We start from the raw sequence: 57,671 nt of genomic DNA on the forward strand, positions 1-57,671 counted from the left end.
GATGCGCGACAACAGATTCTGGACACGTTACAGGCTAACCGAATTCCCGCAGAATACGGCCTGAGGGTCGGTATTCGGGGTGGCGGCTGCGGATCATCCTGGCTCCTGGGGTTCGATCTGCCAAGTCCTGCCGACGAAGTATATAACGTAGAAGGCGTGCGTGTCATTATTGATCGGAAGCATTTGCTGTATGTGCTGGGTGCTGAGATTGGCTACGAAACCGGTGGCTATACCGTTGAGAAAGATACCGCTGCTCATTGAAAACCAGAGTTACTAAAACGTTACGTTTTAGTAACTCACCCGAAATGCCTCTTTAACGACTCGCCGGTCAAGATCGTCAAAACTGGCATGATTTTAGGTCTATTACTGACCAAGAAACTCCCTCCGGTATTGTGAAGCGTATCGAAGAACATATTTTTTTGTTGCTGGCTGTTCTGGCCGTTAGTCTGTCAGTGCTGTGTTTTCTGTTCCTGGAGCAGAACGCGCCGGGGGCCACCGACGAACAATATTTAAGCGCTGTTCAGCAGCGCGTAAAAGAAGAAACGCTGGTAAGCGCCAACGAACTCAGTATTGTTGTTTCAATGCTTAGGGAAAAGCGGAATCCGGATTTCTCCGATCTTGATACGACAACCCGGTATCCGTATTTCGTGTTTAAAAACGGGAAATTGGTGTTCTGGTCAGATCATCGCTTTATTCCCGATTATGCCCGAATTGCCTCTATAAAAAGTCCTAGATTAATTGACTTCGAGCAAGGTCGGTACATCGTTAGCCATGAGCCTGTGCGGGCCGGTACCGATCGTCTGGATGTCTTTTCGTTGATTAACATTTACCGGACGTATCATAGTACGAATGCGTATCTGCAATCGGGTTACAATCCGGAACTGTTTGCGCTTGACCCACAGCTGATTACCGATGAGCGGAAGAGTACGTTATACGCCATCTACGACCATGCTTCCGATTTTTTGTTCTCAGTAATTCCTCCAAAGGTCGATGCCTATCGTAATCACTCGACCCCGGTTAATACGGTCATTCTGGCGTCACTAGGTGTGATTTTTCTGGGCCTGTACGTCTTGCGGCTCATGAGAAGGCTGAAACAGCAGCGCCGGTATGAGGTCGGGTTCGTCTGGCTGGCGGGGTACCTGATTCTGCTACGGGTTGTCATGCTCTACTTTGGCGTTCCATTCCTGTTCGTCGAGACGGACCTGTTCAACCCGAAATTTTATGCCTCTTCTTTACTAGTACCTTCGCTAGGTGATTTGCTCCTGAACGCGCTGGTTGTTGCCATACTGGCTTTTTATTGGGTCAACCACTATTACCGGTCCAGGAGTTATGGCTTGCTGGTTCACCTGCCCGAAGGAGCTAAGGCCGTTATTTCGGTGGCCTGCGTTGTGCTGAGCTACGGCATATTTGCGATATGCTTCGCCGAGTTAAACAATATCTATGAGAAGTCGCAGTTTACGCTCGACATCACGCTCAACATTCGGTTTTCGTTTCTAAAGGTGGTGTGTCTGCTGGTTTTCATCACCATATCCTTTATTTACTTTCTACTGACGCATCTGCTGGCTATCCTGTTCCTGCGGTACAATCGACTGAACAACGTAGCGCGTGGCGTTTTGCTCTTCCTGGGAGGGACTGGCATTGCCGCTGGCTTATTGATTGTCTTCGGCGTTACGTTAGAGTGGGTTTTTCTGCTGAACGGCGTGTATTTCCTGCTGATTTACCTTAGTCAGCTGCCAAAAACGCTCTATACATTCCGGTATAAAACTTCGATTTACCTGTTTCTGGCCGCGTTTATCTGTGCGGTTACTACGTCCAACGTAGTGTATAACCAGGAGATCAAAAAACAACTGGCTCACCAGCGGGATTTTGCTGCTGAACTGCTAGCTGAAAACGATAAGTTCGGCGAATTTCTGTTGAGTAAAGCCCGGGAGTCTCTATCCAGGGATGGCGATATTGCCCGGGCGCTGCGGACCGATACCCTACTCGTCAGGGAACGTATTCAACAACGGGTTAAAAGCGTGCACCTGGACAAATACTTCGACAAGTACGATGTAGAAGTGTTCTCGTTTCGTTCCAATGGCTATCCGCTTGATATCAGTCCGAACGCTTCTGCGTTTGCATCGTTCGCAAAACGGTACCGGAAGCCGATTTACAAGACAGAATACCCAGGCGTTTATTTTGTGAATGAGGTTGGTAATCAGTTTATCAAGCAATACGTTTGTTTCGTTGCCATTCCGCGGTCGGCTTCGTTGTCGCCTACCTACCGGTTAAACGTGCCCGCATCCGATACTATCGGGTACGTTGTTCTCGATTTACGTCAGCGTGGCGAGTGGCCAAAAAGTGTGTATCCTGAGCTGTTGTTAGATACAAAATTTATCCAGACAGCCGATGCGCAGGAGTACAGCTACGCCATTTTTGCCCGCCAGCCTGCGTCCCAACCGGCGGGACATTCTCAGTATACCATGACGTACAATAATCCGGGTAGTTACAACTACGACCGGAAGTTCCCGATGCGCCTGCTGACAAATCCGGTATTGTTCACAGATGGAATTTCGGTGAATAAATACCTGCACGTTGCGCAGCGGGGCCAGAACGGACGTATCGTTGTCGTGTCGTCGCCGGGTTATCCCCTGCAAAACGTCTTTTCTAACTTCTCGTTCCTGTACCTGCTTCTGGTGCTCACCGTCATCGTCGTTATTGTGGCCTACGCGGTCAACTACGGCTTTTCGGAGTTTAAAGTCAATTACTCAACCCGGATCCAGATTCTGCTGAACGTAGCGTTTTTCCTGCCGCTGCTCTTCGTCATTGTGATTGTGCTGAGCGTTATCAGTTCCAATTATATTACTAATCAGGAAAACACCTACATCACGAATACCCGAAATATAGCGGTTAATTTTCTGACGTACCTCGACGAACACATGCTGGCCAAGAAACGGAGTAAGGCGTCGATGGAAGAAGAGCTGAGCAAAATTGCCCGCGACGCGAATATTGACATAAACCTGTTTGACACCCAGGGACGGTTGTACACGTCGACGCGGCCACTGATCTATGAAAGTGGGTATCTCTCCAAGCGAATCAATCCCGAGGCTTACATCCATATTATTGAAGGAAAAGAAAACCAGTATCTGGCTAATGAATCGCTCGGCGAAAAAAAGTATCGTACGGCTTATGCGGGCATTAAATCGTACGATGGGCGCCTGCTGGGTGTATTGAGTGTACCTTATTTTTACGCAGGTCCTGAACTCGACCGGCAAATCATTGAAGTTATTGCGTCAGCTCTAAGCATTTTCACCGCGCTGTTTCTGTTCTTCCTGGTGCTGTCGTACTTCGCGTCGCACGTATTGACAAAGCCGTTGCGGCTGCTTACTCAGAAAATTCGGAAAACGAATCTCGAACGACCCAACGATCCGCTGCCCTGGCAATCCGACGATGAAATTGGCCTGTTGATCCGGGAGTATAACCGAATGCTGGTTAAGCTCGAAGAAAGTAAACAAGCCCTCGCGCAAAATGAAAAGCAGTCGGCCTGGCGCGAGATGGCCCGACAGGTTGCCCATGAAATCAAGAATCCGCTGACGCCGATGAAGCTGACCCTGCAACATCTGCAACGCACATTCCCGAACACCAACGGCGGATCGGTCAGCACCAACGACTCGGCTACGCGTCGGGTTATTCAGCGCACCTTTGATTCGCTGTTGGATCAGATTGATAACCTGAGCGACATTGCCACTTCGTTTTCGGACTTCGCAAAAATGCCGATGCCGAAAAAAGAGGTGTTCGAAGTTACGTCCGTATTGAACAAAGCCGCTGACCTCTACGCGGATGATAATCGGATTACGCTCCGACGCCAGATTACGGCCGGACCTGTGATGGCCGAAGGCGATCGGCAGCTTATTGGTCGCATTCTAACCAACTTGCTCATCAACGGAATTCAGTCGGTGCCGTCCGACCGCAAGCCAACGATTGATTTGCGACTCTATACAAACGGCGAAGAGGTACAGATTGAGGTGCACGACAACGGCGCGGGTATTCCCGAGGCCATACGTACCAAAGTATTTTTACCAAACTTCAGTACCAAACGGGGTGGTTCCGGACTTGGTCTGGCCATTGCAAAACGTGGGGTTGAACACGCAGGCGGCACAATCTGGTTCGAGACAACTGAAGGCGTTGGTACGTCGTTTTTCTTCTCCCTGCCGTTGGCCAACGTAGCTGAACCAGCGACCCTGAGCCCGGTGCGGCAATAATAGCAGGACAACTCTAAAAAAGTCAGCCGGTCTGGATTCCAGACCGGCTGAAGCTAATACTCTCAAACATCACTTAAAATTGTTTCCGGGAAGCCTGGTCCTACTGACTTCGCAATGAATGACTGACCATGTCGTCGTCAATCGTTACGTGCTTCCAGTTCTCGCCCGACCGAATGCGGTTTAATTGGGTATGCGTAATGCCGAATTGCTTGGCGATCATCTTCAACCGGTTTTTGTCATTACGTAACAGCTTCTTGATAATCTTTACCTTGCTCTCGGTTAGCTTATAATTGCGGGTTTGGCGCGGAATCTGACGATTCTTGAGGCTCGGATTATTCCGATTGTGCTCAATCATATCCTCCTTTGTCACCCAGCGTAAATTCTGGTAATAGTTGTTCTGCTTATCGTGGTCGAGGTGAATCACGAACGTTTGCTCATCCTGATCGCGACCAACAAAGTGCTCGGCCACTAACTTATGAACGTACCGGTTGAGCGTTTTGCCTTCGGTACGGATGTTTAACGAACGATAGCCCTGGATGACCGAGCCTTTGATCAGCGTGCTCTTCGGGGTGTCGCTGCTCGGGCCACGCCGACGAGTCGATGTAACGGACTGGAAGCTACGCAGTCGTCCGTAATTCGAAACTTCATAATGGGGTGGGTTCTCGATGCCGTCGAACACGATAGGCACCCACTTTTCATTCCAAAAGCTCTGGTTTTTTTTATCCTCCATGGTCGGGCGTTCGTAAAACGATCTAAATAGGCGAAGAAACGAATCTCATTTTGTTTAACAATACATTAACAAAGTTATAACAAAATGGTTGAATAATTGCATCATAAAATTTCTGATAATCAATCAGGTAATTAGATTTGGCAACGTATATACCCCTGTTTAACGAGTGAGGGTAGTTTTAAAGGTGAAAAATAATTCACGAAGGTTAAACAAACATATAGACACGGCTTCATTTTGAAACCGCTTGGCGCTCCGGTACGTTATCGAAACAAGAATAGCTCAATTATTCCGATAGAAACTGATGGACACGCAAGCAAAGAAGACACTGATAGTTGGAGCCACTGAGAACCCAGGTCGCTACGCGAACCGGGCTGCTCATAGTCTGCTTCGATATGGTCATAACATTGAGTTGTTAGGCTTACGAAAAGGTGAGATTAGCGGGCATCCGATTCAAACCGGCTTCCCCGCCCTCGACGGTGTTGATACGGTGACTATGTATGTGGGAGCACGTAATCAGCCACCACTTTACGAATACATAAAGCAGTTAAAACCTCGGCGCGTCATATTCAACCCCGGCGCTGAGAACCCTGAGTTTGAGAAGGAACTGAAAGCGCAGGGTATCGAACCCATTGATGCTTGTACGCTGGTCATGCTTTCTGTAGGGACGTACTAAACCAACAAAGGCGGAATAGATCGATCTATTCCGCCTTTGTTGGTTTTACTGGATGCGATTACCATTTGATCAGCGCCGACGCCCAGGTAAATCCGCTGCCGAAGGCCGCCAGACAAACCAGATCACCGGGTTTGATTCGGCCCTGGTCATAAGCCTCCGTTAAAGCAATTGGAATTGAAGCCGCCGTAGTGTTTCCGTATTTCTGGATATTGTTAAACACTTTTTCGTCGGGCAGTTTCATCTGTTGCTGCACGTAGCTCGAAATACGGATATTCGCCTGGTGAGGAACCAACAACGCCAGATCGTCGGCCTGGAAGCCGTTAGCTGCCAGGCTTTCGTTGATAACCTCCATGAAGCGGACCACGGCGTGTTTAAATACAGCATTGCCGTTCATTACGACGTCGAAACCGCCTTCGTCGACCATCTGCTTCGTAGCCGCCCGATCGGGCCGGCTGCTGCCCGGCTCTTTCACGTACAGATCTTCGGCATATCGTCCATCGGCGTGTAAATGCGTCGACAGCACCCGGTGTTCTGGGTCAGTAGTCGCTTCCACGACGGCTGCGCCCGCTCCATCGCCAAAAATAACCGCGACGCCCCGGCCAGCCGTACTCTTGTTAATCCAGGTCGACTGGATTTCGGCACCGACAACCAGTATGCGTTTATACATACCGGTTTTGATGAACTGATCGGCGATGGAAAGCGCATACACAAAGCCCGAACATTGATTCCGAATGTCGATGACACCGATGCCTTCCAACCCCAGTTCGCGCTGCATCAGGAATGCCGATCCCGGAAAGAAATAATCCGGGGTTATGGTGGCATACACGATCAAATCGATGTCAGCGGGGGCCAGATTGGCTCGTTCAATGGCCATGCGCGAGGCTGCGGTGGCCATGCTGGCGTTTGTTTCTTTCCCATACGTAAAGAAACGCCGTTGCTGAATACCCGTCCGTTCCTGAATCCAGGAGTCGGAGGTATCCATATATTGTTTCAGGTCATCGTTGGTGACGACATTGTCAGGTACATAATACCCTAAGCCCGTAATTTTTGAGTAAACCGTATTCATTCGTTGATGGAAAACAGTCGGCAAAAATAGTCTTTTATCAGGAGGGCATTCTCCTGTGTATACCGGCTGTCCAAAGGGAAACCGAATTTAGCCTATTTCGGTGCTAGGCTGCATGAAGTTCAAACGAATAATTCTCCATAATCAGATTGGCTAGTAGCTGACGACAGGCAGAGTCAACGGTTTCCCGCGCTTTCTCTTCTGTTTCAGCGTCGACTTCTAGCCGGACGTGTTTTCCGATACGTACATTATCAATCGAATCCATCTGGAGATTATGTAAACCCAGTTTAACGGCTTTTCCCTGCGGGTCCAGGATCTCCGGGCGGGTCATGATGTTAATTTCAGCGATGTATTTCATTTGTAAAGAGTGAATGAGCGAAAGAGTGAATGAGTGAAAGGATATAGGCTTACCCGTACTTTGTTAACCACCGGGTCGCTCTTTCACTCATTCACTCTTTCGCTCATTAAAAATTAGTGAAACAAGGATATAAAGCAGAATAATCAGGGGAATGGCTGCAAACTGCAAAAATACAAGCAGAAGGACAGATGCAAGTAAAAAGCTAAACTTAATCCGGTTCTCCGCCCAGCCAAAGGATTTGAATTTCAGGGCAAAAAGTGGTACGTCCGAAACGAGCATAAAGGAGAACGCGATCATCATGCCCAGGGCGATGTCGTTTTGCCAGATGGCATCAAATTGAGGCTGGTAGCGCCCCATCAGCGGAAAAGCCCCGATCAGCATGGCGTTCGCCGGAACAGGAAGGCCAATGAATGATTCCGACTGGCGCGTATCAATGTTGAAATTAGCCAGCCGCAGCGCCGAGAGCACGGCAATCAGGAAGGCCAAGTAAGACAAAGAGCCCAACTCCTGAAACCAGCATAGCTGGAAGACGATCGTTGCCGGAAGAACCCCGAACGTAACCACATCGGCAAGGGAGTCCAACTCCTTGCCAAAAGGCCCCGATGCGTTAACCAATCGGGCGACAAAACCATCGCCAAAATCGAGGATGGCGGCTATTCCAATTAACCAGGCAGCCCACTCCAAGTGACCGCGTAAGGCCATAACCAGCCCGATGCAGCCGCATAGCAGATTGCCGCAGGTCATGGCGTTGGGTAGGTGTTTAAGTAGTGCTTTCATGCCCGTACAAATGGATTAGTGCGCTTTTCCTGCCCAATTGTCGTGGGGTCCATGTGACCCGGGTAAACAACGTAATCGTCGGGTAAGGTAAAAAACTGCGTTCGGATACTGTTGAGCAGATCGGCGTGGTTGCAATACGGAAAGTCCGTTCGCCCGACGCTGCCCCGAAACAAAACATCGCCCCCGACAACGTACCGATCGGCGTGATTGATAAACGCTACGTGGCCCGGTGCATGGCCCGGTGTAAAGACAATGTCCAGAACGGTATTGCCCACGTGAATCTGTTCGCCTTCTTTCAGAAACCCGTCGATGGTAGAGGGTTCGTAGGCACGCAGTCCATACAGCGCACAACGGGCAGGTACGTCGTTATAGATGACCATATCCAGCTCATGCAGGTACGCCTTAACCCCATATTTACGCTTTACATACGCACAGCCAAATACATGATCGAGGTGAGCATGAGTGAGCAAGATTGATTTGATCGTTAAGTTACGCTCGTCGATGAAGCGGCTAAGTGCTTCTTTCTCCGCTTGTTCGTAGCAACCGGGGTCGATCACGACGGCCTCACCGGTTGCGTCATCGGCAATCACGTACGTATTTTCCTGGAAAGGCGAAAACTCAAGAGCCTGAATCATAAGCGAACGCGGATGAAGCCGCGTTTGAGAAGAATAGGAGCGGGGTTTGGCCGCGTTACGTTACAAAAGTAGGAACACCGTCGGTTTTTTGCGCAAATCGGGTGTCTGGGATTTCCATTCCCGAATCGTCAGCGTGCGCACGAACGCATCTGGAGCCGTTACGTTACAGGCTACGCACAGGCGGGTGTTGGGCTGGCAGTTCGCGACTACATCCGCGAATAAGGCATCGTTTCGGTACGGCGTCTCCATGAAAATCTGTGTTTGCTGCCGTTGCTGCGCTTCCTTTTCGAGGTGACGTATCGACCGGGCCCGGTCCTGGCGGTCGATGGGTAAATAGCCGTGGAAGATAAACGACTGACCGCTCATGCCGGAGGCCATCAGCGCCAACAGGATTGAGGAGGGACCAACCAGCGGCTCTACACGCCACCCCAGCGTATGAGCCATACTAACAACAACCGCACCTGGGTCGGCTACGCCCGGACAGCCTGCTTCGGAAAGCACCCCGGCGTTCCGTTTGCGCTCCATCAGTTCCTGAATCTGTTGGCGTGTATCGGCAGGGGGGGTGTCTTTATTGAGTTCGTGAAACAAGGTCTCGTCGATGACGCGGCTCGTTTTCAAGCCCGTAATAAACCGCCGGGCCGACCGGATATTTTCGACGAAATACGCATCCGTCTTATCAATTATTTCCCGAATAGTAGGCGGAAGAACCTGCTCGAACGTATCGTCGGCGAGGAGCGTAGGAATCAGATACAGCGTTGGCATTCGGCGGTTTAACTTTTTTCGACAAACTCCATCAACGTTTCGACAAACTCAACCGGTTTTTCGGCCTGCACCCAATGGCCTGCGTCCTGAATGGTTTCAATCTGCGCCTTGGGGAACATGCTTTTAATGGTAGGAATGTCGGTATCTAGTATATAAGGTGACTCACTGCCCCGGATAAACAGCGTCGGTTCCGTCACGATACGTGGATTTGTAAGCTCTTCGCCAATGCCGTGCAGTTCCCGCTCAATAACGGGCAGGTTCAGCCGCCAGTCAAATCGGCCCTGACTATCCCGGTACAGGTTCTTCAACAGAAATTGACGTACCGTCAGCAACGGTTCATATTTACTCAGGATGGCGTCGGCTTCGCTGCGGCTGGTAATACCGGCGAGGTCAATCGCTTTCAGGCCCCGCACGAGTTCCGCATGGTGGACCGGGTAAAATTTAGGCGCAATATCGACCACAACCAGTTTCGCGAATGTACCCGGATAAGTCATTACGTACTGCATCACGGCCTTTCCGCCCATCGAATGCCCCACAAGTATCGGCTGATCCAGTTGGTGGTCAATTAGAAATTCGTGCAAATCATCGGCCATACCGTGATAATCGTGATCTTCAGCGCGGGGGGACTGACCGTGGTTCCGCTGATCGAGTGCGAATACGCGGTAGCCTCGAGCGGCTATTGCCTTGCTGGTGGTTAACCAGTTGTCCGATGATCCAAAAACGCCATGTAAAATGACTATAGCCGGACCCGTGTCGCCGGTTTGCCGATAGTAGAGCTTCATAGAGAAAGAATAAAACAACGCAAAAATAGATAACCTAAGGGCATAGGTTGCTTCGTTGATTTACGCACAACAGGGTGGAATGGTTCGAGGTCTTGTTTTTTAGGAATTCCCATTAAAAACGCCTTAACATAAACTTAACATTGAGGAATAGTACCTAAGGCGACTGCTTTTGTCTTATTCTATGATTTGAAGGCAAAAATTAATTATACGTAGCATTTTTTTAAGAGGATAGGCATTGTAAGCCCCGAAAAATTAATTGATCTTTGCATTAAAATTGGACCGTTCCCTAAATAATGGACCCCAAACAAAAATCAATCAAACCAAGCACTTCTATGTTTAAAAAATTACTGCATGGGAAGGCAGCCTCGTTGTTGCTCAGCAGTATGCTCTTCGTCCTGCTCTGCAGCAGTGGGGTGATAGCACAGGTTACGACCGCAGTGATCAATGGGCAAGTGAACGATGACAAAGGCGCACCATTGCCCGGTGCTACTGTGGTAGCCATTCACGAACCTTCTGGGAGTCGGTATGGTACTACAACAAACGCATCAGGCCGTTACACACTTCCTGGTGTTCGCGTGGGTGGTCCTTTCCGGATAACGACTACGTTCGTTGGTTTCAAGGATCAAGTTAAAGAAGGGGTCTTTACTAGTCTGGGTACTGCCGCTGACGTAAATTTTACGCTATCAGACGCTAGCGCACAGTTGCAGGAGGTTGTTATATCAGGCGCACGGAGCGATATTTTTAGTTCCGAACGGACTGGTGCTGCAACCTCGTATGGTCGCCAGACGATCAATACGATTCCTACACTGGGTCGGACAATTAACGACATTACGAAGTACAATGCCTACGGAAACGGTCAGTCGTTTGGTGGGCAAGATCCGCGTTTCAATAATATCACGATTGACGGTGCGGTTTTCAACAATGGTTTTGGCTTGGGTTCATCCGCAATTGCAGGTGGACGGACAGGTACGACCGCCGTTTCGCTGGATGCTTTAGACGAAATCCAATTGAACGTAGCACCTTTTGACGTTCGTCAGACGGGTTTCTCCGGGGCTGGTATCAACGCCGTTACACGGTCAGGAACGAATGATTTTTCTGGGTCGGTATATTATTTATTCCGTAACAACAGCTTAGCTGGTAAAAAAGCAGACGGAAGAGACCTGCCTCCGGTCACGATCAATCAGAACACACAAGGGTTTCGGATTGGTGGTCCAATCATCAAAAATAAACTATTTTTCTTCGCTAACGTAGAACAGTACAACAGCAGCAATCCTGCTCTGGATTGGGTAGCTAATCGACCTGGCGCTACTGGTAACGTTTCTCGTGTAACTGCGGCTGACCTGGAAGATCTTAGCCAGTTCATGAAGACGAACTTTAATCGTGATCTTGGCGCTATCGATAACTACAACAATGACGTTAAAAGCATAAAAGGGCTGCTACGTCTTGACTGGAACATCAACGACAATCATAAACTTGCCGTACGGTATTCTCACCACAATTCTGAGTCGGATCAGTCAATTAGCAACAGTAACAGTAGTGGTACCGCAGGTTTTGGTAACCGTACTGGTTATTCTACTGGTGCTTACTCGGGTAACCTCGCTCTTTCTCCGCAGAATACAGGTTACAAAATTGCGGATAACACTCGCTCGATTGCTGTAGAATTAAACTCTACGTTCGGCGGTAAGTTTGCTAACAAATTAGTCGCTACGTACAACAAGCAAATTGAAGACAGAACCTATCGGACTGATGTATTTCCGACCATCGATATTCTGAAAGAAAATACGACTTATACATCGATTGGTTTTGATCCCTTTACGCCAAACAACAAGCTGAACTATTCGACGCTGAACATCACCAACAACTTCAGCTACTTCGCAGGAAAACACACGCTGACGTTAGGTCTATCGTACGAGAAGTATAGATCGGATAACGTGTTCTTCCCAGCGTCGAATGGGGTGTATGTGTATAACTCGATTGAGGATTTCAAAACTGCAGCGCTGGCCTCATTGAGCCCAAATCCACCTGCTACGTCGCCCGTAACGGTAAGACAGTATAACCTGCGCTACTCGTTGGTGCCAGGAGGAGCTGAACCTCTGCAGACATTGCTCCGGAGTACCTATAGTGCATACGTACAGGACGAGTTCCAGGTTAATCCTACGTTTAAGGTGACCGCTGGTGTACGGGCTGATATCTTCGCTTATGATAACTCAACGGCTGCCAACTTCAACAATCCACGGGTAGCCGAGCTTACTTATAAAGATGAAAACAACCAGGCCTATAAATTAAACACGGGTGCATTCCCTAAAGCTCGTCTGCTGGTTTCGCCCCGGGTTGGTTTTAACTGGGATATTAAAGGAGATAAAACCACGCAGATTCGGGGCGGTAGCGGTATCTTCGTTTCCCGTATTCCTGAAGTGTTAGTTTCTAACCAATTGGGTAACAACGGTGTAAATACGGGTGTTTATAACTTCCAGAATACCAACATTCCATTTGTTACGGATCCTAGCAAATTGCCAGCCGGTTTATTACCTGCGGTTACTACAGATGTCCGGAGTTTGACCGGTTATGCGGTTAACGCAACTGATCAAAACTTAAAATACCCAATGGTTTGGAAAACGAACCTGGCTGTTGACCAGCGTTTACCCTGGGGTTTAATTGGAACGGTTGAAGTCCTTTATAACAAGACAATTCAGGCACTTCGTTATATCGACGCTAACTTAGCTACCCCAACCCGTCAGTTGAGTGGCCCAGATAATCGCAATCTGTTTCCTGCAGCGGGTGTAACGGGTACAGCAGCGATTAACACAGCTCGTTACATTAACTACCCATACAATACGAATGCCTTTGTGTTGAAAAATACAAACGTAGGTGATTCGTATACATTGACTGGTAAGCTCGAGAAGCCCGCTACAAATGGTTTTGGTGGAATGTTGGCATACACCTATGGACAGGCAAGAGACTTGCAATTAGTAGGTAGCACGGTTGTTGGTAACACGCCGACGGTACAGGGCCAGAACTATCTGACCATGTCATACGGCGATAACGATCTGCGTCACCGGATCATCGGTTATGTGAACTATCGGTTAAACTACGGTGGTAAATTCGGTGGTTCGACCACCTTTACGCTGGGTATGCAATCAACCAGCGGCTACAAAGCTTCTTACGTTGTTGGTGGTGATTTGAATAGTGATGGTCAGACAAGCAATGACCTGATCTATGTACCAAGGAACGCATCTGAGTTGACCTTCGCCCCATTAACTGTGGGTTCAGGTACGTCAGCTGTAACCTACTCGCCTGAACAGCAACAAGCGGCTTTTGAAGCGTACATCAATGGTAACGACTATCTAAAAACCCGTCGTGGTCAGTACGCTGAACGTAATGGTGGTTATGCACCCTGGTTGACCCGTTTTGACTTCACCGCTATCCAGGAGGTTTACGTACGTGTTGGTTCTAAAGGAACTCGCCATACACTGCAATTCCGGGCTGACATTCTGAACGTTGGTAACCTGCTTAACAATAAGTGGGGTGTAGGCTGGCAGAATACGTCATCGAGCCCCTTATCGCTGGCGAGTGTTAGCGCAGCTGGTGTACCAACCTACCGCATGGGAACGCAGTCGGTTGTCGAAAATGGCACTAACCGGACGATCCTGTTGAGAGATTCATTTGTGAAGAGTGTAACGATCGATAACGTTTGGCAGGCTCAGCTTGGGGTTCGTTACTTGTTCTAACAACTTGTTCGCAAGTAAAAAGGGAAGCCGCCGGAGAAATTCGGCGGCTTTTTTATGACAGTATGAAACAGACTCTTTCGACATTACTTCTTTTTATAGGGTTCTCTACTTTATACGCCCAAAGCGGGAAGCCTTATATCACTGAACTGGCGCTGGAAAAGGCGTTAGCGTATCGAACCAATCGGGTAAAGCCACTTATTCTGGCGCATCGGGGAGGGCCACAGTTGTCTGAAACCGAGAACAGTCTCGAAACCTTCCAACGCATGTATCAGCAGGTTCCGGAGGCCATTCTAGAAATGGATGTTCGCATGACAGCGGATAGCGTATTGGCCTTACTGCATGATGACGACATCAAACGAACGACTACCGGAACCGGATCCTTTCAGGCTATGAATTGGGAAGTGTTACGTCAAGTTTATCTGCGCGACTTACAGGGCAATCCGACACGACAGCGCATTCCACGTTTTGCCGACGTAGTACGGTGGGGAGCGGGAAAGGTGATTATGGCTATTGATGCTAAGCCTGGTGTCAACCTGCGGAACGTAATGAAAGAGATTGTCGACGCGGGGGCGCTACACAGTGTGTTTATCATCTGTTACTCGGTAGATGACGCAATACGTTTGCGAACTCAGTATCCGGCTCTCTGGATCGCGTTGGGAGTTAACGAGCCGAAGCAGCTTGATACGTTCCGAAAATCAGGATTAGCTCTTCGTCACCTAATTGCGCTGGCCTCACCTCAGGAAAAGGAATTTTATCAGCAACTCCATCAGGCGGGTATTCCCTGCACGGCTGGTACGTACGGAGCAGCCAACCTCGACGAAAAGCCAATTCAGGAGACTGCTGATGCGTACCGTAATTTAGTCCGCAAAGGCGTAGACATCTTAACTACTGATCGCCCGGTTGAGGTAAGCCGTTTATTCAACTAAGCCGTCCTATCGCCGTGGCAGGCCGTTCAGGCGTTTGTAGCCGTCAGCAACAGAGAAACAGACTACTACGTAGTTAGGCTGTGAGACGAAATGGTTGAGGTTGATACAGGACAATTAGTCTCCAAAACAGCAAGGCCCAAAGTAGCTGACTTAGGACCTTCCTGTTACGTTAAAGAAAATAAATCAGGGCAGAACCGGGGCTTCACTGTCCAACGTTCGCATACGTAGTACATCAATGCCTGCCTGATAACCCGCTACGATTACGCGGCCGATGTCCTCAGACGTGAACTTCATCAGATTAAGCGAGAGCGGCTCGGTAGGTCGAATGATGGTGAGTTTCAGCGTCCGGCCGTGGAGGTGTTCTCGCTCGGCAAATCGTTCGGCCCAGGCAATGTCGTTGTTTACCAACTGGTTGACGGTTATATCTTTCACCCGGTCCATCAGGTTGAGCAGATTCCGGTAATTGAATTTCTCATTGTAAATCTTCTTCGCGTGGCAGGCGACACAGGCGATGTCGGTGGCCCCATCTTCAATCGCAACCCGTAGCGGAGCTACCTCCCGCAACCCGCCGTCCAGGAACGCTTTCCGGTGATCACCCCCGATCTGCACCGCGGGCATCAGAAAGGGCAGCGAACTGCTGGCGTACACAAAGTCAAGAAAATTCGGATCATTCGCATCGGCATACAGCATATCGCCGTTGACAATATCGACGGCCCCAACTTTCAGGCTGACGGGCCCGGTTTTGAGGGCTTCTAGGTCAACGTGGTTGCGAATCAAGTTCTGAATAGGCGAGTTGTCGAGCAAGCCGTCAAAGCGGCTCATGAGCGTATTATAGCCCATCCGAAAGCGCGATCGAATGACCGCTACGTCGTCGGGTTTGGTAATGTTCCGAATCCAGAACTCAATCAGGTACTTGCCGACTTTTGTCCAATTCACCTGCCCCGTTTCGGCCTGCTGGCGAGCCGCTTCGTTGGCAATAAACGTAGCGTTCAAACTACCTACTGAGATGCCGTATAACTGATTGGGCACAAAGCCTGACTCGAAGAGTGCCATGGCCGCCCCCGCCTGGAAAGCCCCTTTTAATGAGCCGCCACCCAGTACGAGTGCTTTGCGAGGAGGAATAGATGGCGAGGCCGCTGCATTGGATGAGGGTAAGGGTGGGGTTGGATTATCAATCATATAAGAAAGGGCTGCGCCACAGTATGGTAGTAAGTTGGTAATTTTTGACTCGTAAACAAAACGAATTTTACCGGACAATACGTAGTCTCTAATTTGCTTTTGCGGGTGCGTTTTTTCCGGTCTGCACTTTCCTTGCTATACTTGCCAAAAATTAGGCGGCTGTTTTTCGGAAGCGGTGAACCATTCATAAGCGTTCATTCCTTTTTATTGTAAACCGCCTACCGAAGATTACCACCTGCTTCTTAAAAATGGCCCTTACCGTCGCTGACATCCAAGCTCCGATTGCTGCTGAAATGAAGTTGTTTGAGCAGAAATTCCGGGACTTAATGAAAAGTGACGTTATGCTGCTCGACCAGATCATGAACTACATCGTGAAACGGAAGGGTAAGCAGTTACGGCCCATGTTTGTGTTTCTGACGGCGGGCGTATGCGGTCAGATTACCGAATCCACCTACCGGGGCGCTTCGCTCATCGAACTGTTACATACGGCTACCCTTGTTCACGATGACGTAGTAGACGACTCGAACTACCGGCGGGGGTTTTTTTCCATTAATGCGCTCTGGAAAAATAAAGTTGCCGTTTTAGTTGGTGACTATCTGCTATCGCGTGGGTTGCTGCTGTCGGTCGATAATGGGGATTTTGAATTGCTTCAGATTGTGTCGACTGCGGTGCGCGAGTTGAGCGAAGGCGAATTGCTGCAGATCGAAAAGGCCCGTCGGCTGGATATTACCGAAGCCGTTTATTACGAGATCATTCGCCAGAAAACAGCCTCGCTGATTGCGGCCTGTTGTGCTGTAGGAGCCCGTTCTGCGGGTGTCGATGCGGAAACTATTCAGAAAGCCCGATTCTTCGGCGAAAAAGTTGGCATCGCGTTTCAGATTAAAGATGATCTGTTCGATTATGGAACGGCAGAAGTTGGCAAACCATTAGGCATTGACATCAAGGAGAAGAAAATGACTTTGCCGCTCATCTACGCGCTCAACAAAGCTGGTTTTCTTGAAAAGCGCCGGGTCATTAACATCATTAAGAACGAGAGCGATAATCCCAAAAAAGTGAACGACGTTATTACGTTCGTCAAAAACTCAGGGGGAATTGAGTACGCTACCGAAGCCATGAACCAGTACGTAGTGCAGGCTCAATCGTTGCTAAACTCCTTCCCGGAATCGCCTTATCGCCAATCCCTGCATCAACTGGTGCAGTATACTATCGACCGAAGTAAGTGATCGCTGGTTCGATACGTTCATCCCTTCGTTAGTCGGATTCTACGTTTTTATTGGTTTTCTGGGCGAAAAGTTTGTGAAAATCCGGGCTTTCGGTATTCATCCATTTATCCCAAAACGTAAAGTACAGCCCATAGTTGAATCGAAACTGGGCGTGGTGTAAGCTGTGATGGGTTGCGCCAATAAGCCAGCGCCCCAGCCAGTGCCGATTGAAATCGCGCGGATAAATTTCGGTGTTTAAGTGGTTTACGGCGCTCGAAACAGTCATGATTAATAAAAGCAGACCCACAGCTGAAATATGAAGCGGCAGAATGAACGTAAGCGCCGGAATCACAATGGCCTGCAACGTACTCTCGGTCGGGTGAAACGAAAAGGCCGTCCAGGGAGAGGTTGTAATGCTGTCATGGTGCGTTTTGTGCACCCATTTATAAACTCCTGGCCGGTGCATCCACCGGTGCAGCCAGTAATAATATGTTTCGTGGATAAACATGACCAGAACGATACTAACCGGATACCAGATCAGCGTATACGCCTTGATGTCGGTATAGATTTTGGTATAGCCGTTCTGGTACGCCAGGATTAGGCCGACGGCAATGGCTGTGAAAATGAGCGACGTCAGCAGCGACCAGCCTATTTCCCGTCGGTCCTGACCGGGTTTGCGGGGGCGCGTCTGGACGGCACGATGCGCAAACTGCTCTTTCATGGACACCTTAAATAGCCACCAGAAGGCCAGGGAAAACAATACGTATCGCCCAAAAATCGCCAGGAAAAACAAGAGGGCTGTTAGCCACAATGTAGCCGGGCTGTTAATTTCAATCATGACACCAAAAGCTAGTTGTAAGGCTCTAGTATACTCAACTGAATCGGTTCGTCAGTGTTCACCCAGTCGGAATGGAACCCAATCAATTTAGTGAAAATCGTTAGAATCCGGTGCGTTACGTTCGTCGAAGGCGGTGCGGCTACCCACTAAATTGTTTATACATTTGCGGCAGTTTCTAACCTTCAACGGAACGGCCCATGCGTCTGCGTCTTTCGATTTTAGTGCTACCGATGTTTGTGGTAGCGACCTCTTTTGCCCAAAGCCCTAAATCAACTGGAATTGCCCGTCCTAAACTTGTTGTCGGCATTGTTGTCGATCAGATGCGGTATGATTACCTCTATAGGTATTACGATAAGTACACAACCGGCGGGTTTCGGCGGCTGATGGATGGCGGCTTCAATGCACGTAACAACCACTATCATTATGCCGCTACGTATACCGGTCCTGGCCATGCCGCAATTTACACGGGCTCAGCTCCAGCCTTAAACGGTATTGTTGGTAATGATTTTTACGATCGCCGACTTGGTCGCATTATGTACTGCGCCGAAGATACTACAGTCACTACGGTGGGGAATACCGGATCGGCTGGAAAGATGTCGCCCCGTAATATGCTCGTAACCACCATCGGCGATCAGTTGAAATTAGCGACCGACGGCCGGGCTAAAGTAATTGGTATTGCCCTGAAAGACCGGGGGGCTATACTACCAGCAGGCCACGCAGCCAATGCCGCCTACTGGTTCGACTCAAAAGACGGTAATTTTATTTCGAGTACATTTTACCAGAAGGAACTGCCGCAGTGGGTGCAGGCGTTTAACGCGCGCAAGCTGCCTGAGCAGTTCATGCAGCAAAAGTGGACTCCGTTGCTCGCGCTTAATCAATACACTGAGAGTACTACCGATGATCAGCCCTATGAAGCAACGTTGCCAGGCGAGCCGAAATCCGTATTTCCGCATGAATTTGTGGTGCAGACCGGCAGCAATAAATATGAGGTGCTGCGGTCCAGCCCTTACGGGGATCAGTTGACGAAAGAGTTTGCCCTGGCCGCGCTGAAAGCCGAAAAGCTTGGTCAGCGTAACGTAACGGATATGCTGTGTGTGAGCTTTTCATCACCTGATTATATCGGTCATGCGTTTGGTACCCACGCCATCGAAACCGAAGATCAATACCTGCGGCTCGATCGGCAGTTGGCAGATCTGATGAATCAACTGGATGTTACGGTCGGCAAGGGACAGTGGGTAGCGTTTCTGTCGGCGGACCACGGAGCGGCCGATGTGCCGGGTTTCTCGCAACTGTACCGGATTCCCGCGGACGTTAAGGGCTACGGAGAAGTGAACGATGCGGTGAAGTCAGCGCTCGAAAAAGCGTACGGGCCGGGGCAGTGGGTACTTTCTTACCTGAATCAGCAGATTCACATGAACCATGCCTTGCTAACCGAAAAGAAAATTGCGTTACAGGAGGTTTATGAACTGGTTCGGACTACCTTGTTGAAACAGCGGGGCGTGGTGAACGTAATAAACCTGCACAATCTGGGGGCAGTAGCTATTCCTGAGCTTCACCTCAACCTGTTCCGGAACGTGTATCATCCCAACCGCAGCGGTGATTTCTATGTCATGCAGCAGCCCGGCTGGTTCGAGGGACGTAGCAGAGGCACCACGCACGGTACCGTATACGCTTATGATACGCATGTGCCCTTTCTGTTGTACGGCTGGGGAGTACGGCCCGGACAACTGCTTCGCCGGACCCACATTCATGACATTGCGCCGACCATTGCCGCTTTGTTAGGCATTCTTGAACCAAGTGGCTCGATTGGCAATCCTGTTCCCGAGGCCATCGCTACCAAGTAAACTAACGTCGTCAGCTCCTGAGCAGCCTGGTCAGGAGCTGACGGCTATTCGCTGAGGACAAAGGCGATTTCTTTAAAGTCGAATATTTTCTCACCGGCAACCGTTGACACAACGAGTCTACCTACAGCGTCAACTCCAGTAATGATACCGCGAAAAGAGACCCCATTCGCCATGAATTGATGCTCTTCCCGATACCGGAACAGGCTTTGCAGATACGCGGATTTCAGGACGTCGCGCTGCCCGACTCTGAGTTGCAGATAGCGTTGCTCCAGACTTTCGCTCAATCGGCTCAACAGGCCCGGCAGATCGTACCCGGCGGGCAGCGGAGCCTGCTGTTGTAGGGAAGTCGCGGTTGGGTACGAAAATTCTGTCTGATTTACGTTTAAACCGGCACCAACTACCGACCAACCGATGTTATGTCCCTGCAAGGTGTTCTCAATCAGCATACCGCCCAGCTTTTGATTGCCGACGTAAATATCGTTTGGCCATTTAATGCGGACGTTGCTGAGCAGAGGAGCCAGCGTATCATGGATGCCCAGCGACACAGCAATGTTCAGCCAAAACTGTTCAGTAGCCGATAAGAATGACGGTTTTAGAATCAAAGAGAATGTCAAATTCTCGCCGGGTTTGGCTTCCCATTGGTTACCGCGCTGCCCCCGACCGGCTGTTTGGTTGTCCGTTACGACAATTAAGCCTTCGGCCGGTTCCCGAGAAGCAATCAAATCGGACGCTTCGTCGTTAGTTGACTGACAGCTTGGCAGGTATTGGATTATTTGCCCAACAAAAAGCGTTTTGGGATGGATTTTGTACAAAATTTGTTTAGTTTAGTAGAGGGAAGCGAATGAATGGTGCCGGGGGTATTTGAGCCCGCAAGCAACGCACCCGCTGATTCGCTTATCGTGCAATGTTAAACCGAAAGCATGAGAATTAACAAAACCAGTGAATACACCGCCGAGCAAATCCGGGATTTTGTTGTCCGGGGCATGCAGGAAAAAAAAGGGCAGGACATTGTAATTATGGACCTGCGCAACGTTAAAAACGCCATCTGTGATTACTTTGTAATTTGTTCAGGGAATTCTGACACGCAGATTGACGCGATCTCAACGTCCATAGAAGAAGAAGTTTACAAGGTAAGCCAACAGGACCCCTGGCACCGGGAAGGTAAAATGAACCGGGAATGGATTCTGCTGGATTATGTAGATGTAGTGGCCCATGTGTTCAAGAAGGACCGACGGTCGTTTTATGATCTCGAACAGCTTTGGGGCGACGCCGAGATTCAGTATATTGACGATAACGACTTAGTACCTGTATCTTGATAGCGTTTGATAGAGAGAACCTTTGCGCTTGGGCAATTGCTCTGCACAAATGGCCGTTTATGGGATGAGTTTACCGCTTATCCTAACCGTTTCACAGCAGAAACAATCAACTGTGAAACGGTGTTACCCTTTGAAATCCGTTTGTACAACCTGAGGAAATGGCAGAAAACAATAATAGAAATCCTTTAGTACCCCGTGGCGGCCCACGCAAGCCCAACTTTCAGGGGTGGATTGTTGCGTTGCTGATTGCCGCCATCCTTGGCATTACGTTCTTCAATAAAAGCTCAGCTACTCGTGAAACCTCGCAGAAGCGGTTTGAGCGAATGGTTAAAGATCGTGAAGTAGCCGAAGTGGTGGTCGTCAACGATAAGATCGCTGAAGTTACACTTACGCAGCAGGCTGCGCAGAGTCCTAAATACCGCAACTTATTTTCCGATAAGCCGTATTTCGGTTCTAACCACGGCCCGCACTTCCAATTTCAAATTGCCTCTGGCGAGACGTTCAAGAAAGACTTAGACGCGATTCAGCAGGGCGTTCCTGACAACGAAAAGATTGATTATCGATTCGAGCAGCGGAGTGACTTTGGCAGCATCATCAGTACGTGGGGCTTCCTCATCGTGATGATTCTGGCGATGTACTTCTTACTCGGGCGAATGTCTGGAGCTGGCGGCCCCGGTGGTCAGATCTTTAATATCGGTAAATCCAAAGCGGCCCTATTCGACGCCGATAACAAGGTGAAGATTACCTTCAACGACGTAGCGGGTCTGGATGAAGCCAAAGAAGAAATTAAGGAGATTGTTGATTACCTGAAAAACCCGACGAAGTTCACCAAGCTCGGCGCTAAAATTCCAAAAGGTGCTTTGTTGATTGGCCCTCCGGGTACGGGTAAGACCCTGCTGGCGAAAGCCGTTGCTGGTGAAGCCGGTGTTCCGTTCTTCTCGCTGTCAGGTTCTGACTTCGTCGAGATGTTCGTTGGGGTAGGCGCTGCGCGGGTGCGTGATTTGTTTAAGCAAGCGAAAGAGAAAGCGCCTTGTATCATCTTTATCGATGAGATCGATGCGGTTGGTCGCTCGCGGGGCCGTGGTTCGATGCCGGGTGCTAACGACGAACGCGAAAACACGCTGAACTCGCTGCTGGTAGAAATGGACGGCTTTGCTACCGATTCTGGTATCATCATCCTGGCCGCTACTAACCGTCCGGACGTACTGGACTCCGCTTTGCAGCGTCCTGGCCGTTTCGACCGTCAGATCAGCATCGACAAACCAGACATCGTTGGTCGTGAAGCCATTTTCCGGGTTCACCTGAAGCCCATTAAGCTTGCGGCTGATGTCGATCCTAAAGAGTTAGCAGCTCAGACACCGGGTTTTGCCGGGGCTGAAATTGCAAACGTTTGTAACGAAGCCGCGCTGATTGCTGCCCGTAGTGATAAGGAAGCCGTCGATATGAAAGACTTCCAGGACGCTATGGACCGTGTAATTGGTGGTCTGGAGAAAAAGAACAAGCTGATTTCGCCAGAAGAGAAAGAAATCGTTGCGTATCACGAAGCGGGCCACGCGGTGGCTGGCTGGTACCTCGAACACGCTGATCCACTCGTAAAGGTGACGATTGTACCCCGTGGCGTTGCCGCGTTAGGTTACGCTCAGTACCTGCCGCGTGAGCAGTATCTGTACCGGACTGAGCAGCTGATGGACGAAATGTGCATGGCGTTAGGTGGTCGGGCGGCCGAAGATCTTATTTTTGGTAAGGTTTCGACGGGTGCTTTGAGTGACTTGGAACGTATTACTAAGCTGGCCTACAGTATGGTAACCATGTACGGCATGAACGATAAGATTGGTAATGTCTCGTTCTACGATTCGAAACAATCGGATTACGCGTTCAACAAGCCATATTCGGAAGAAACCGCGAAGCACATTGACGAAGAGGTTCGTAAGATCGTTGATATAGCATACAATCGCACCAAGGATTTGCTGACGGATAAGCGTGAAGCACTGGAGGTGATTGCCAAGGAGTTGCTTGAGAAAGAAATTCTGTATCAAAATGACCTCGTTCGCCTGATTGGTAAACGTCCGTTCGAGCGCGAAACCGTTTATCAAGCCTATAAGAATAAAGGTGTCGCTGAAGAAGTGAAAGAGGAAATTGGTAAAGAGGCAAAACCTGCTGAAACCGAGCCTGAATCACTGCCTTTATAGAATAAACGTTTTTTCAACAAAAAGTCCCTGCTTAATCAAGCAGGGACTTTTTGTTTTCTCGATAGGACAGTATAACGATTATCTCTTTCCTAACTCGATCGCCTGCATATCCGTGACACGCCCCGTATCTAACGTAAAACGAACTGCCGTTCGGGTTTGATGGAAACCTGTTTTGCCAGCTGCACCAGGATTAATAAACAGCAGATTGTTTCTGGCGGAGTCGCGACTAACTTTCAGAATATGAGAATGTCCACAGACAAATACATCCGGTGGGTTAAGCCGAATTTCTGACCGGACAGCTGGATTATACGTTGGGGGCGTGCCGCCGATGTGAGTCATCCAGACCCTTATGCCTTCGAGGGTAAAGCGCAGGTGGGCCGGGAGATCAACACTCTCCTGATCAATGTTTCCGCTGACAATCCGCAAGGGCCGAAAGGCACTCAGCTGCTCAACAACAACTAAGTTGCCGACATCGCCCGCGTGCCAGATTTCGTCACATTCCGCAAAATGCGTGAAAATCTGCGGGTCAAGGTAGCTGTGCGTGTCAGAAAGTAAACCGATACGTATCATAACAGGAAGAAGCCCGGATTCAACCGGGCTACATTTACGAGATCGAAGCTGATCCTAAAATTAAGTCTTTCATTTCGGCTCGTATCTTTTTCTTATCAATTTTGCCGACGCTTGTTTTAGGTATTTCCGGAACGAAAACAATGCGGTCGGGTACGTACCATTTGTGAAGTTCACCCGTATCAACTTTAGCTTGCAAGCCAGCTTTGATGCCTTCGGCAGAAAGTGTATAGCCCGGTTTTTGCACAATCAACGCGTGTGGTCGTTCACCCCAGCGGTCGTCGGGTAGGCCAATAACTGCCGATTCAGCCACGCCCTCAACCTGCGACAATACGTCTTCCATATCCAGCGACGATACCCATTCGCCCCCGGTTTTTATTACGTCTTTCGTGCGGTCAGCAATCATCACCCAGTAATCGGGCGTAATACTGGCTACGTCGCCGGTATGCAGCCAGCCGCCTTTCCAGAGTTCAGCGCCCCGTTCGGCGTCGTTATAGTACCCTTGCGTTGCCCACGGACATTTAACGACAATTTCGCCTAGTGAATGGCCATCGTGGGGGACAAAGTTACCGTCATCGTCCATCAGCCGCATCTCCACGAAAGGCGAAATGCGACCAGCCCGTGTGCGCAAGTCGATCTGTTCATCAAAGGAGAGTTGCTTTTCGAGTTCGTTTAAATACACAATGGCGGTCACAGGAGCCGTTTCGGACATGCCGTATCCCTGCGAAACGGTAATGCCCAGTTCCGTAGCCGCTTTAGCCAGTCCTTTTGTTAGCGCAGAACCTCCAATCAAAACTTTCCAGCGGCTCAGGTTATCTCTGTATTTCTGTGCGGCCGGACTACTGACCAGCATGTTCATTATAGTGGGTACACAGTGGGATAAGGTCACACCTTCCGTAACCAGTAGCTTTAGCAGAAGCTCCGGCTCATAACGACCTGGGTATACCTGTTTGGCTGACATCATCGTCGCCAGAAACGGAAAGCCCCAAGCATGTACGTGAAACATGGGCGTAATGGGCATGTATACATCTGTAGACCCTTTGAAAGGCATGGCTTCATAACCAATAATGTAGGTTAGGAGCCCAACCGTGTGCATAAACAACTGACGGTGCGAAAAATAAACCCCCTTTGGATTACCAGTTGTACCCGTGGTATAAAACGTAGTAGCCCAGGTATTTTCATCAAAGTCGGGAAACTCATACTGGTCAGAAGCGGTCTTCAGCATGGCTTCGTATTCGCCGGAAAAGCCCTCGGAGACTTCGGCGGTTCCGGCAGGGTCAGTATAGACTTTATCGCTGAGCAAGACGTACTTCTCTACCGTGGTCAACTGCCCTTTGATGGCGGTTAAGATGGGCAGGAAATCCTCATGGATCAGCACAATCTTATCTTCGGCGTGATTCATGGTGTACAGGATCTGCGTTGGAGACAAGCGCACATTGATCGTGTGCAGCACGGCTCCCATACTCGTTACGCCAAAAAAACACTCCAGATAGCGGTGGCTGTCCCAGTCGAGCACCGCAACGGTATCGCCCGGTTTAACTCCAAGTTCAGTCAATACATTGGCTAGTTTACGAACGCGTTGATTGAACTCGATATAATTCATTCGAAACAGATCGCGGTAAACGATCTCGCGCTGAGGTTCATATTTTAACGATTGAGCCAGCAGGTTCTTAATCAGCATCGGTGGCTCATGGGCCTCCGCCGTGCGAGGAATCAGTTTGGTTTGTATCATAGTCATTGACGTATCGTCTATATTATTAGTAACTCTTTGAATAAACCAAAAGTATGGCCGAATAAGCCTACATGGTAAAGTTGAAAAGGTTAATTTTAGAAGACATTGCTAGCATTATGCAAATGAAGCTGCTACTTATCGTGTTCCTGCTCAGTGCAACCCAGGCTCAAGCCCAGTTTGAGAGCAAGATCACCTGTTTTTTTCCAAAAGCCTGGAATGGTAAACAGGCTATGCTCGTTAGCAGTCCGCTGGGACGTAAACAGATTATTGATACCACTACGATTCACAACCGGAGTATTACGTTCACCGCTACGCTAGCCGAACCCTGTCCTGCCTACGTTTGGATAGAGGGTAATCAGGACGATATCACATTATTTCTTGACTCACCCCAAATTGCTGTTGCCTATGACCCCGAAGCCACCGTTCAGACCGTGATTTCAGGATCGCCCGAATCAGATGTATGGCGCGAAGAGAAAAAGAAATCGGCTGATCGTAGTGAATCCTCAACGGAGTTGTACAGGCAGGCTTATGAAGCGTTTAGTGCGGGCGATACGTCAGCCAGCTTGCGCTACAGGAGAATGATTGATTCGCTGCACGTTGCTGGTGAGAAAACGCTGATGCAACAGATAGAGAACAATCCGACATCGGGCGTCAGTTGGTTTAAGTTTGCTAGTAGCTATAGTGAATTTTCATATAAACAGGCCTGGAGCTTATTTAGCAAGCTATCTTCTTTTTCAAATTATCCGACTTATAAATCCATCCAGCAATACTTGCTGAAAAGGCAGCCTGGCAAAAAAGCGCCTGATTTCAGCCTTATTACCCTGACGAGCGATACGGTTACCTTATCGAAACTGAATAGCAGATTGATTTTGATTGATTTCGCCAGCCTTACTATGCATACGTGCCATGAACGCCATGCTGCCTTGAAAAAGCTGTATGAAACGTACCATCCACTTGGACTGGACATAATTACTATCTGCTTTGAGCCTGACCAGCAAACCTGGCAAGCTAATCTGGTAAGGGGCCGTTTACCATGGCGTCAAGCGTTTAGCTTGTTAAAGCCTTCAAATCCAATCCTAGACGCGTTTGCGGTGGAACGGATGCCCGACAACGTACTGCTCGGCGCCGATAAAACGGTGATTGAGCGTGATTTATCCGTATCAGAACTTGACACTAAACTAAAACAGCTAGTTAATAAACCGTAGTTTATTAACTAGCTGTGTGAAAGTCGGGTTAATCGTGCCGCTTTATAGCAGCAGACCCGCCAGCGTAGCTGACATGTAACTGGCTAGCGTTCCGCAGATCAAAGCTTTAAAACCAAGTCGGGCGAGGTCACTTCGGCGATGGGGAGCCAACTCACCAATGCCGCCCACCTGAATGGCGATTGAGCTAAAATTGGCAAAGCCACAAAGCGCAAAACTGGTAATGGCAATGGTTTTTGGGTCGAGCGTTGACCGAATTTTTATAAGATCCAGATACGCTACAAACTCGTTAACAACCATTTTGGTACCCATCAATGCCCCGGCAGCCTCAATGTCTTTAGACGGTACGCCCATGGCCCAGGCGAACAATGAAAAAAGCTTACCTAACAGCATGTTCAGGCTGAGGTTATCCATACCTAAGATAAAAAATCCAAACCGGAACAGCAGACTGTCAATCAAGGCGATCAAAGCAATAAAGCCAATCAGCATGGCTATTACGTTAAAACCCACTTTCAAGCCTTCACTGGCACCGGCGGCAATGGCGTCCAGCAGGTTCGCGTGCGATTTTTTGATTTCTACCTTAACCGTTCCTTGTGTTTCGGAAACGCCAGTTTCAGGCATTACGATCTTGCTGATCACTAACGCACCCGGAGCCGCCATGATACTAGCCGCTAGCAGGTAGGGGGCAGGCACACCCAACGAAATATACACGGCTAATACGCCCCCGGCGATGCAAGCGAACGACCCACTCATCGAAGCGAGCAATTCTGAATTCGTCATCCCATTCAGATACGGTTTCACCATGATCTGGGCTTCGACCTGGCCAACGAACGTACTGGCAACGTTCGAGAGTGCTTCTGCACCGCTTACGCCCATCAGCCATTTCATGACCCGAGCCATTACGGCAACGACCCGCTGCATGATGCCCAGGTGATAGAAAATGTTCACCAGTACCGCTACAAAGATGATGGTCGGGATAATCTGGAAAAAGAAGATTAAATTATTGTCGGTGCCAAAAGCCTGAGAAAGTAAGTACCGCTTCACAAGCGGACCAAAGACGAACTCAGCACCAGCACCTGCCTTTTGCAGGAGCTTGTCGACATACACGCCGAGCGTCTGGAAGATTTGCTGGCCAACGGGAGTTTTTAGAATAAACACCGCGAGACCAAACTGGAGCGCTAATCCAACACCGACGGTACGGTAGTTTATAGCTTTTCGATTATCAGAAAGGGCATAGGCTATGCCAAGAATTAATACAATGCCAATCAGGCCGGTAAAACGATCCATTGATGAAGGTAAGACGAAGTTTCAGTTAAGTTGGCGAAGATAACGAATTCGGCGTTAGCAGCGAGGAACGAACAGAGAGAATAGTACCTCAACCTAGTAGGGCAGAGGCCTCTGATTTACTCGTTGCTAACGCTACGTTCGTTATATGTTCGCGATGGCCCGTTCGGCCCCTTCCTGATATTCTTCTTCAATCTGGGCGATCTCGGCCGGTTTTATCTGAGGGTCAAACAGCCGCGACTCCATCACTTCCTGTTCGGTAACGCTGAAGAACCGCTGGTGCATGTTAAAGGGCTGAACATTAGCGGGCACTTCACATTTCTTAAAGTTACCGTCTTCTTCTAACTCGAAAGCGTTGACGTTATCGAGCAAGTTATACTTCAAAATTAAAGTGGCTAACTGCTTGACGCGCTGGTCAGCCAGAAAGAACAGGGATTCGATACGTCGGTCGAAACTGCGTACCATAATATCGGCGCTACCACCGTATATTTTCGGATCGCCGTTGTTGTGAAAGTAATAAATCCGGGTGTGCTCGAGGAAATCACCAACGATAGATCGAACCGTAATATTTTCGCTCAGACCGACCCGATGCGGACGCAGACAGCAGATGCTACGAACGATCAGCCGGATAGGCACACCCGCCTGCGAGGCTTTGTACAATTCGTCGATAACCTCTTTGTCTTCCAGCGAGTTGACTTTAATGCAAATGCCGCTGGGTAACCCGTGCCGGGCGTTTTCGGCCTCCATTTGAATCAAGCCCAGTAACTGCTGACGCATACCGCGCGGAGCCGTAATCAGGTACTGGTATTCGTTTGGCAACGAGTGACCTGTAATTACGTTGAAGAACTCCGATATGTCGTGGGTATAAATTTCGTTCGTCGTTAACAGGCCAATATCGGTGTACAGGCGAGACGTATCCTCGTTGTAGTTGCCAGTCGCCATGTGGGCATAACGAACCACGCGGCTTCCTTCATTCCGAACAACCAGCAACAGCTTTGTGTGTGTCTTGTACCGGCTGATGCCGTAGATAACAAAGCAGCCCGCTTTTTGAAGCCGCTGCGCTTCGCGGATATTGTTTTCTTCGTCGAAACGGGCCTTTACTTCAAACAGTACCGATACGTGTTTTCCATTTTCGGCCGCTTTCAACAAGGCTTCCGTAACCCGTGACCGTTTCGCCAGCCGATATACGGTAATCTTTATGGCCAGCACATGCGGATCTTCCGCAGCTTGTTCAAGTAGCTGCAATACGGGCTCAAAATTGTTGTAGGGATGATGGAGTAATAAGTCGCGCTGCTTAATGACTTCAAATATATCGTCGGTTTTATCCCGCCCCAGTCCCAGCGGAGGAACCGGTGCCTGTGGACGCGGCATATCATCTTTGAAGTCCGGATGGCCAATGATCTGCCAGAACGCCGAAAAATCGAGCAACGTCTGCGTTTCGAAGATGTTCAAATCATCAATTTCCCACCGCTTCTTTAACAGATTAAGCATCCAGGGCGAGCCGATTGAATTCTTGGGGCTCGTTTCTACCTCAACGCGCGTTACCCGCCCTAGTCGGCGATTCTTGATCTTCTGACGAACTTCGTCGATAAAATCAACTTCATCGTCATCGTTCTCGTCAAGCGTAAAATCGCCATTACGAGTAATCCGAAACAGATTGATGGACAGGATTTCGATGTTTCGGTACAGCTTTTTGATATTGTGCCGAACGATCTCCTCAATAGGAACAAATATCATTCGGTCATCTCGCTCGAACGACAGGAACCGAGGAAGGTTAGCGGGAATCTGAACGAACGAAAGCCGCTGCCGCTCGTCTTCATCCTCAGACCGCAGACTTTTCAGATCGGCACCATCCGGGTTTTGCGTGACAACCCCGAAGATGAGAACTTTAGCCAGCAACACCGGGAACGTATGCGTGTAGTCGTACAGCATTGGCGTCAGCGTCGGGTAGATAGCACGGTCAAAATAATCGGTAGCAACGTCCTGTTCTTCAGGAGTTAAATCTTCGTACGTAGCTAGCACAAGATCATTCTCGGCAAACAATGGCAGCAATTGTTCCGTGAAAACGGCTTGCTGGTCGCGACAAAATTGCTGAGCGGTTGTGTATAAGGCTTTTCGGAAGGGGACTTCCCGCAAACCGGAATAATCGACCCGCTGCTTATGATAGTCCAAGTAGTTGTACAGGCTACCCACGCGAATCATGAAGAATTCGTCCAGATTAGACGCTGAAATGGCTAAGAACTTCAGCCGTTCCATGAGCGTACGGTTTGTACGACGGGCCTGATCCAGAACGCGCTCATTGAATTTTAGCCAGCTGAGGTCGCGGCTAAGGTAGTTGCTCTGATCAATAACGCTGCTAACTTTTTCACTAACCTTTGCCATCTTATCGGGTACCTGTTCAGGGGTATCAGCCTGTCGATGCGTGAGTTTGGAAACTAAGTTGCCCAAAATTGTACGGTTGGGGTTTAAGGAATAACGCATACACGTATTTGAACTTTGAATTACAACAAAAAAGCGGGCATTCCGGCCCGCTTTGTGTTATCATTCGGTTAAACATCCACTCGGGCATACTTCGCGTTTCGCTCGATGAAGTCACGTCGGGGAGCGACTTCATCGCCCATCAGAGTTGAGAAGACATGGTCAGCGTCGGCGGCCGACTCGACCGTTACGACCTTTAGACTGCGGGTGTCGGGATTCATCGTCGTACTCCAGAGTTGTTCGGCGTTCATCTCACCTAACCCTTTGTAACGTTGTACGCCAACATTTTCTTCCCGGCCGCTGCCTGCCAGTTCTTTCACCGCTGCTTCTCGCTGGGCCTCGGTCCAGCAGTAGCGCTCTTCTTTACCTTTCTTGACTAAGTATAAGGGCGGCTGAGCGATATAGATATAGCCATTGTCAATTAAGGCCTTCATGTTCCGATAGAACAACGTCAGAATCAGCGTCCGGATGTGGCTACCATCGACGTCGGCATCCGTCATGATGATGATCTTATGATAACGAAGCTTATCCAGGTTCATCACCGTTTCATCGTCTTTTTTCTCCAGCCGGACACCCAGGGCGGTCCAGATGTTCTTGATCTCTTCGTTCTCGTAGATTTTGTGCTCCATGGCTTTCTCTACGTTCAGGATCTTACCACGTAACGGCAGAATAGCCTGGAAAGCCCGGTTGCGGCCCTGTTTAGCCGTACCGCCCGCTGAGTCACCCTCTACCAGATACAGTTCACACTTTTCGGGATCGGTGTCGGAACAGTCGGCCAGTTTGCCGGGGAGCCCCATACCGCCCATAAAGTCTTTGCGCTCGGTCATGATGCGCTTGTAGGCCAGATCAGCCGCAATACGTGCCTGAGCCGATACCAGGACCTTTTTAACAATACCCTGGGCCGTTTTCGGGTTTTCTTCCAGCCAGGTTTCAAGCAGATCAGCCATCGCCTGACTAACGGCGCTCACTACGTCCTGGTTGCCCAACTTGGTTTTCGTCTGGCCTTCAAACTGAGGTTCCTGTACCTTCACCGAAATAACGGCAGTCAGACCCTTACGGAAATCCTCACCGCTAAAGGTCACTTTACCGGCGTTCTTCGGCAGCACACCAGGATTTTTATCCGCGTAGCTTTTCAGCACCCGCGTTAACGCCGAGCGGAAGCCCTGTACGTGAGTACCACCTTCGTGCGTATTGATGTTGTTAACGTAGGAGAGTACGTTTTCACCGGCCTCGTAATTGTACACCAACGCCACCTGTACTGGGGTTGATCCTTTGTCGCTCTCCATATAGATTGGCTGCATGCCATCCAATGAAGGGCGGGTTTCATCTAAGTACTTAACGAACTCAATCAAGCCGCCTTCCGAGAAAAATTCAGTCTGATTGATGGGTTCGCCCTGTTCGTCAAGCTCACGCATATCCTTCAGGAAAATGCGAATGCCTTTGTTCAAGTAAGCCAACTCGCGCAGGCGGCCTGCTACAGTATCGTACCGATAAACCGTTTCGGTGAAGATGCTGCCGTCTGGTTTGAAATGCGTAATGGTACCGGTATCTTCAGCGTCGCCAATCACACGTACGTCGTACTGTGGAACGCCGATTTTGTATTCCTGCTCAAATATTTTGCCTTCGCGGTGTACTTCTACGCGTACGTCGGTTGAGAGTGCATTCACGCAGGAAACGCCCACGCCATGCAAACCACCCGATACTTTATACGTGTCTTTGTCGAACTTACCACCAGCGTGCAGCACCGTCATTGCAATTTCAAGCGCTGACTTACCCGTTTTCGTATTGATGCCTGTCGGAATGCCCCGGCCGTTGTCCCGCACCGTGATGGAGTTATCGGCGTTGATGGTTACGTGGATCGTATCACAGTAACCCGCTAACGCTTCGTCAATGGAGTTATCGACGACTTCCCAAATCAAGTGGTGTAAACCTTTCACGCCAACGTCACCGATGTACATGGCCGGACGTTTGCGGACGGCTTCGAGACCTTCTAAAACGGTAATGCTGTCAGCTCCATACGCCTTAGCTTCTGGAATAGCAACGGGAGCATCTGCTTCAATCAGTTCGTTGGTCATAGTATGCTATTAGATGTCAGAAAGTATACTTTATCAGGCTCTTATTCTGAGCCTGTAAGGTGGGTTTACAGATTGTAAAAATACAAAAAAAAACGCTTGTTTCCTAGTCATTTCTGCAAGATTGCCTTAATATACGTAAAATTGATTGTACGCCCAATTGTGCGCCTAGTTGCCGGTTTTTGGAACACAAAAAGGCCTAATCCAAAGCGTTGAACGTGTTTTCGCAATTAGCTGCGATAATTAAACAAATCCATGACGAACGGATAATACCTCATTACGCTAAATCCTGGAAAAGTATTATTATTGACAAGACGAAACGTAGTGACGAACGACTGTTTTGTCTGCTTCTTAGTTGCCAAATCTGGTGCAGAAGAATTTCTGAACAAAAAAAGCCGAATCAGTTGCTGATTCGGCTTGTAAATGAAGCTAAAAACTGGTTAATCTTCGGGATAAGGAACGTACACAAAACCCGCAAAATCACCGTGAACGACAAACAGGCAGGAGTATTCGTCCGGCTTTTTGTAATTCTCCTTCCACAGTTCAATCGACTCCTGCCCAATCAAAGCGCGCTGGATAAACTCATCAAGGAATGAGGCCTTATAGGTCCATTGATTTTCGAGTTCCTGGGGGGCAATCAGCAGTTGCCCTACGGGTACTTCCCGGCGGGAAGCGACAAAGACCGGATACTCCGAGAAGCCGCGTTTCCGAATCTGATACGACGCTTCTTTCAACTGGTCGGCCACTTTTACGAAATCTGACGAAATCTCGCCCATCAACTGCTTGTTGATTTCAGGCGAATTTGCGTCGTCAAGTATGGTATTTTCGTTGCTGTGGTGTATCATTATTATAGAAGTTAGGAGCGGGGAGACAGGAGTGAGAATACGCTACAGAATTATGCATCTATGTATTCTCACTCCAGTCTACTCACTCCTAGTAACTGAATGTTAAAACCGCGCAGCCAACAGTAAATCAAGGTCCTTGAAGCGCATGTTGAACTTCCGGGCGATGTATGCGTTGGTGAGCGTTCCTTTATGGGCATAAACACCTTTCATGAACCAACGGTTCGCGTACATCATCTGCTCAATGCCACCGGTTGTACCCGTTTCGAGCAGAAATGGTAGGAAGATATTGCTGAGTGCCATACTTGCCGTGTAGGCCACGCGCGCTGCAATGTTCGGGACGCAATAGTGGATGACGCCCATGTGCTTATACGTAGGCTGCTTATGGGTCGTCATCCGGGACGTTTCAAAGTTGCCGCCCTGATCGATGGACACGTCGATGATGACTGAGCCCGGTTTCATCCGCCCGATCATTTCTTCGGTTACGACAACGGGGCTCAGACCATCTTCGGCCCGCATGGCACCAATTACTACGTCGGCCCGCTGGATGGCCTCGGTCAACGTATCGGAGTCGATTATGGACGTATAAATGTGCTGACCAACGGCATATTTGAGCCGTTGGAGTTTATACAGATGCTTGTCGAATACTTTCACATCGGAGCCCATGCCGAGGGCCGTCCGAATGGCATACTCCGTAACCGTTCCGGCCCCGAGCATCACCACTTTCGTAGGTGGGACGCCCGTAATTCCGCCCAGGATAATACCCCGGCCGTTATCGGCATTGCTGAGGTATTCGCCCGCGATAAGCATGACCGTACTGCCCGCAATCTCGCTCATGGAGCGAATGACGGGCATATTACCGGCTTGATCTTCAATGTATTCGTAGCCGAACGCGGTCAGGTTTTTTTCGTTGATTTTTTCGAAATAACCACGTTCGTGAGCAGGTAGATTGAGAGCGGAGATAACGGTACTTCCCGATGTGACGTGCTCAAATTCGCTGTCGATGAGGGGCTCGATTTTCAGAATCAGATTAGCCTCGTATACCTCCTTAGGCGAATAGGCGATCTGAGCGCCCGCTTCGCTGTACTCGCTGTCGGGAAATTTTGCTTTTTCACCGGCTCCCTGCTCAACGATTACGTTATGGCCGTGTCGGACAAGGATGGCAACCGCTTCCGGGGTGAGCGCGATGCGGTTCTCCTGAAGAGAAACTTCCTTCGGTAGCCCGATGAGCAGGCTATTCCGGCTTGTTTTCACGGCCAGGGGCGCTTCTTTCGGGTAAAGGGCCGTTTGCTTGGCCAATTCCTCAAATCCAGTCAATGCGATGACGTTTATGGGTTGGGCTTACCGGCGAGCCTTGGCAACTCACCGGTAAGCTTACTTAGTCGACTAATTTAGTTTCTACCGTTCGGCGACCGTCAGGGTCGGCCGACAGATGTACTTGGAAATACGTAGCGGGCCATAATGACGTAATGCGTTCCGGCCATTCAATAAAACAGTATGCGTCTGAATCGAAATATTCTTCGATACCAATATCCAGCGCTTCGGCTTCGTTACGTAGCCGGTAGCAATCGAAATGATACACCGATTTACCTTCGTGGGTAGTATACTCGTTTACAATCGAGAAGGTTGGGCTCTGGACCATACTAATCACGCCCAGGGCGCGGCAAAGCGCTTTAATGAGCGTGGTTTTACCCGCTCCCATCTCGCCTTCAAACAACCATACCGACTCAGTACGTCCCTCTGCCAGTAGCTGGTGGGCTACGGCATCAAGTTCATCGAGTCGGTGGAAATGGCGTTTCATGAGCTATACTGAGAACAGGCCGCAAAGATACAGATTTTAGGCGGACCATTCTTTGCGCATGGGACGACTAAGCAAGCGGTTCGCTTCGGCGTCGTTTTCAAACTTTTCTTTATCGGGATTCCAGCGCAGTGGGCGGTTGAGCCGGTACGCGATATTACCAATCGTACAGACGGAAGCGGTGCGATGACCGACCTCTACGTCGCTGATCGGATTTTTGCGGCTGCGGATCGCATCCAGAAAGTCTTTATAGTGATTATCGCTGAAGTAAACGTGCTTCTCAGTTTCCCCGATGACTTTGTCTTTCAGCGCAGCGGGCGTTGTGGTCAGTTCGCCCCGGGCCACTTTTACTTCCCCTTCAGTACCAATAAACTGGCAGAACTGCTTGCCCTCGACTGGCTTATGGTGCATTTCTACGCCATTAGCGTAGCGATAGATCAGGCCTTTCCCGCTTTTATCCGAAGCGTCAGACCGGGCGGGGGGCGTCAGTTCAACCGGTCCTGAATTATCCATGTCTAAACCCCACTGCGCAATGTCGAACATGTGAGCACCCCAGTCGGTCATTCCGCCACCACCAAACTCATCGATGTCGCGCCACTGACCCCAGAATGTATCTTTGGGGGTTGGCAAAAGCACTTTATTATAGGGCCGGTTAACCGTGTTCGGTCCCAGCCAGGCATCCCAGTTTATGCCAGCCGGTAGGGGCTGGGCTTCAAGATCCCAAGGCCGCGGTGGGCCACCCACGTTTACATTAATGGTTTTCACCGTGCCGATGTAGCCGTTACGTACCAACTCGACTGCCTGTCTGAATTCCTTCCACGAGCGCTGCATGTTTCCGGTCTGAAAAACGCGTTTGTGTTTGCGGGTGGCTTTTACCATGTCGCGGCCTTCTTCTACAGTTAAAGCGAGCGGTTTTTCGCAGTAAATATCTTTACCTGCTTTGGCCGCCTGAATGGCAATGACACTATGCCAGTGGTCGGGCGTGGCAATCACCACAGCGTCGATGTCCTTATTACCGAGCAACTGACGGTAATCATCGTACCGCTGGCAGCCATTGTAAGCACTTTTGTCGGTTTTGCCGGCGTAGAACGTATTGACGGCTTCCACGAACGTAACCTGTTTGGACTGGTCTACATCGCAGGCGGCAATGATCCTGGCGTCGTTTTTTAGAAACTGATTTCGTAATCCCCCGCTTTGCTTGCCGAGGCCAATAAATCCGACTGTGATCTGGTCGCTGGGGGCCAGGTAGCCACGGCCCAGCACATGACGGGGGACAATGTAAAACGCGGACAGGCCGACTGCTTGCTTAAGAAAGGTTCGGCGGTTGGGTTGAGCAGAGAGTTCTTGCATGAGTTTAGAGGTTTTGACAGAAGCAAAAGTGGGCAGCAGGCAACCTTTACTGCCTACTGCCCACTAGTTTACCAACTGACTAAGTTAATACCCTGGGTTCTGCTTCAGCGTTTCCTTACCGGCTACTTTGCTGTTCAGGATTTCCTGGAGTGGAATTGGGTAATACTCGTGCTTGCCTTTCACGAAGGTGGCTCCGTTAAAATAAGTACGAAGGCGCTTTTCTTTGCTCATGTATTCGTTCAGCACCTGATCGGCCATGCCCCAGCGAACCAGATCGAAGAAGCGGTGGCCTTCCATGGCGAACTCCAACCGGTGTTCAAACCGCACGGCCGTGCGGGCTGCTGCCTTGTCGGCCCAGGGCGTTGTATACTGGCCAACTACGTAGTTAGCGGCTGGCTGACCTGCGTCCGTTTTCACGAATCCATCCGGATTAGCGGCCCGTTTGCGAATGATGTTTACATACTCACGTGCTTTCTCCAAACTTCCTACTTCGATTTCGGCTTCGGCCAGCCACAGGTATACGTGCGACAGACGGATCATGCGGTAGTTGTTAGCGTTCAGACGGGAGTTGCTGGAGAACGTGTTGGTGCCGACATCAGTACGGTAGAACAAATGCTTCTTCCCTTCGTACGGACCGCCATTGCCCTGGTCGCGAACCCAGGCTTTACCGGGCATCACACCCCAGTCCAGGAAAGGAATACCCCGGCGGCCAACCGTCCAGTCAAGCCGGGGATCAAGTGCACCAGCGTACGGAGTAAATGGCTGGGTTGATTCAATACCCTGATCGCTGGTTACGTCCGAATCATTAAACGTAGCCGGTAAAGGTAGCCCATTGGCATCGGTTTTAAACGCATTTACCAGGTTCTGCGCAGGCTGGAAGAAGCCGCAGCATGTAGTTGGGCCCGCGTAGGGGTAGTTCAACACGGCCCCGTTATTGCCGTTCTCACCCGTTCCGTCGTTTACCGAAAACTGGACCTCGAAGATCGACTCGGCGTTGTTGTTGGTAACCGTTCTGAAATTATCGTGGTACCGATCCATCAGCCGATATTTACCGCTGTTGATAATCGCTTCCAGCAAGGGCTTCGCTTCGGTCCATTTCTGCTGAAATACATATGCCTTCGCCAGCATCGCAGCAGCGGCCCATTTAGTAGCGCGGCCTTTCTGCGATTGTACTTCCGGCAGGTTATCGTAGGCAAACTTAAGGTCGTCAACGATGTTCGGCCATATATCCTTGTCATTCGGCACTTTGGTGCTGTTCAGATTGAGCGGATCGTAAAGCTTATCGTCGATGTACGGCACCATGTTGAACACCTTTTTGACTTCAAAGTGATAATGGCCCCGTAAGAAGCGTGCCTGAGCAATGGCCTGCGTCTTTTCATCATTGCTCATGTCAGTGGCTTTGCCAACGGCCTGGATCACGTCATTGGAACGCGCAACACCGTCGTAGACCGCCCGCCATTTACCCCGGAAGTACGTATTGTCAGGCTGGATGTTCTTGGTTTCAATGTATCCGGCTTCCGGTTGGTCACCGGAGGTAGAGCCTTTATAGGCGTCGTCGGCTGCAATGCTTCCGTATACCCAGTTATCTGACGAACTGTGGTAGGACGTACCGCCAGCTCCCCAGCCGTCGAGCAACGAATAGGCGCCTACCAGCAGGTAGTTTACCCCAACCCGGTTGTTAAAGTTTTCAGCACCCAGCACCGCTTTCGGCTGCACATCAAGGAATTTCTCGCTGCAGCCGGTCACTATACCGAATGTCAGTAGACTTACGAATATGGTTATTTTTTTCATGAGATAAAGTCAGATTAACGGATGGGTTAGAACGCCAGGTTTAGCCCTACCAAGAAGGTGCGTGCTACAGGATACGCGGCTTCGTCAACGCCGATGTGGCGATCATTGCCTGATCCGCTCGAATCACGCAGGTTGATTTCTGGATCAAGACCCGTGTATTGCGTTACCGTCAACAGGTTTTGGCCCTGTATGTACACGGTAGCATTGCTTACGCCTAGTTTGCTCATCAGCGTGCGGGGTAAGTTGTACGACAGCTGAATGTTCTTAAGTCGTAGGTAGCTACCTGGCTCCAGGTAGTACGTCGAGGGGTTCGAGCTGATGTTGTCGTTCGAGCGTAGGATTGGCAGTTTGGCATCAGTCTTACCCGGCCGCCACGACTCATTGTACATCCGGGTGCTGCGGTTACCGCCGAAGGTTGGGAAATCCGTCCAGTAGCGCACGTAGTTGAAGATTTGGTTGCCCTGTACGCCCTGTCCAAACAGCGTTAAGTTGAAGTTTTTGTAGCCAACGTTTACGTTCACACCGTAGCTGTAGCTTGGGTGTGGGTTGCCGATAATGGTCCGGTCGTTGGCGTCAATTTTCTTGTCGCCGTTCACATCGCGGAAGATAAAGGCACCTGCCAGGTTGTTCTGACCACCACCGAATTGTACCGGTCCCGCTTTAGCGGCCTCGTCAGACTGGTAGATACCATCGATAATGTATCCGAAGAACGACGAGATTGGATAACCAGCCTGCGTAACCGTCATGGCGGGTAGACGAGTGCCGAAACCAAAGTATTGAGTAGATGGGTTTCCGTCGGTTTTCGTTACCAGGTTCCGATAGGTTGATACGTTGGCACCAATACTATACGTCAACTGGCCACCTAATGCACGGCCGTTGTGGTTTATACCTAGTTCAATGCCTTTGTTCGTAAATTCCGCAATATTCTGGAATGGGTTGGTAGCAACGCCCTGAGTAGATTGTACTTCGACAGGGAACAGCGCATTGGTCGTTTTCCGGCTAAACCAGTCGAAGGTTAGATCAATTTTGCCTTTGAATAGCGATGCATCCACTCCAAAGTCAACCGAGGTTGTGGTTTCCCATTTCGCGTTTGCATTCCCGAACTGGTCGAGCTGGTAGCCCTGAATCGAAGAGGTCCGGGACCCGTTGAGGTCGTAAAACGAGTTGGTCGGGTTGGTTGCATAAATCAGGAATGGGTTGTAGTTCCCGATTTCCTGGTTACCCGTTTGTCCATACGCAGCCCGTAGTTTGAGGTCATCCAGCCAGCCAGCCGTAGGGGCCATAAACGATTCCTTCGAAACCCGCCAGCCCGCCGAAACGGCCGGGAAGTAAGCTACCCGGTTTGCCGACGCGAAGCGCGACGAACGGTCGCGACGAATTGTACCATCGATCAGGTACTTGTCAAAGAACGAAAAGTTAGCTTTAGCAAATTCAGAGGCCAGCGCCCAGTTTGAGGCACCGTTGGTGTTGGTCGACGTACCGGCGTTACCGGCGTCCAGGTAGCGGTTCTCCAGACCATCATCCGCAAATCGGCTCCGGTCACCCCGTAGGAACTCGAAGTAATTTTTGATGGACTCCGTACCCGCAATCAGGTTATAGCGAATGTTGCTGCCAATCTCGCCATTGTAGGTCAACGTATTATACCAGGTCCAGGTGTAGCCATACTCGTTCCGGGCGAACATGCTGTTGGCACCCGCTGACTCCGACGATTCGACATCGCGTGGCGTATAGGCCCGGATGTTGAACGTATTGTAGTCGATCCCGAAGCTGGTTTTAGCCGTCAGGCCTTTGAGAATGTCGATCTCAGCGTAGGCGTTACCGAACACCCGCATGTCTTTATTGACATTGTCTTTGTTTCGATACAGCAGCGCAACCGGGTTCCGGGCGTTATCGAGGTCACCGCCTTTGGTACCGGCAAAGTTACCCGCTACGTCGTACACCGGAATGATGGGCTGAATCCGGAAGGCCATCGAGATCGCGTTGCTCTCGTTGTTATTTGCTGTTGCACTTTGGGTTGAGTTACCGCCCCCAACGCGCTCACCAAAGGCAATTTGCAGGTTCTCGCCAACGCGAACCCGCTTGCTGACGTTGAACTCCGTATTAGCCCGTACTGAATACCGTTTGTAGCCTGTGTATTTCAAGATACCCTGCTGGTTGAAATAGTTCAGCGACATGGCGTATCGACCGCTTTCGTTACCGCCCGAAACGCCCAACTGGTGGTTCTGAATGGGAGCCGGGTCGAAAATCTCGTCCATCCAGTTCGTACCCTCTTTATTGGCTTTAGTAATTAAAAACTTCGTTTTGCGGAAGTCAGCGGCATCAATGTCATTCGAATAGTTGACGTAGCTGCCATCAGGGTTACGCGCCAGGCGTGGATCGCCTTCAGAGGCACCGTCCGGAAAAATGTAGTCGGGAATAACTGGCTTTGAACCACTGCCAAACTGGGCGTTTTTGGGATAAATCAGCGCCGTCTGACCGGCATTTGGTGTAGCTACGCCGTTAACCAGCGTGTTAGTGGCGTTAACCCGTGACTCCCAAAGCAGATCAGCGTATTGCTGTGTATTGAGGAGGCTGAGCGTTTTGCCGGGTTGCTGGCTGCCGTAATATACATCGTACGTAAACTTAGGCTTACCCGCTTTCCCTTTCTTGGTGGTAATGATGACAACCCCATTACCCGCCCGTGAACCATAAATTGACGCAGCTGACGCATCTTTCAGCACCTGGATGGATTCGACATCATTTGGGTTAATAGTATTGTTCGAGCCTTTCGTGGGTACACCATCAATGATATACAGTGGCGAGTTATCGTTCAGCGTACCGAACCCGCGGATACGTACCATAACGCCACCACCCGGTGAGTTATCGTTCCCGATCTGTACGCCGGCTACTCGTCCCTGCAAGGCTTGTGATACGTTCGTTACAGGTACTTTCAACGCTTCTTTTACGTCTACCGTAGCAACCGCTCCGGTAATGTCCCGTTTCGCCTGCGCACCATAACCCGTTACGACCACTTCGTTCAGCGTCTTTATATCCGGCACCATCGCGATGTTGATCGTGGTCCGGTTACCTATGTTCACTTCTTGCGCTGCAAAACCAATTGCTGAAATAGTCAGTACGTCGCGGCCGGGGGCGACACTTAACGAAAACTGCCCGTTCGCATCGGTCACCATCCCGGTCGACGTGCCTTTGATGACGACGTTAGCGCCTGGTAAGGGACTATTGTCGTTTCCGTCCGTTACCCGACCCGTAATCTTACGGTCTTGAGCAAACGCACTTACGCACAGTAGCCAGCTCATGACAAGCAATGGTAAACTGCGGTACGCTTTGCGTAAAGCATTATTCATAATGAATAGATTGGTTAAAAATGGAAGATATACTGTATAGAGATTAAGTAATAGTACCCTAAAGAAAGCATAAGCAGACTTCTAATCATGCTTTGAAGGATAATATTTTATATTAGATAATGTATATATTTGATACAATATGTACATTTCTGTACGTATACATTGGTACAGACGATAGATCTATCTTAATATGTAAGTTGTATAATTACTTAGGTGAGGGTATAAAAAAATAGGTACTAAGTAAGTTGCCCCTACTTAGTACCTATTTTTTGTACCTCTACGGCTTGTCTACCGTGAGATTATATACGTATCAAATCCACGTTAGTTTGGATAACCGGGGTTCTGAGTTTTCAGATTTGGGTTATTGAGCAGCTCCTGGCGGGGAATTGGTAGCAACAGATGCTTCTGTTCCAGCGCCTTATTCGTGCTAAGGTTAACGTGGCCAACGAATTCGTCGAAGCCGTTGGTTTTTTCGTTGTACACCTTCCGCAGACGAATCATATCAAACCAGGTGATTTGCTCGTAGCACAGTTCGTGCCAGCGCTCCCGCCAAACTGCTTCTCGGAAGGAAGCCTGATTGTAGGCACCTAACGCGGGGGTTGTCAATTTAGCCCGGTCGCGAATACGCTTCAGGGCGTCGTAGGCTTCGGGGGTTGGTCCACCAACTTCATTCTGAGCCTCAGCATACAGCAGCAACGTTTCAGCGTACCGGATCTGTGGTACGTTGAGATTGTTCAGCCGCGTGCCGGGTACACCAAACGTACCGTTAGCCGTGCGGTTAAAATGCTTGAACACGTAGGGAGCGCCTAAGTCAAAGCGGGCACCCGTACCGTTCGTGAAGTACGTAGTGTAAAAATACCCTTCCTGATCTTTAGCCCGCAGATCGCCCGGTTCATACGAATTGTAGAACGAAGCCGTTGGTACCGAACTTCCCGTACCCGTTGGCCCGTTGTAGTTGATTGGCTTAAAGTTACCGTAGAAGTTGTCCATTGGGTTACTGGCCACAACCGAGTTGTACTGAAGCATGAACAGATGCTCCAGCCGATTTTCTGTACTTTCCTTATGTACATCTTCGTAGGTCGTGAACAGGTTGATTTCCGACGGCTTTGAGTTTGCGTACGTAATAACTTCATACGCTTTGTCGGCCGCTAGCTTGTAATACGGTGCCCCTTTGCTCAGCGGAAATCCAGCCATGGTCAGATAAACTTTGGACAGCTGCGTTTTTACGGCCGCCTGGTTAACGCGACCACTCACGTCCATCCAGGGTAAACCGGCGCTTTCTGCTGCGGTGAGGTCCTCTACAATGAGCTTGTACACGTCTTCCTGCGAAGCGCGTGTGGGCCGAAAATCTTCCGACTGAATGGTTTGGGGTTTTGTCACAAGCGGAACATCGCCCCATAACCGAACGGCCTGAAAATAAGCCCATGACCGCAGGAACCGGGCTTCACCCAGAATTTTGGTACGTTGGGTTTCCGGCATCGTAATGTTCGGCACCTGCGCAATCACCTGATTGGCCTGCGCAATGACCCGATACAACCCGTTCCAGTAGTTGACAATGTGGGTCGTGTTGCCGTCGTGCGACAGACTGTACAAGTTGTTGAGGTCCGAATTCTGAGCTGTTTCGGTTGTCGACGTACCCGTAAGGGCTTCCAGCAACTGCCAGTTATTCGAGAAGATATTGGCTCCCTCACCGATAAACCGTAGGTTGGCGTATACCGAAGCCAGCGCGGCTTCCGCGTGGTCAGGAATGGTGTAAAAGCTTTCCGACGTCAGGTTCGAGGGTGCTTTCTCGTCCAGGAAATCAGAGCAGCCGACCGGGCCGATCAGTACCGATCCGCATAACACCGCTCTGGTTATATGTTTTATAAGGGGAGATTTCATAATAAGCATCAATAGTTGAAGTCGTTACCGAATTATAGAGAAAGCTGGAGGCCCAACATATAGGTCGTTGGTTTTGGATAGTTGTGCCAGATCATCCCTTGTGAGAAGGCGCTGTTGTCGTTGCCCTGGTTGGTCGGGGTTACTTCCGGATCGCCCACAATCGGATCGTCTACCAGCAGGAAGAAATTCTGAACGGTAGCGTAGAAACGTAGTCGGCTCACTTTAATCCGGTTGGTAACCTGGCTGGGGAGGGTGTAGCCGAACAGCAGGTTGCGACCCCGCAGGAACGAACCGTCTTTAATCCAGTGGCTGTCTACGTTGGTTACGTAGCCCGCGCGGGTTTCCCGAACTTCGGCGATTGGCGTATTCTGGTTCTGTGGTGTCCAGGCGTTGAGGACCGACGTATAGCTGTTGGCCAGGGCCTGGCGGTCTTCGCTGGCGTGCAGGTTCATCAGCATTACGTCGTTGCCGTACATGAACTGGAGTTCAAGCGTAGCATCGAAGTTTTTGTAACGCAGGTTGTTGGTCAGGGCACCCCAGCCTTTCGGGCTGCCGTTGCCGATGATGCTCCGATCGGCGTCGGTGATCGCCTTGTCGCCGTTTACGTCCAGATACTTGATGTCGCCGGGCAGGATGGTCAGGTTGTTGCGATAGCTGGTAAACTTAGCCGCTTCTTCGCGTTCAGCTTCACTCCAGGTACCAACGCGGGTTAGGCCCCAAAACGAACCGACCGGCTCTCCAACGCGGATAATGTTTGTCGGGTTTGTGAAGTTAGGACCGCCCACGTTGAAGATGTCCGAAGGGGTAGCCAGCGAAAGAACCTTGTTACGGTTGAGCGAAATGTTGAACGAGGTGTTCCAGGTAAAGCCACCCCGGTCTATGTTCACCGTGTTCAGGCCAAATTCGAAACCGGCGTTTTGCATCGAACCAACGTTCCGACGGATGGTACCGTAGCCGCTGGTGCGGGGCACCGGCGCATCGAGCAGCATGTCGGTGGTCAGCCGGTAGTAGTAATCAGCTTCCAGCGATACCCGCCCTTTGAATAGGCCGATTTCTAACCCAACGTCGGTTTGAGCCGTTTTTTCCCAGCGCAGATCGGGGTTCGCCAGCCGGTCAAGACCCGTTCCGCCAACGCGCGTATCGTTGTAGATGGTCGAAAAGTTCGAGCTGAGCAGCGCCAGCGATGAATACGGCGGAATCTCCGAGTTACCCGTTAAACCGTAGCTGGTACGTAGTTTCAGGTTAGAAATAATGGGATTCGTTTTCAGGAAATCCTCTTCGGATACGCGCCAGGCCAGAGCAGCCGAGGGGAAGAACGCAAACTTATGGTTTTCCCCGAATTTAGACGAACCATCGGCCCGGCCCGTTACCGTCAGCAGATACTTGTCTTTGTAACCGTAGTTGATACGTCCGAAATACGAGTTAAACGCAAAGCGACGCGCTTCTGATTGAACCTGTGGGTTTGTAGACCCGGCTCCGAGGTTGTTGAAGCCGAAATAATCCGTGGCGAAATTCTGCACCGTAGCGCTGATCCGGAAGAAGTTGGTTTCCTGCCAGGAAATACCCAGCAGCCCCGTGAACGAATGGTCTTCGCCGATTTTGCGGTTGTAGGTCAGGTAGTTCTCAAGCGACCAGAATGTTTCTTTCTGATTCCGGCCGGCTGCGTTCCCAAACTGACCAGGGTTCAGAGTGCGGGTTTGTGACTCGTTGTTTTCCTGCGTCAGGATGTTCACACCCAATACCGTCCGCATCTCCAGCCCTTTAGCGATGTTGATGTTGCTGTATAAGCTACCCAGCGTGGTCTGCGTGTTCAGGATATAACGCCGATCCATCAGCCGGTGCATCGAACTGAATGAGCCTTCAGCACTCGGATAATCACGGTTGCTAGCGTACGTACCATCCGCGTATTTTACGGGCAGGAACGGGAAATCCTCGACAATCTGCCGGGCAACGGCATCATTAATGTCGACCAGGTTTTCAGACTGGTTGTTGTAGCTAAGCGTACCGCCCACTTTCAGCCATTTCTTCACCTGATCGTCGATGGTGAACCGGCCGGAGTACCGTTTCATGTACGAGGTTTTGATGAGCCCTTCGTCGTTCCGGTAGCCCAGCGACAGCGAATACTGAGTGCGCTCATTGCCACCGCTGAAGCCAAGCTGGTGGTTCTGCGACAGTTTGTTCTGGGTTGTTTCTTTGAACCAGTCGGTATCGTACAGCGGATTCAGGTTAGCGTCGAACACGCCGGGGTGATCGGCGCTGAACTTCCGGCGACGGGCTACGGGGTCGAGGTTCGTGTATTTACCAGCCGCCCAACCCGCTGGGTCGTATTTAGCAATATTTGCGTAAGCCAGGTCTTCCGTCGCCAGATATTCGCGGGCGTTCAGCACCCGGGGCCGGTTTGGACCGATGGTGTTGACGCTAAAATCGGCGTTATACGTAACGGTACCTTCGCCGGCCTTTCCTTTTTTGGTAGTTACCAGAATGACACCATTGGCTCCTCGGGCTCCGTAGATCGCCGTTGACGAAGCATCTTTGAGCACTTCGACCGAGACAATATCATTCGGATTGATGTAGTCAATGGCCGAGCTAAACTGGCTTTGGTTGCCCTGGGGCAGCATCACACCGTCTACTACGTACAAGGGGTTGTTCGACGAGTTGATCGAGCTGAACCCCCGAATCCGGATGGTGCTACGTCCGCCGGGCCGCCCGGAGTTGGTATTCACCTGCACGCCCGGCATCCGGCCCGATAGCGCCTGGTTCAGCGATGTGGCTGGCCGTTCCAGCAATTGGGACTGCTTTACGGTGGCAACGGCACCCGTAAGATCTGATTTACGTTGGGTACCATACCCAATGACAACAATCTCATCCAGGGTTTTATCGTCTGCCTTGAGCGATACGTCGATGGTGGCTCGGCTGCCAACGGCTACTTCCTGCGATAAATAGCCCACGTACGAAAACACAATAACCGGATTCGCTCCCGTAACCGCTACCGTGTAATTCCCTTCTGCATCGCTGGTGGTTCCCTGCGTGCTGCCTTTTAGAACAATGCTGACACCTGGCAAACCGGTTCCGGTTTCGTCTTTTACCTGACCGGAGATTCGACGGTCCTGGGCCATACCCTCTACGCATAACAGCCAACTCAGGAAAAGCAGCGGAATGGCGCGGAATGTCCGTTGTAAATAGTTTTTCATCGTAAGGTTGATTAATGGAACATGTTATTATTGATACACAGTGCATCATTTCTTAAAGTCAACCCCGGCAAACTTCTAATTAATCCTCTTTTAATCTAAACGCTGAATTTGTTCACAAAAAAGGCTCAACCGTGTATAAACGGTTGAGCCACAGTGAGATAAAATATTAAAAATTATGTGCTGACTTTTTAAATTATTTTAAATTAAGGTCTTCAATAACGCGTTGAACCTTTGCTTTTAGCTGAGCATACGTATCGTCGAACGCTTCCTTGCTAGCCAGCGGCTCGCGGACGCTGACGTAGAACTTGATCTTAGGCTCGGTTCCCGACGGGCGGGCCGAAACCTTAGTGCCATCGGCGGTGAAGAACTGTAAGACGTTCGAAGATTCGATACCCATACTACCTGCTTCGATGGGGCTAGTGGTATTGCTGCTTAGGTCCAGTCGGGTTAACGCTTTATAGTCATCAACCCGAACCACCGCCGAACCCGCGATTTCTCTGGGCGGATTGGCCCGGAAATCGGCCATCATCTGCTGAATTTCTTCGGCTCCGCTTTTGCCTTTCTTGGTCAGCGAAACCAGGGCTTCGTAATAGAATCCGTTCTCCTGATACATCGCCATGAGCATATCGAACAGGCTCTGGCCCTTGTCTTTGGCGTAGGCGGTCAACTCCGCAATCATGGCGCAGGAAGCAATGGCATCTTTATCCCGCACGAAGTCGCCGATGAGGTAGCCATAACTTTCTTCGCCCCCGCCAATAAACTGCTCTTTGCCTTCCAGTTCACGAATGACTTCGGCAATGTATTTAAAGCCCGTCAGGGTGTTGTAACACGTAACGCCGTAGCGTTCGCACATCCGGTCGATCAAATCCGTTGTCACGATGGTTTTGGCGACGAACTCTTTACCAGTCAGTTTACCCGCATCTTTCCAGGCGTTGAGCAGGTAGTAGATAATCAGGCTGGCCATCTGGTTTCCGTTCAGCAGCTCAAACTCGCCATGGTGATTCCGGGCTCCGGCACCAACGCGGTCGGCGTCCGGATCGGTGGCCATAACCAGATCAGCGTTCAACGACAGCGCCATATCGAGGGCCAGCTGCATGGCGGGTTTCTCCTCAGGATTGGGCGACTTAACCGTTGGGAAGTTGCCGTCGGGAGTAGCCTGCTCTTCCACGATATGAACGTTGGTGAAGCCCAGGGCCTCCAGCGCGCGCGGCACCAACGTAATGCCTGTACCGTGTATCGGCGTGTAAACGATGTTCAGATCAGCCTGGCGCTTAATCACGTCCGGATTAACGGCATTCGATTTAACCCGTTCGATATACGGCGCGTCAATCTCTTCGTCGATCAACTGAATTTTTCCGGGAACACCTTCGAACTTGATATCATCAACGGACGTAATCTTATTCACTTCGGCAATAATGGCCTTATCGTGTGGGGCCACCACCTGCGCGCCGTCGTTCCAATACACTTTGTAGCCGTTGTACTCAGGCGGATTGTGCGAAGCCGTGACCACAATGCCGCTCTGGCAACCCAACTGCCGAATGGCGAAGGAAAGCTCCGGTGTTGGACGTAACGCGCTGAATAGATATACTTTGATGCCATTGGCCGAAAAAATATCGGCCACCAGTTGGGCAAACTCTGGACTCATCCGGCGGCTGTCGTGGGCAATGGCCACACTAATGTCCTGCCCCGGAAAAGCCGCATTGATGTAGTTAGAAAGGCCCTGGGTAGCGGCTCCGACGGTGTAGCGGTTCATGCGGTTGGAACCTACGCCGACCACGCCCCGCAGCCCGCCCGTACCAAATTCGAGGTCGCGGTAAAACGAGTCAGTCAGCTCCGTAACATTACCGGAATCGAGCAGGTGTTGAATGGCTTCTTTGGTATCGGCATCGTAATTACCGCTCAGCCACTGGTCAATACGTTGTTGAGTGGCAGAATCAAAGGTGGTTGTCATATTGAAGGGTTATTATTAAGTCAATGATTGTCGGCCAAAATTACGATTACCTAATTGCCCGCCAAATCCGCACGGTAGATTGGCGGCTAGCCCTGTCCGCCCTCGTATGTGAAACAGCCATGGATATGGTCACTTTTAATTAGGTTTAGGATAAAGTTACTTATACATCAAAAAAGTAATCAGCGTTATTGTAGTAAACTTTCAACTTCATATGAATAAGCTGTTCCCATTATTATCTCTACTTGGACTTCTTGGTTGCCAATCGGAAGAGCAACCTCTAGATGTAGCTACCCGTGCTTCGGGCAAATACATTGTCCAGTATTATAATGTGTTCGGAGATACATTGTACTCCCTGAGCGGTATCAATAAGATTGGAGTCAGTGATTTTTATATAGTCGTAGACCGAAAGGGACCGGATTCGGTAAGAATAGGGACATTTTATACTCGGAAGGGCTTGCCTGTCCGTTTTCTGAAAGACGTTCGTGTCAGTGAGACCAATGGTAAGTTTCAACTGTCAGCTAATAATTATGTTCCTTCCGGTTATCAGGGGATTATAGAAGGGAATACCTTAAACGAGCGAAGTGTGAGTGCAGGATTGCTCATTCCGCTTGCTGACTCATCGAAAAGCACTTACACTCCTTCTCCAGCAGGCATAGTCATTTCAGCCAAGAAGTAACTTATTACAAAAGATTACACCGGCATGTTCGCAAATAAATTACTTGCTACTTTATTGAGCTTATGAAGGTGACTCCAAACGTTACTCCCGCCAGCCTTCTGGCTTGAAAGGGGTACGAGTGTCGCTTAACCGACAAACGGCCGTTGGGGGGCGAGGAGGGCCGTCGATGATAAAACTGGGGCCAAATGGGGGAGGTGGTTCTGAAACCGGGTTTCGCCCATTTAACGCCAAAAATAATCCAGGTGCCGATCCATACGTATCTTTCCGATCCAGCCAGTAACGTACCTCCGCGACGGCTGAGGCCGCGAAATAGCCGATTACGTTTTCCTGTGCGTTTGCCTCATTACGTACGTTGCCGACTAAAGCTGTAGGGGGAGTATCGGCCAACCCACCGGTGTTCTGGGTTTGCTGCTGAAATAAGCTGAAATACCGGTAAGCGTCGGCGGTTAGTGATGTCTGACGTAGCGCCACCAGGGCAGGCCGGTATTGATAAAACGGAATCTGAGCAACCAGACGCTGGCTAATGAGTCCACCATTTGCCAAGGCATCATCGAACAGATTCAAGCTGTAATTCTGTATGATCTCCCAGCATTGGGTTCGGCACTCATAATCGAATCGTACGTTTTTAACCTGTTGATAGGCCTCAGAAGATGAGGGTGGAAAGAAGCAGTCTTCAAAGGGATTCGTGCCTGATTTATAAGCAAAACTGCTAATTGGATACAGAATTTCATTAACCGCATAGATACCTTCATAGCAACTCTGGCACCATTCCTGTCTCTCAAACAGGCGCCAATCCCACCGGTAGTAATTGTGCTGGTCAATGGGATCTTGCGTAGTCAGGTACATATCATGCCCGGCTCGGTAAGCGCCGTCGGCAAATGGCTTAACAAAGCTGGCCGGGTTGAATTGGGCCAAAACATGGGTGACGGGTGGTACGGGCTGCATTATCTGTTGAGTAGATACGTAACGGCTGCCGTCGCTGAGAGTAAAGCGAAGCTGGTAGGCATGGCCGATTTGCCCCCTGAAATCGCTGGGGAATTGATACGTACCGTTTACGGTCTCGTGTGCCGCAATGCGTTGGCTGGAATCGATTACAACTTCAACGGTAGCCTTAGTAATGGGTAAGCTGCCGAATCGCCCCGTGAGCGGATCGGCTTTAGAGCGATTGAGTCGAATGACTTGAGGCTCTGCCAGGTTAGTGATGGTTCCATCGACCACAATTACGTCAACCGTGCCCCGCAAGCGCAGATCAAGGATGTCCACGCAGGAGGCTAGCGACGAGACAAGAAAAACAAACAGAAGCCAGTAGCGCATATCCAGAAATTTACTGTGGCCAACCTTCGGGGATGAACGGGGTGCGATTGTTGCCGGGTATGCAGGGAGCCGTTATAAATCGCTTTGGCCCACCTGCTTTAAACGGATTTCCTTCGGGGCCCTGGCTCGGTTTACGGCGGGTCTGAACGTAGAAGAGTTCATCAGGTTCTTTTATGATGCCCCCCTGATCATCATAGGCTCCAAACGAAAGAACGGTAGCATCTTTTTTATCCATAAAGCGACGAACCGTGGCAATCGAACTAGCGGTGAAAAAGCCCACTACGGCTTCTCGCGGATTAGCTAGATTCGTTACGTTCCCAACAATGGCCGTTGGGGGTGTATCGGCTAGTCCACCCGCATTTTCCGTTTGCTGCTGTAACAGTTTATAAAACTGATAAGCTGATGCCGTCAGTGCCGCCTGTCGTAGTTCAAGCAGGGCGGGTTGCCGGGTCAGCAATGGCACCTGAGCGATCTGACGGCCATTGACAGCCCCACCATTGGCCAGTTGGTCATCAAAAATATTGAGGTAGTAATTTTGAATTACATCCCAACATTGAGATCGGCAGGGATAGTCAAACCAAATGTCTTGGCTGGCTTGTGTTCCTTGCCTGGGAAGTTCTACACAATCTTCCACGGCTCTCCGAACCGATACGAGAACACCGTTTTGTATATAATCCTGCTGCACCGAATCGACGTAGGTGCCCTGATAACAACTGCGGCACCAGTGCTGTTTCTCCCATAGTTTCCAGTCCCAACGGTAATAATTTCGCTGGTCAACGGGATCTTTTGTCGTTACGTAGCAATCATAACCCGCCCGGAAACCATTAGGATACAGACCGGGTCGAAAGGCGGTTGCGTTAAAGCGAATCGATAGGTTATCAATTGGTGGCACATCCGGCATAATTTGCTGGGTAGACACATACTGTCTTCCATCGCTGAGTGTAATCCGAAGTTGATAGGCATGGCCGATCTGCCCCCGAAAATCGCTGGGCAACTGATACGTACCGTCTACGGTCTCGTGGGCGGCAACACGTTGACTGGAATCAACTATAACTTCAACTACTGCCTTAGTGATGGGTAGGCTGCCAAATCGGCCTGTTAGCGGGTCGGCTCTTGACCGATTAAGCGTAATCAATTGGGGCTCGGCCAAATTGGTGACGATACCGTCCACAACAATCACATCGACCGTACCCGTTAGGTCAACTATAAATGGATCGATACAGGCCAGGGCGAGCACTACTAATGATAAACAGCTTAGCAGAAGCGTAAACGGAAGGCGCATGGGCAATCAGTGAAACCGTTGAGTAGGCTGGGGTTAGTAACCTATGGTAGATTAAAGTAAAAATAGGATATAGTTGATATATTTAAGCGATTTTGAGCAAGTTAATCTACTGGCCTGAATCGCTCGTTGATGAGTTGATTCTACCGCCAACATCTCATAGCTTAAAGCCAATTCCTACACCCACTTACCTTTCTTTTCATGAATCAACGATTAGTCGTTACTACGTTTCTTTTTCTCCTTGTTTCTACTGGCTTCGCTCAGATCACCTATACCCTCTCTGGTGTGGTTCGTGATTCGACTACCAATCAGCCCCTAAGTAGAGCGGCCGTCGTCATCAACTACGAGAAGTCGACAACTGGGGCGTACACCGACGCTGCGGGCGCCTATTCCATCAATCTTAGAGCGGGCATGCACGTAATCGTTGTTCGGCATGTGGGGTATGTGCCCTTCCGCCAGTCGATTCGCATCCGCGGCAATACGTCCCTCGATATTCGTCTGCCGAGTGTAGCCAGCCAATTGGAAGAAGTTGTTGTTACGAGCAAAGGCTATGACCGCAATGTTCGGCAGCCGCTGCTGGGCGTGAGCCAGATTAATATCACTACGTTAAAGCGCATGCCGGCTGCGCTGGGCGAAGCCGATATTCTGCGGAGTCTACAACTCTTGCCGGGCGTGACCAGTGTGGGCGAGGCCGCTAACGGTGTTAACATCCGGGGCGGCACCACCGATCAGAACCTGATTCTGATGGACGATACGCCTATTTTCAACCCGACCCACATGTTCGGGCTGTTCTCGGTGTTTCCACCCGATGCGGTGGCGGGGCTGGATTTATACAAAGGCAACGTACCCGCCCGTTACGGCGGGCGGGCGGCTTCAGTGCTCGATATCAACCTGCGCAATCCGGACCTGAATCAGACCCGACTCAGTGGAGGGGTCAGTTTGGTGGCAAACCGGCTAACGGTAGAAACGCCGATTGTGAAGGGAAAACTGGGGCTGCTGGTGTCGGGTAGGGGAGCCTTCAACGACTTTCTGCTGCGGCTGGTGTCGCCCCGCTTCGACGACATTCGAGCCAAGTTTGGCGATGGTACGGCCAAGCTATTCTGGCGCGTCAACGAGCGCAATACCGTAACGGCCATGGGCTATTACAGCCAGGATCTGTTTCAGACGAACTTACTGGGTAGTCTGGCCAATGTGAATGCGACGGGAACTCAGTATGAACACCAGACGACCAATGGGATGGTGCGCTGGTTTCACGCCTTCACGCCACAGGTGAACCTACAAACCACGGCCATAATTGCCCGGTACGTACCGACCATTCTGTCCATCGAAGACAGTACGAATAATAAAGTTGCCCTACGGCAGAGTCTGTTGCAACGCCAAATCAAGTCGAACCTGAATTATCAGCTGACGAATCATAAGCTGGAGGTCGGCATCAGTGGAGCGCATTATCAGATCAATCCGGGGGAGTTACTGCCAGGGAGTAGTCCCAGCGTCAACTATCGTAAAACGCCCGTTGAGAACGCACTTGAACTGGCTCTGCACGCCGAAGACGAATGGAGTGTGTCGGATAACCTATCGGTCTCGGCGGGTCTGCGGTACTCCCATTTCCTGAACCTGGGGCCCATCACGGTTCGGCGCTATCAGACAGGAGAAGGCGTCGACGAAACGAGTATCATTGATTCGGTACAGTATGGTGCCGGGCGGGTCGCGTATCAATACGGTGGGCTGGAACCCCGACTTGGCCTGCGCTACGCATTAGGTGCAAACTCGTCGGTCAAATTTGGCTATAACCTGATGCGGCAGTACCTACAGGTCATTACCAACACCACGACGCCCCTGCCTACGGCCCGATGGAAGACCGCCGACGCCCACATTCAACCGCAGATCAGCCAGCTTTTTTCGGCGGGGTATTTTCACAATAGCCGTAACAACATCTTTGAAGTCTCAGCCGAAGTCTACTGGCGAAGTACCCAGCACGTACTGGATTACAAGCCGGGCGCTGATTTTCTGTTGCAGCCATACCCCGAAACACAACTGCTGGCCGGTCGAAGCAAGGCATACGGCGTGGAACTGATGGTGGCTAAAAAGAAAGGAGAGTTGACAGGCTGGATCAATTATACCTATGCCCGTACCCTTAACCAGGTCGACGAAGGCGCGAACTTTCGGCAGCGCATCAACGGGGGCGACTGGTACGCGGCTAACTACGACCGACCCCATAGCTTCAACTTCAGCCTGAACATCAACCAGACGCGCCATCATAGCTTCTCGTTCAATTTTTCCTACAGTACCGGGCGACCCTATACCGCACCAGAAGGCTTTATTCGCTACCAGGGCCGCACGTATCCGTACTACAACGAACGGAACCAGTACCGACTGCCCGACTACCACCGGCTGGACTTCGCCTGGAACATATACAATCCCAGTCTAAAGAACCGGCGCTGGCAGGGGCACTGGACCTTTACGGTATATAACTTATACGGTCGGAAGAATGCCTACTCGATCTATTACCGTACCGAAGGGCAGGCAACAAACCCGTATCGACTCGCCATATTTGCCGCGCCCATCCCTAGTCTAACGTATAACTTCGAGTTTAAGTAAATCACCAGCTATATGCGCTCGTTGCTCTTTTTAGGACTGCTTTGTTTAGTGACGGTGCTCATTCCGGCTGCCTGTGTTGACTCATTCGATCAAACGTTACCAGGTACTAATGATATTCTGGTTGTTGATGGTACGATCACCAATCTGGCCGAACCGCAGCTTATCCGCATCAACCGCTCAACGGCCGACCGACTCACGGGGCGCTTTGGCTCTACACCCGTGACGAAGGCGACCGTTGAAGTTGTGGTTGATTACGTTGTGCGAATTGCATGCCACGAAACGCTGGATGGAACGTATCAATTACCTGCGGATTTTAAAGCTGAAATAGGCCATACCTACCAGCTTCGTTTTACATTAGCCAACGGTGTTAGCTATCAATCGTCTTTAGAACGTTTACTACCTGTTGCTCCAATAATATTAGTACGCGCTGAGTTTAACGCTAATAGCCTTTCCTCTACTCAACGATTACTCGGCAGCTATCCTGCGGCCCATGATTTTTATGTTGACTTCAGTGATCCGGCCGACGAATCTAACTACTATCGCTGGCAATGGATCGACTGGGAGCGGCAAGAGTGGTGCCGTAGCTGTAGTGGGGGCCGGTATCAGATGGTAGGTCCGGAAGGTAAGCTCATAGAGGATTGCGTAAACGAAACTTTTACCTTTCCACGTTATGATTACAATTGTCGGAATAAGTGCTGGGAAATCCTGTACGGCAATGAGCTGGTGTTATTCGGTGATGAGTTCAGCAATGGTAGGCCAATTACATCCTTGCGAATCGCTCAAGTACCTCTCTACTCGAAAGAACACTGCTTAGTCGAAATTCGACAGGAGTCGCTAACGCGAAACGCGTACACCTATTACAAACAACTTGATGATCAAACCCGCAATTCCGGCGGTGTAGCTAGTGCGCAACCCGCCATTCTCGTCGGCAATATTGTCAACTTGACCGATAACCGTGATTCCGTAATTGGTTATTTCACCGTGTCGGGGGTGTCATCGGTCCGTTATTGGCTGACTCGGAGTGATGCAACGGGGTTTGCCCCAGGCCTTTTTCAGGCTCTAAGCGGGGGACTTAATCCTGCAAATGAACCCTCTATTGAGCGGAATCGACCCCCATTAGCGGTATGTGTGTCAAGTAATAGTCGAACCCCCTTTAAACCTGAAGGCTGGCGCGATTAGGACGCATAAATCTTTATTACTGATCCTATAGATGGCACTGAATACGCGAAGCTGACAGACTAGAGGCTGATTTCCAATCTGTCGGCTTGTAACGTGTTTAAAAAATTTATACGTAACGTTCGGTGATGTGCGCCGTTCGCTCGCAGGTCTCCAGGAGCAAGGGGTGGCGCGGTTGGTTGAGTGCCGCTTCTAACTCCTCAATGGTTTCTTTGAATAGCATATGCACGGGGATCTCGTGCGATTCCTGTTTGCCTTTAATATACATCAGCGACGGACGTACCGTGCCCGATGCGGCCAACTCATTGTATTGCTGTTTAGCCGCTACCCACTCTTCGTCACTTGTTCCAAAGGAAACCACACGTTCGGATAATGGGGTCGCTTTGCGGTCAGCCAGCTTCGCGTCGAGGTCGGCCAGCATACGCTTTAAGTGGAATGTATCTTTTCCGGTGCGAATGCGCTCCCGCAGCGACTGACGGATCAGGTACGTTAGCGAGTTCGACAGGTTCAACCCAATCTCCGCCATTTGTTTAAATATGAGCGACGAGGGCGACATGCCGGGAATGGTGTTCGGGTCGTGTAGTAAAACCTGGCCACTGGGTGTCAGGAATCCGTCAATACGTGAATACACATTGATACCCAAACGTGAGAATGCCTGCTCAACGGCTAGCTGTATCTTCCGGTTATTCTCCAAACTTGTATCAACCGGAATGCGCTTGCGGGCAACATTTGTCTTGTATTTCGTCTCGAAATCGAAGGAAAGAGCATTGTAAATTTCCGTTGGAGGCAAGGCAATCGCTCGTTGGTCGTCATCCTGAATAACTCCGCAGGAGAACTCCTGTCCACTGATAAACTCCTCAAATAGGACCTCATCTTCCGCATTGAGCGAAGCCAACGTAACGGGCTGACTTGCCGAAAGTGCATCCAGCCGTTCAACAAAATCCTTCGGGTGTTTGATCACCTCGCCGGTTTGTTCGATCACCAGCGGGAAGCTGATACCGGAATCCAGGCTCACCATTTTCTGAGCGAGTTCGCGCTTCTCATCGGTCGACAGTTCTGCCCATTCGCTGAGTTTGCTCCAGCCATCGGGCTGGATGCTCATCGTAAAGAAACACTGCTCAACGGCCCGGCAAAACTGGGCAAGGTCAGCTTCGCGGACAATAGCCACGCCGATTGACGAGCCCTGGTGAGGGGCTTTTACAACGATTGGTAAACCGAGGTGTTCAGTAAGTGACTGAAAAAACTGGGCTTTGTCAGACCGCTCATAGGCGTCGCGGTTAATGGTAGCTGTTTTCTTTTGCTGCCCGGTGGCCAGGGCGATCAGCTCATTTTGCAGAATCTTATTAATACCAACCGCCGATCCGACCAACCCCGGACCTGTATACGGCATTTTGTACCACTCTAATAACCCTTGTATAGCCCCATCTTCGCAGTCAGGACCGTGCATGGCCAGAAATGCCATCTCGAAATGGTTTCGGAAATGTTCAGGACGTAACTCAGGTAACGTAGCATGGAGCGCAGCGACGTCGAGCGATTCATCATAGACAGAGAAACCTGAATTGTCCTGTGGCAGCGCATCGCGTAGGGAAGGAGCCTCTAAAAACGCTGGCGAAACCAGCCGGAACCCGCCACGGCCGTCGACGAATACTAATACGGGCTCGAACAAACCTTTGTCTAAATTGGCTAAGGCCGTACGACCACCGGCAAACGATACCTCGCGCTCGCGCGCCGGGCCACCGAAGAAGATACCTATTTTCACTGATTGAAGAGATAAGTGCGAGTAGCAAAGAAACAAAAAAACGCCTGATTCGGCGTTTTAATGTTGTAGAGAAGAAGGCTCTTTAATCAGGTTTAACGATAGTTGCCCCCTGAGCTAAGGGACTCCCCAGCAACGCCAGCAGT

General features: G+C 50.2%; 41 protein-coding genes (2 of these 41 cut by a window edge). 13 read left to right on the plus strand and 28 right to left on the minus strand.

Going from position 1 to position 57,671, the window contains the following annotated elements; all coding sequences use genetic code 11:
* Together ACYVIY_RS23445 and ACYVIY_RS23450 are read left to right on the plus strand one after the other, a co-directional pair.
* On the plus strand, positions 1 to 261 hold the 3' portion of the coding sequence (locus ACYVIY_RS23445; RefSeq protein ID WP_460978874.1) for a HesB/IscA family protein. The gene continues 33 nt to the left of window position 1, outside the view; the window shows 261 of its 294 coding nt (coding positions 34-294); the start codon falls outside the window, past its left edge; the stop codon is at positions 259 to 261.
* Positions 262 to 392: 131 nt separating this feature from the next.
* Positions 393 to 4,241, plus strand: a complete 3,849-nt coding sequence (locus ACYVIY_RS23450; protein WP_460978875.1) for a sensor histidine kinase — start codon at positions 393 to 395, stop codon at positions 4,239 to 4,241.
* Positions 4,242 to 4,341: 100 nt separating this feature from the next.
* Here the strand turns inward: ACYVIY_RS23450 and ACYVIY_RS23455 are convergent, their stop codons facing one another.
* Positions 4,342 to 4,971, minus strand: coding sequence for an HNH endonuclease (locus tag ACYVIY_RS23455; RefSeq protein WP_460978876.1), 630 nt, complete (start codon positions 4,969 to 4,971; stop codon positions 4,342 to 4,344).
* 301 nt (positions 4,972 to 5,272) lie between these two features.
* Between ACYVIY_RS23455 and ACYVIY_RS23460 the strand changes: the two genes are divergently transcribed.
* Complete coding sequence (locus tag ACYVIY_RS23460) at positions 5,273 to 5,644, plus strand: CoA-binding protein (protein ID WP_460978879.1); 372 nt, start codon at positions 5,273 to 5,275, stop codon at positions 5,642 to 5,644.
* A 58-nt stretch (positions 5,645 to 5,702) separates the two neighbouring features.
* On the opposite strand, the gene ACYVIY_RS23465 is transcribed toward ACYVIY_RS23460, so the two are convergent.
* The 6 genes from ACYVIY_RS23465 to ACYVIY_RS23490 all read right to left on the minus strand — a co-directional run bounded on the left by ACYVIY_RS23465 (position 5,703) and on the right by ACYVIY_RS23490 (position 10,021).
* Positions 5,703 to 6,710, minus strand: a complete 1,008-nt coding sequence (locus ACYVIY_RS23465; RefSeq protein WP_460978881.1) for a 3-oxoacyl-ACP synthase III family protein — start codon at positions 6,708 to 6,710, stop codon at positions 5,703 to 5,705.
* 103 nt (positions 6,711 to 6,813) lie between these two features.
* Complete coding sequence (gene purS, locus ACYVIY_RS23470) at positions 6,814 to 7,065, minus strand: phosphoribosylformylglycinamidine synthase subunit PurS (protein WP_460978882.1); 252 nt, start codon at positions 7,063 to 7,065, stop codon at positions 6,814 to 6,816.
* Between the two features lie 87 nt (positions 7,066 to 7,152).
* Positions 7,153 to 7,842, minus strand: coding sequence for a CDP-diacylglycerol--serine O-phosphatidyltransferase (gene pssA, locus ACYVIY_RS23475; RefSeq protein WP_460978883.1), 690 nt, complete (start codon positions 7,840 to 7,842; stop codon positions 7,153 to 7,155).
* Positions 7,839 to 8,477 carry an MBL fold metallo-hydrolase gene (locus ACYVIY_RS23480; protein ID WP_460978884.1) on the minus strand — a complete coding sequence of 213 codons (639 nt, stop codon included), beginning with the start codon at positions 8,475 to 8,477 and terminating at the stop codon, positions 7,839 to 7,841. Before ACYVIY_RS23480 ends, pssA begins: the two co-directional genes overlap by 4 nt.
* Before the next feature lie 60 nt (positions 8,478 to 8,537).
* The gene (locus ACYVIY_RS23485) at positions 8,538 to 9,239 is read right to left on the minus strand and encodes an SAM-dependent methyltransferase (protein WP_460978885.1); all 702 of its coding nucleotides are present in this window, start codon (positions 9,237 to 9,239) and stop codon (positions 8,538 to 8,540) included.
* An 8-nt stretch (positions 9,240 to 9,247) separates the two neighbouring features.
* A complete protein-coding gene (locus ACYVIY_RS23490) occupies positions 9,248 to 10,021 on the minus strand; it encodes an alpha/beta fold hydrolase (RefSeq protein ID WP_460978886.1) in 774 nt (257 codons plus the stop codon).
* A 332-nt stretch (positions 10,022 to 10,353) separates the two neighbouring features.
* Here ACYVIY_RS23490 and ACYVIY_RS23495 point away from each other — a divergent pair, with 332 nt between their 5' ends.
* On the plus strand, positions 10,354 to 13,749 hold the full coding sequence (locus ACYVIY_RS23495; RefSeq protein WP_460978888.1) for a TonB-dependent receptor: 3,396 nt from the start codon (positions 10,354 to 10,356) through the stop codon (positions 13,747 to 13,749).
* A gap of 62 nt (positions 13,750 to 13,811) precedes the next feature.
* Positions 13,812 to 14,675, plus strand: coding sequence for a glycerophosphodiester phosphodiesterase family protein (locus ACYVIY_RS23500; protein ID WP_460978890.1), 864 nt, complete (start codon positions 13,812 to 13,814; stop codon positions 14,673 to 14,675).
* A 183-nt stretch (positions 14,676 to 14,858) separates the two neighbouring features.
* On the opposite strand, the gene ACYVIY_RS23505 is transcribed toward ACYVIY_RS23500, so the two are convergent.
* A complete protein-coding gene (locus tag ACYVIY_RS23505; protein WP_460978892.1) occupies positions 14,859 to 15,854 on the minus strand; it encodes a patatin-like phospholipase family protein in 996 nt (331 codons plus the stop codon).
* A 248-nt stretch (positions 15,855 to 16,102) separates the two neighbouring features.
* Here ACYVIY_RS23505 and ACYVIY_RS23510 point away from each other — a divergent pair, with 248 nt between their 5' ends.
* The gene (locus ACYVIY_RS23510) at positions 16,103 to 17,077 is read left to right on the plus strand and encodes a polyprenyl synthetase family protein (protein WP_460978894.1); all 975 of its coding nucleotides are present in this window, start codon (positions 16,103 to 16,105) and stop codon (positions 17,075 to 17,077) included.
* A 28-nt stretch (positions 17,078 to 17,105) separates the two neighbouring features.
* Here the strand turns inward: ACYVIY_RS23510 and ACYVIY_RS23515 are convergent, their stop codons facing one another.
* Complete coding sequence (locus ACYVIY_RS23515) at positions 17,106 to 17,894, minus strand: sterol desaturase family protein (protein ID WP_460978895.1); 789 nt, start codon at positions 17,892 to 17,894, stop codon at positions 17,106 to 17,108.
* Between the two features lie 197 nt (positions 17,895 to 18,091).
* On the opposite strand from ACYVIY_RS23515, the gene pafA reads away from it, so the two are divergent.
* On the plus strand, positions 18,092 to 19,738 hold the full coding sequence (gene pafA / locus ACYVIY_RS23520; protein WP_460978897.1) for an alkaline phosphatase PafA: 1,647 nt from the start codon (positions 18,092 to 18,094) through the stop codon (positions 19,736 to 19,738).
* Positions 19,739 to 19,782: 44 nt separating this feature from the next.
* Here pafA and ACYVIY_RS23525 read toward each other — a convergent pair whose 3' ends face one another.
* A complete protein-coding gene (locus ACYVIY_RS23525) occupies positions 19,783 to 20,550 on the minus strand; it encodes a biotin--[acetyl-CoA-carboxylase] ligase (RefSeq protein WP_460978898.1) in 768 nt (255 codons plus the stop codon).
* A 108-nt stretch (positions 20,551 to 20,658) separates the two neighbouring features.
* Between ACYVIY_RS23525 and rsfS the strand changes: the two genes are divergently transcribed.
* Together rsfS and ftsH are read left to right on the plus strand one after the other, a co-directional pair.
* Positions 20,659 to 21,054, plus strand: coding sequence for a ribosome silencing factor (rsfS, locus tag ACYVIY_RS23530; RefSeq protein WP_460978899.1), 396 nt, complete (start codon positions 20,659 to 20,661; stop codon positions 21,052 to 21,054).
* A gap of 158 nt (positions 21,055 to 21,212) precedes the next feature.
* Entirely contained in the window at positions 21,213 to 23,243 is a 2,031-nt protein-coding gene (gene ftsH / locus ACYVIY_RS23535; RefSeq protein WP_460978900.1) for an ATP-dependent zinc metalloprotease FtsH, read from the plus strand.
* Between the two features lie 78 nt (positions 23,244 to 23,321).
* Here ftsH and ACYVIY_RS23540 read toward each other — a convergent pair whose 3' ends face one another.
* Both ACYVIY_RS23540 and ACYVIY_RS23545 read right to left on the minus strand, forming a co-directional pair.
* A complete protein-coding gene (locus ACYVIY_RS23540) occupies positions 23,322 to 23,813 on the minus strand; it encodes a metallophosphoesterase family protein (protein ID WP_460978901.1) in 492 nt (163 codons plus the stop codon).
* A gap of 34 nt (positions 23,814 to 23,847) precedes the next feature.
* On the minus strand, positions 23,848 to 25,542 hold the full coding sequence (locus tag ACYVIY_RS23545) for a fatty acid--CoA ligase (protein ID WP_460978903.1): 1,695 nt from the start codon (positions 25,540 to 25,542) through the stop codon (positions 23,848 to 23,850).
* 122 nt (positions 25,543 to 25,664) lie between these two features.
* On the opposite strand from ACYVIY_RS23545, the gene ACYVIY_RS23550 reads away from it, so the two are divergent.
* Complete coding sequence (locus ACYVIY_RS23550; protein ID WP_460978904.1) at positions 25,665 to 26,747, plus strand: DUF4369 domain-containing protein; 1,083 nt, start codon at positions 25,665 to 25,667, stop codon at positions 26,745 to 26,747.
* A 42-nt stretch (positions 26,748 to 26,789) separates the two neighbouring features.
* On the opposite strand, the gene ACYVIY_RS23555 is transcribed toward ACYVIY_RS23550, so the two are convergent.
* The 12 genes from ACYVIY_RS23555 to ACYVIY_RS23610 form a co-directional block, all read right to left on the minus strand.
* A complete protein-coding gene (locus tag ACYVIY_RS23555; protein WP_460978906.1) occupies positions 26,790 to 28,031 on the minus strand; it encodes a NupC/NupG family nucleoside CNT transporter in 1,242 nt (413 codons plus the stop codon).
* Between the two features lie 141 nt (positions 28,032 to 28,172).
* On the minus strand, positions 28,173 to 30,509 hold the full coding sequence (gene ppk1 / locus ACYVIY_RS23560) for a polyphosphate kinase 1 (protein ID WP_460978907.1): 2,337 nt from the start codon (positions 30,507 to 30,509) through the stop codon (positions 28,173 to 28,175).
* A gap of 68 nt (positions 30,510 to 30,577) precedes the next feature.
* Entirely contained in the window at positions 30,578 to 32,581 is a 2,004-nt protein-coding gene (gene gyrB / locus ACYVIY_RS23565; protein WP_460978908.1) for a DNA topoisomerase (ATP-hydrolyzing) subunit B, read from the minus strand.
* A 437-nt stretch (positions 32,582 to 33,018) separates the two neighbouring features.
* Positions 33,019 to 33,423 carry a hypothetical protein gene (locus ACYVIY_RS23570; RefSeq protein WP_460978909.1) on the minus strand — a complete coding sequence of 135 codons (405 nt, stop codon included), beginning with the start codon at positions 33,421 to 33,423 and terminating at the stop codon, positions 33,019 to 33,021.
* A 102-nt stretch (positions 33,424 to 33,525) separates the two neighbouring features.
* Positions 33,526 to 34,737, minus strand: coding sequence for an alanine dehydrogenase (locus ACYVIY_RS23575; protein WP_460978911.1), 1,212 nt, complete (start codon positions 34,735 to 34,737; stop codon positions 33,526 to 33,528).
* A gap of 61 nt (positions 34,738 to 34,798) precedes the next feature.
* Positions 34,799 to 35,221: a tRNA (adenosine(37)-N6)-threonylcarbamoyltransferase complex ATPase subunit type 1 TsaE gene (tsaE, locus tag ACYVIY_RS23580; protein WP_460978913.1), complete on the minus strand. Its 423-nt coding sequence runs from the start codon at positions 35,219 to 35,221 to the stop codon at positions 34,799 to 34,801.
* Between the two features lie 36 nt (positions 35,222 to 35,257).
* On the minus strand, positions 35,258 to 36,568 hold the full coding sequence (locus tag ACYVIY_RS23585) for a Gfo/Idh/MocA family protein (RefSeq protein ID WP_460978914.1): 1,311 nt from the start codon (positions 36,566 to 36,568) through the stop codon (positions 35,258 to 35,260).
* 84 nt (positions 36,569 to 36,652) lie between these two features.
* A complete protein-coding gene (locus ACYVIY_RS23590; RefSeq protein ID WP_460978915.1) occupies positions 36,653 to 38,359 on the minus strand; it encodes a RagB/SusD family nutrient uptake outer membrane protein in 1,707 nt (568 codons plus the stop codon).
* Positions 38,360 to 38,385: 26 nt separating this feature from the next.
* Complete coding sequence (locus tag ACYVIY_RS23595; protein WP_460978916.1) at positions 38,386 to 41,703, minus strand: SusC/RagA family TonB-linked outer membrane protein; 3,318 nt, start codon at positions 41,701 to 41,703, stop codon at positions 38,386 to 38,388.
* 321 nt (positions 41,704 to 42,024) lie between these two features.
* Positions 42,025 to 43,584 carry a RagB/SusD family nutrient uptake outer membrane protein gene (locus tag ACYVIY_RS23600; protein ID WP_460978917.1) on the minus strand — a complete coding sequence of 520 codons (1,560 nt, stop codon included), beginning with the start codon at positions 43,582 to 43,584 and terminating at the stop codon, positions 42,025 to 42,027.
* Between the two features lie 32 nt (positions 43,585 to 43,616).
* Positions 43,617 to 46,775, minus strand: a complete 3,159-nt coding sequence (locus tag ACYVIY_RS23605; RefSeq protein ID WP_460978918.1) for a SusC/RagA family TonB-linked outer membrane protein — start codon at positions 46,773 to 46,775, stop codon at positions 43,617 to 43,619.
* A gap of 193 nt (positions 46,776 to 46,968) precedes the next feature.
* Positions 46,969 to 48,726, minus strand: a complete 1,758-nt coding sequence (locus ACYVIY_RS23610; RefSeq protein ID WP_460978920.1) for a phospho-sugar mutase — start codon at positions 48,724 to 48,726, stop codon at positions 46,969 to 46,971.
* A gap of 211 nt (positions 48,727 to 48,937) precedes the next feature.
* Between ACYVIY_RS23610 and ACYVIY_RS23615 the strand changes: the two genes are divergently transcribed.
* Complete coding sequence (locus tag ACYVIY_RS23615; RefSeq protein ID WP_460978921.1) at positions 48,938 to 49,402, plus strand: hypothetical protein; 465 nt, start codon at positions 48,938 to 48,940, stop codon at positions 49,400 to 49,402.
* Positions 49,403 to 49,483: 81 nt separating this feature from the next.
* Here the strand turns inward: ACYVIY_RS23615 and ACYVIY_RS23620 are convergent, their stop codons facing one another.
* On the minus strand, positions 49,484 to 50,716 hold the full coding sequence (locus ACYVIY_RS23620; protein ID WP_460978922.1) for a DUF4249 domain-containing protein: 1,233 nt from the start codon (positions 50,714 to 50,716) through the stop codon (positions 49,484 to 49,486).
* A gap of 10 nt (positions 50,717 to 50,726) precedes the next feature.
* Positions 50,727 to 51,998 (minus strand): DUF4249 domain-containing protein, encoded by a 1,272-nt coding sequence (locus ACYVIY_RS23625; protein ID WP_460978923.1) that lies wholly within the window; start codon positions 51,996 to 51,998, stop codon positions 50,727 to 50,729.
* A 198-nt stretch (positions 51,999 to 52,196) separates the two neighbouring features.
* Between ACYVIY_RS23625 and ACYVIY_RS23630 the strand changes: the two genes are divergently transcribed.
* Together ACYVIY_RS23630 and ACYVIY_RS23635 are read left to right on the plus strand one after the other, a co-directional pair.
* Positions 52,197 to 54,593 (plus strand): TonB-dependent receptor, encoded by a 2,397-nt coding sequence (locus tag ACYVIY_RS23630; RefSeq protein WP_460978924.1) that lies wholly within the window; start codon positions 52,197 to 52,199, stop codon positions 54,591 to 54,593.
* A 12-nt stretch (positions 54,594 to 54,605) separates the two neighbouring features.
* Entirely contained in the window at positions 54,606 to 55,772 is a 1,167-nt protein-coding gene (locus tag ACYVIY_RS23635) for a DUF4249 domain-containing protein (RefSeq protein ID WP_460978925.1), read from the plus strand.
* 106 nt (positions 55,773 to 55,878) lie between these two features.
* On the opposite strand, the gene ACYVIY_RS23640 is transcribed toward ACYVIY_RS23635, so the two are convergent.
* Both ACYVIY_RS23640 and ACYVIY_RS23645 read right to left on the minus strand, forming a co-directional pair.
* Positions 55,879 to 57,528: a D-alanine--D-alanine ligase family protein gene (locus ACYVIY_RS23640; RefSeq protein WP_460978926.1), complete on the minus strand. Its 1,650-nt coding sequence runs from the start codon at positions 57,526 to 57,528 to the stop codon at positions 55,879 to 55,881.
* Between the two features lie 82 nt (positions 57,529 to 57,610).
* Positions 57,611 to 57,671, minus strand: partial view of a DUF5615 family PIN-like protein gene (locus ACYVIY_RS23645; RefSeq protein WP_460978927.1) — the 3' portion only. It continues 263 nt past the right edge of the window; only the last 61 of its 324 coding nucleotides appear in the window; the start codon falls outside the window, past its right edge; its stop codon occupies positions 57,611 to 57,613.

The organism is Spirosoma knui, from assembly GCF_054780635.1.

Excerpts from the sequence above, each read along its gene's own strand:
- ACYVIY_RS23455 (WP_460978876.1), bottom strand. The coding sequence starts at position 4,971 with ATGGAGGATAAAAAAAACCAGAGCTTTTGGAATGAAAAGTGGGTGCCT.
- ACYVIY_RS23460 (WP_460978879.1), top strand. The coding sequence starts at position 5,273 with ATGGACACGCAAGCAAAGAAGACACTGATAGTTGGAGCCACTGAGAAC.
- ACYVIY_RS23465 (WP_460978881.1), bottom strand. The coding sequence starts at position 6,710 with ATGAATACGGTTTACTCAAAAATTACGGGCTTAGGGTATTATGTACCT.
- purS (WP_460978882.1), bottom strand. The coding sequence starts at position 7,065 with ATGAAATACATCGCTGAAATTAACATCATGACCCGCCCGGAGATCCTG.
- pssA (WP_460978883.1), bottom strand. The coding sequence starts at position 7,842 with ATGAAAGCACTACTTAAACACCTACCCAACGCCATGACCTGCGGCAAT.
- ACYVIY_RS23480 (WP_460978884.1), bottom strand. The coding sequence starts at position 8,477 with ATGATTCAGGCTCTTGAGTTTTCGCCTTTCCAGGAAAATACGTACGTG.
- ACYVIY_RS23485 (WP_460978885.1), bottom strand. The coding sequence starts at position 9,239 with ATGCCAACGCTGTATCTGATTCCTACGCTCCTCGCCGACGATACGTTC.
- ACYVIY_RS23490 (WP_460978886.1), bottom strand. The coding sequence starts at position 10,021 with ATGAAGCTCTACTATCGGCAAACCGGCGACACGGGTCCGGCTATAGTC.
- ACYVIY_RS23495 (WP_460978888.1), top strand. The coding sequence starts at position 10,354 with ATGTTTAAAAAATTACTGCATGGGAAGGCAGCCTCGTTGTTGCTCAGC.
- ACYVIY_RS23500 (WP_460978890.1), top strand. The coding sequence starts at position 13,812 with ATGAAACAGACTCTTTCGACATTACTTCTTTTTATAGGGTTCTCTACT.
- ACYVIY_RS23505 (WP_460978892.1), bottom strand. The coding sequence starts at position 15,854 with ATGATTGATAATCCAACCCCACCCTTACCCTCATCCAATGCAGCGGCC.
- ACYVIY_RS23510 (WP_460978894.1), top strand. The coding sequence starts at position 16,103 with ATGGCCCTTACCGTCGCTGACATCCAAGCTCCGATTGCTGCTGAAATG.
- ACYVIY_RS23515 (WP_460978895.1), bottom strand. The coding sequence starts at position 17,894 with ATGATTGAAATTAACAGCCCGGCTACATTGTGGCTAACAGCCCTCTTG.
- pafA (WP_460978897.1), top strand. The coding sequence starts at position 18,092 with ATGCGTCTGCGTCTTTCGATTTTAGTGCTACCGATGTTTGTGGTAGCG.
- rsfS (WP_460978899.1), top strand. The coding sequence starts at position 20,659 with ATGAGAATTAACAAAACCAGTGAATACACCGCCGAGCAAATCCGGGAT.
- ftsH (WP_460978900.1), top strand. The coding sequence starts at position 21,213 with ATGGCAGAAAACAATAATAGAAATCCTTTAGTACCCCGTGGCGGCCCA.
- ACYVIY_RS23540 (WP_460978901.1), bottom strand. The coding sequence starts at position 23,813 with ATGATACGTATCGGTTTACTTTCTGACACGCACAGCTACCTTGACCCG.
- ACYVIY_RS23545 (WP_460978903.1), bottom strand. The coding sequence starts at position 25,542 with ATGATACAAACCAAACTGATTCCTCGCACGGCGGAGGCCCATGAGCCA.
- ACYVIY_RS23550 (WP_460978904.1), top strand. The coding sequence starts at position 25,665 with ATGAAGCTGCTACTTATCGTGTTCCTGCTCAGTGCAACCCAGGCTCAA.
- ACYVIY_RS23555 (WP_460978906.1), bottom strand. The coding sequence starts at position 28,031 with ATGGATCGTTTTACCGGCCTGATTGGCATTGTATTAATTCTTGGCATA.
- ppk1 (WP_460978907.1), bottom strand. The coding sequence starts at position 30,509 with ATGCGTTATTCCTTAAACCCCAACCGTACAATTTTGGGCAACTTAGTT.
- gyrB (WP_460978908.1), bottom strand. The coding sequence starts at position 32,581 with ATGACCAACGAACTGATTGAAGCAGATGCTCCCGTTGCTATTCCAGAA.
- ACYVIY_RS23570 (WP_460978909.1), bottom strand. The coding sequence starts at position 33,423 with ATGATACACCACAGCAACGAAAATACCATACTTGACGACGCAAATTCG.
- tsaE (WP_460978913.1), bottom strand. The coding sequence starts at position 35,221 with ATGAAACGCCATTTCCACCGACTCGATGAACTTGATGCCGTAGCCCAC.
- ACYVIY_RS23585 (WP_460978914.1), bottom strand. The coding sequence starts at position 36,568 with ATGCAAGAACTCTCTGCTCAACCCAACCGCCGAACCTTTCTTAAGCAA.
- ACYVIY_RS23590 (WP_460978915.1), bottom strand. The coding sequence starts at position 38,359 with ATGAAAAAAATAACCATATTCGTAAGTCTACTGACATTCGGTATAGTG.
- ACYVIY_RS23595 (WP_460978916.1), bottom strand. The coding sequence starts at position 41,703 with ATGAATAATGCTTTACGCAAAGCGTACCGCAGTTTACCATTGCTTGTC.
- ACYVIY_RS23600 (WP_460978917.1), bottom strand. The coding sequence starts at position 43,584 with ATGAAATCTCCCCTTATAAAACATATAACCAGAGCGGTGTTATGCGGA.
- ACYVIY_RS23605 (WP_460978918.1), bottom strand. The coding sequence starts at position 46,775 with ATGAAAAACTATTTACAACGGACATTCCGCGCCATTCCGCTGCTTTTC.
- ACYVIY_RS23610 (WP_460978920.1), bottom strand. The coding sequence starts at position 48,726 with ATGACAACCACCTTTGATTCTGCCACTCAACAACGTATTGACCAGTGG.
- ACYVIY_RS23615 (WP_460978921.1), top strand. The coding sequence starts at position 48,938 with ATGAATAAGCTGTTCCCATTATTATCTCTACTTGGACTTCTTGGTTGC.
- ACYVIY_RS23620 (WP_460978922.1), bottom strand. The coding sequence starts at position 50,716 with ATGCGCTACTGGCTTCTGTTTGTTTTTCTTGTCTCGTCGCTAGCCTCC.
- ACYVIY_RS23625 (WP_460978923.1), bottom strand. The coding sequence starts at position 51,998 with ATGCGCCTTCCGTTTACGCTTCTGCTAAGCTGTTTATCATTAGTAGTG.
- ACYVIY_RS23630 (WP_460978924.1), top strand. The coding sequence starts at position 52,197 with ATGAATCAACGATTAGTCGTTACTACGTTTCTTTTTCTCCTTGTTTCT.
- ACYVIY_RS23635 (WP_460978925.1), top strand. The coding sequence starts at position 54,606 with ATGCGCTCGTTGCTCTTTTTAGGACTGCTTTGTTTAGTGACGGTGCTC.